Annotated in this window: 57 protein-coding genes and 1 pseudogene (2 of these 58 only partly in view); 21 read left to right on the top strand and 37 right to left on the bottom strand. The window is 75.1% G+C overall.

Annotated features, from left to right (window positions below):
- Positions 1–395 carry the final stretch of a TetR/AcrR family transcriptional regulator gene (locus KDL28_RS15375; RefSeq protein ID WP_252439094.1) on the top strand. 790 nt of this gene lie to the left of the window's left edge, so only the last 395 of its 1185 coding nucleotides appear in the window; its start codon lies off the left edge, out of view; the stop codon is at positions 393–395.
- A 19-nt stretch (positions 396–414) separates the two neighbouring features.
- Here KDL28_RS15375 and KDL28_RS15370 read toward each other — a convergent pair whose 3' ends face one another.
- From KDL28_RS15370 to KDL28_RS15350, 5 genes are all read right to left on the bottom strand, one after another.
- Positions 415–2010, bottom strand: coding sequence for an AMP-binding protein (locus KDL28_RS15370; protein ID WP_252439092.1), 1596 nt, complete (start codon positions 2008–2010; stop codon positions 415–417).
- A gap of 27 nt (positions 2011–2037) precedes the next feature.
- Complete coding sequence (locus KDL28_RS15365; protein ID WP_252439090.1) at positions 2038–2892, bottom strand: TIGR03619 family F420-dependent LLM class oxidoreductase; 855 nt, start codon at positions 2890–2892, stop codon at positions 2038–2040.
- A gap of 80 nt (positions 2893–2972) precedes the next feature.
- Positions 2973–3905 carry a hypothetical protein gene (locus tag KDL28_RS15360; protein ID WP_252439088.1) on the bottom strand — a complete coding sequence of 311 codons (933 nt, stop codon included), beginning with the start codon at positions 3903–3905 and terminating at the stop codon, positions 2973–2975.
- 114 nt (positions 3906–4019) lie between these two features.
- Positions 4020–4601 (bottom strand): dihydrofolate reductase family protein, encoded by a 582-nt coding sequence (locus KDL28_RS15355; RefSeq protein ID WP_252439086.1) that lies wholly within the window; start codon positions 4599–4601, stop codon positions 4020–4022.
- Between the two features lie 3 nt (positions 4602–4604).
- Positions 4605–5201 carry a dihydrofolate reductase family protein gene (locus KDL28_RS15350; RefSeq protein ID WP_252439084.1) on the bottom strand — a complete coding sequence of 199 codons (597 nt, stop codon included), beginning with the start codon at positions 5199–5201 and terminating at the stop codon, positions 4605–4607.
- Between the two features lie 81 nt (positions 5202–5282).
- Here KDL28_RS15350 and KDL28_RS41505 point away from each other — a divergent pair, with 81 nt between their 5' ends.
- Positions 5283–6350, top strand: a complete 1068-nt coding sequence (locus KDL28_RS41505) for a helix-turn-helix transcriptional regulator (protein ID WP_252439082.1) — start codon at positions 5283–5285, stop codon at positions 6348–6350.
- Positions 6351–6361: 11 nt separating this feature from the next.
- Here KDL28_RS41505 and KDL28_RS15340 read toward each other — a convergent pair whose 3' ends face one another.
- The 11 genes from KDL28_RS15340 to kduI form a co-directional block, all read right to left on the bottom strand.
- Complete coding sequence (locus KDL28_RS15340; RefSeq protein ID WP_252439080.1) at positions 6362–6982, bottom strand: dihydrofolate reductase family protein; 621 nt, start codon at positions 6980–6982, stop codon at positions 6362–6364.
- Positions 6982–7461, bottom strand: a complete 480-nt coding sequence (locus KDL28_RS15335; protein ID WP_252439078.1) for an SRPBCC family protein — start codon at positions 7459–7461, stop codon at positions 6982–6984. Before KDL28_RS15335 ends, KDL28_RS15340 begins: the two co-directional genes overlap by 1 nt.
- Positions 7462–7491: 30 nt before the next feature.
- Positions 7492–7833, bottom strand: a complete 342-nt coding sequence (locus KDL28_RS15330) for an ArsR/SmtB family transcription factor (protein WP_252439076.1) — start codon at positions 7831–7833, stop codon at positions 7492–7494.
- 99 nt (positions 7834–7932) lie between these two features.
- Entirely contained in the window at positions 7933–8160 is a 228-nt protein-coding gene (locus KDL28_RS15325) for a tautomerase family protein (protein WP_252439074.1), read from the bottom strand.
- 74 nt (positions 8161–8234) lie between these two features.
- Entirely contained in the window at positions 8235–9740 is a 1506-nt protein-coding gene (locus KDL28_RS15320) for an aldehyde dehydrogenase family protein (RefSeq protein ID WP_252439072.1), read from the bottom strand.
- 28 nt (positions 9741–9768) lie between these two features.
- Complete coding sequence (locus KDL28_RS15315; protein WP_252439070.1) at positions 9769–10764, bottom strand: ABC transporter permease; 996 nt, start codon at positions 10762–10764, stop codon at positions 9769–9771.
- Positions 10761–12320 (bottom strand): sugar ABC transporter ATP-binding protein, encoded by a 1560-nt coding sequence (locus KDL28_RS15310; protein WP_252439068.1) that lies wholly within the window; start codon positions 12318–12320, stop codon positions 10761–10763. The genes KDL28_RS15315 and KDL28_RS15310 overlap by 4 nt, the downstream gene beginning before the upstream one ends.
- A complete protein-coding gene (locus tag KDL28_RS15305; RefSeq protein WP_252439066.1) occupies positions 12317–13264 on the bottom strand; it encodes an ABC transporter permease in 948 nt (315 codons plus the stop codon). The genes KDL28_RS15310 and KDL28_RS15305 overlap by 4 nt, the downstream gene beginning before the upstream one ends.
- Before the next feature lie 53 nt (positions 13265–13317).
- Positions 13318–14409 carry a sugar ABC transporter substrate-binding protein gene (locus KDL28_RS15300; protein ID WP_252439064.1) on the bottom strand — a complete coding sequence of 364 codons (1092 nt, stop codon included), beginning with the start codon at positions 14407–14409 and terminating at the stop codon, positions 13318–13320.
- 102 nt (positions 14410–14511) lie between these two features.
- Complete coding sequence (gene kduD / locus KDL28_RS15295) at positions 14512–15303, bottom strand: 2-dehydro-3-deoxy-D-gluconate 5-dehydrogenase KduD (protein WP_252439062.1); 792 nt, start codon at positions 15301–15303, stop codon at positions 14512–14514.
- Positions 15300–16118 carry a 5-dehydro-4-deoxy-D-glucuronate isomerase gene (gene kduI, locus KDL28_RS15290; RefSeq protein ID WP_252439060.1) on the bottom strand — a complete coding sequence of 273 codons (819 nt, stop codon included), beginning with the start codon at positions 16116–16118 and terminating at the stop codon, positions 15300–15302. The genes kduD and kduI overlap by 4 nt, the downstream gene beginning before the upstream one ends.
- Before the next feature lie 171 nt (positions 16119–16289).
- Between kduI and KDL28_RS15285 the strand changes: the two genes are divergently transcribed.
- Positions 16290–17078, top strand: a complete 789-nt coding sequence (locus KDL28_RS15285) for an IclR family transcriptional regulator (protein ID WP_252439058.1) — start codon at positions 16290–16292, stop codon at positions 17076–17078.
- A 111-nt stretch (positions 17079–17189) separates the two neighbouring features.
- On the top strand, positions 17190–18722 hold the full coding sequence (locus KDL28_RS15280; protein ID WP_252439056.1) for a carboxylesterase/lipase family protein: 1533 nt from the start codon (positions 17190–17192) through the stop codon (positions 18720–18722).
- A 39-nt stretch (positions 18723–18761) separates the two neighbouring features.
- Here the strand turns inward: KDL28_RS15280 and KDL28_RS15275 are convergent, their stop codons facing one another.
- From KDL28_RS15275 to KDL28_RS15265, 3 genes are all read right to left on the bottom strand, one after another.
- Positions 18762–19550 (bottom strand): hypothetical protein, encoded by a 789-nt coding sequence (locus KDL28_RS15275; protein WP_252439054.1) that lies wholly within the window; start codon positions 19548–19550, stop codon positions 18762–18764.
- An 81-nt stretch (positions 19551–19631) separates the two neighbouring features.
- Entirely contained in the window at positions 19632–20420 is a 789-nt protein-coding gene (locus KDL28_RS15270) for an SDR family oxidoreductase (protein WP_252439052.1), read from the bottom strand.
- Between the two features lie 70 nt (positions 20421–20490).
- Positions 20491–21096 carry a TetR-like C-terminal domain-containing protein gene (locus tag KDL28_RS15265; protein WP_252439050.1) on the bottom strand — a complete coding sequence of 202 codons (606 nt, stop codon included), beginning with the start codon at positions 21094–21096 and terminating at the stop codon, positions 20491–20493.
- Between the two features lie 88 nt (positions 21097–21184).
- Between KDL28_RS15265 and KDL28_RS15260 the strand changes: the two genes are divergently transcribed.
- Entirely contained in the window at positions 21185–22429 is a 1245-nt protein-coding gene (locus tag KDL28_RS15260) for an MFS transporter (protein ID WP_252439048.1), read from the top strand.
- Here KDL28_RS15260 and KDL28_RS15255 read toward each other — a convergent pair.
- Positions 22407–23087, bottom strand: coding sequence for a cyclodeaminase/cyclohydrolase family protein (locus tag KDL28_RS15255; RefSeq protein ID WP_252439046.1), 681 nt, complete (start codon positions 23085–23087; stop codon positions 22407–22409). The two genes, KDL28_RS15260 and KDL28_RS15255, sit on opposite strands and share 23 nt — an antisense overlap.
- Positions 23088–23171: 84 nt before the next feature.
- Between KDL28_RS15255 and KDL28_RS15250 the strand changes: the two genes are divergently transcribed.
- Positions 23172–23765: a 5-formyltetrahydrofolate cyclo-ligase gene (locus tag KDL28_RS15250; RefSeq protein WP_252439044.1), complete on the top strand. Its 594-nt coding sequence runs from the start codon at positions 23172–23174 to the stop codon at positions 23763–23765.
- A 489-nt stretch (positions 23766–24254) separates the two neighbouring features.
- On the opposite strand, the gene KDL28_RS15245 is transcribed toward KDL28_RS15250, so the two are convergent.
- From KDL28_RS15245 to KDL28_RS15230, 4 genes are all read right to left on the bottom strand, one after another.
- Positions 24255–24854, bottom strand: coding sequence for a class I SAM-dependent methyltransferase (locus KDL28_RS15245; RefSeq protein WP_252439042.1), 600 nt, complete (start codon positions 24852–24854; stop codon positions 24255–24257).
- A gap of 39 nt (positions 24855–24893) precedes the next feature.
- Positions 24894–25778, bottom strand: coding sequence for a lysophospholipid acyltransferase family protein (locus KDL28_RS15240; protein ID WP_252439040.1), 885 nt, complete (start codon positions 25776–25778; stop codon positions 24894–24896).
- 2 nt (positions 25779–25780) lie between these two features.
- Entirely contained in the window at positions 25781–26530 is a 750-nt protein-coding gene (locus KDL28_RS15235; RefSeq protein WP_252439038.1) for a GNAT family N-acetyltransferase, read from the bottom strand.
- Positions 26531–26641: 111 nt separating this feature from the next.
- Positions 26642–26821 carry a hypothetical protein gene (locus KDL28_RS15230; RefSeq protein WP_252439036.1) on the bottom strand — a complete coding sequence of 60 codons (180 nt, stop codon included), beginning with the start codon at positions 26819–26821 and terminating at the stop codon, positions 26642–26644.
- A gap of 171 nt (positions 26822–26992) precedes the next feature.
- Between KDL28_RS15230 and yczE the strand changes: the two genes are divergently transcribed.
- From yczE to KDL28_RS15215, 3 genes are all read left to right on the top strand, one after another.
- The gene (gene yczE / locus KDL28_RS15225; RefSeq protein ID WP_252439034.1) at positions 26993–27616 is read left to right on the top strand and encodes a membrane protein YczE; all 624 of its coding nucleotides are present in this window, start codon (positions 26993–26995) and stop codon (positions 27614–27616) included.
- A 58-nt stretch (positions 27617–27674) separates the two neighbouring features.
- Positions 27675–28883 (top strand): DUF480 domain-containing protein, encoded by a 1209-nt coding sequence (locus KDL28_RS15220; RefSeq protein WP_252439032.1) that lies wholly within the window; start codon positions 27675–27677, stop codon positions 28881–28883.
- A gap of 186 nt (positions 28884–29069) precedes the next feature.
- Positions 29070–29921, top strand: coding sequence for a helix-turn-helix transcriptional regulator (locus tag KDL28_RS15215; RefSeq protein WP_252439030.1), 852 nt, complete (start codon positions 29070–29072; stop codon positions 29919–29921).
- A 61-nt stretch (positions 29922–29982) separates the two neighbouring features.
- Here the strand turns inward: KDL28_RS15215 and KDL28_RS15210 are convergent, their stop codons facing one another.
- From KDL28_RS15210 to KDL28_RS15200, 3 genes are all read right to left on the bottom strand, one after another.
- Positions 29983–31071, bottom strand: a complete 1089-nt coding sequence (locus tag KDL28_RS15210) for a DUF1015 family protein (protein WP_252439028.1) — start codon at positions 31069–31071, stop codon at positions 29983–29985.
- A gap of 62 nt (positions 31072–31133) precedes the next feature.
- A complete protein-coding gene (locus KDL28_RS15205; protein WP_252439026.1) occupies positions 31134–32024 on the bottom strand; it encodes a serine hydrolase in 891 nt (296 codons plus the stop codon).
- Entirely contained in the window at positions 32021–32917 is an 897-nt protein-coding gene (locus tag KDL28_RS15200) for a LysR family transcriptional regulator (RefSeq protein WP_252439024.1), read from the bottom strand. Before KDL28_RS15200 ends, KDL28_RS15205 begins: the two co-directional genes overlap by 4 nt.
- A 113-nt stretch (positions 32918–33030) precedes the next feature.
- Between KDL28_RS15200 and KDL28_RS15195 the strand changes: the two genes are divergently transcribed.
- A complete protein-coding gene (locus KDL28_RS15195; RefSeq protein ID WP_252439022.1) occupies positions 33031–34836 on the top strand; it encodes a penicillin-binding transpeptidase domain-containing protein in 1806 nt (601 codons plus the stop codon).
- Positions 34837–34872: 36 nt separating this feature from the next.
- Here KDL28_RS15195 and KDL28_RS15190 read toward each other — a convergent pair whose 3' ends face one another.
- From KDL28_RS15190 to KDL28_RS15180, 3 genes are read right to left on the bottom strand one after another with little or no spacing between them, the layout of a single operon-like run.
- Positions 34873–36000 carry an adenylate kinase family protein gene (locus KDL28_RS15190; RefSeq protein WP_252439020.1) on the bottom strand — a complete coding sequence of 376 codons (1128 nt, stop codon included), beginning with the start codon at positions 35998–36000 and terminating at the stop codon, positions 34873–34875.
- 11 nt (positions 36001–36011) lie between these two features.
- Positions 36012–37058, bottom strand: a complete 1047-nt coding sequence (locus KDL28_RS15185) for a helix-turn-helix domain-containing protein (protein ID WP_252439018.1) — start codon at positions 37056–37058, stop codon at positions 36012–36014.
- On the bottom strand, positions 37058–37852 hold the full coding sequence (locus KDL28_RS15180) for an MBL fold metallo-hydrolase (protein WP_252439016.1): 795 nt from the start codon (positions 37850–37852) through the stop codon (positions 37058–37060). The genes KDL28_RS15185 and KDL28_RS15180 overlap by 1 nt, the downstream gene beginning before the upstream one ends.
- Positions 37853–38239: 387 nt before the next feature.
- Here KDL28_RS15180 and KDL28_RS15175 point away from each other — a divergent pair, with 387 nt between their 5' ends.
- The 3 genes from KDL28_RS15175 to KDL28_RS15165 all read left to right on the top strand — a co-directional run bounded on the left by KDL28_RS15175 (position 38240) and on the right by KDL28_RS15165 (position 41215).
- Complete coding sequence (locus KDL28_RS15175) at positions 38240–39202, top strand: anti-sigma factor RsbA family regulatory protein (protein ID WP_252439014.1); 963 nt, start codon at positions 38240–38242, stop codon at positions 39200–39202.
- Positions 39203–39204: 2 nt separating this feature from the next.
- Positions 39205–39942 (top strand): STAS domain-containing protein, encoded by a 738-nt coding sequence (locus tag KDL28_RS15170; protein ID WP_252439012.1) that lies wholly within the window; start codon positions 39205–39207, stop codon positions 39940–39942.
- A gap of 442 nt (positions 39943–40384) precedes the next feature.
- A complete protein-coding gene (locus tag KDL28_RS15165; RefSeq protein WP_252439010.1) occupies positions 40385–41215 on the top strand; it encodes a class II glutamine amidotransferase in 831 nt (276 codons plus the stop codon).
- Between the two features lie 8 nt (positions 41216–41223).
- On the opposite strand, the gene KDL28_RS15160 is transcribed toward KDL28_RS15165, so the two are convergent.
- Complete coding sequence (locus tag KDL28_RS15160; RefSeq protein WP_252439008.1) at positions 41224–42729, bottom strand: GGDEF domain-containing protein; 1506 nt, start codon at positions 42727–42729, stop codon at positions 41224–41226.
- Positions 42730–43067: 338 nt separating this feature from the next.
- On the opposite strand from KDL28_RS15160, the gene KDL28_RS15155 reads away from it, so the two are divergent.
- The 5 genes and pseudogenes from KDL28_RS15155 to KDL28_RS15135 all read left to right on the top strand — a co-directional run bounded on the left by KDL28_RS15155 (position 43068) and on the right by KDL28_RS15135 (position 48076).
- Positions 43068–43745, top strand: coding sequence for a hypothetical protein (locus tag KDL28_RS15155; protein WP_252439006.1), 678 nt, complete (start codon positions 43068–43070; stop codon positions 43743–43745).
- Positions 43746–43766: 21 nt separating this feature from the next.
- Positions 43767–44054 (top strand): annotated as a pseudogene (locus KDL28_RS15150) (pyridoxamine 5'-phosphate oxidase family protein); the annotation flags it as partial.
- 65 nt (positions 44055–44119) lie between these two features.
- Positions 44120–46411 (top strand): WD40 repeat domain-containing protein, encoded by a 2292-nt coding sequence (locus KDL28_RS15145; RefSeq protein WP_252439004.1) that lies wholly within the window; start codon positions 44120–44122, stop codon positions 46409–46411.
- Between the two features lie 136 nt (positions 46412–46547).
- Complete coding sequence (locus KDL28_RS15140) at positions 46548–47120, top strand: dihydrofolate reductase family protein (RefSeq protein WP_252439002.1); 573 nt, start codon at positions 46548–46550, stop codon at positions 47118–47120.
- Positions 47117–48076, top strand: a complete 960-nt coding sequence (locus KDL28_RS15135) for a helix-turn-helix transcriptional regulator (RefSeq protein ID WP_252439000.1) — start codon at positions 47117–47119, stop codon at positions 48074–48076. Before KDL28_RS15140 ends, KDL28_RS15135 begins: the two co-directional genes overlap by 4 nt.
- Positions 48077–48107: 31 nt before the next feature.
- Here KDL28_RS15135 and KDL28_RS15130 read toward each other — a convergent pair whose 3' ends face one another.
- Positions 48108–48794, bottom strand: coding sequence for an SDR family NAD(P)-dependent oxidoreductase (locus KDL28_RS15130; protein ID WP_252438998.1), 687 nt, complete (start codon positions 48792–48794; stop codon positions 48108–48110).
- 133 nt (positions 48795–48927) lie between these two features.
- On the opposite strand from KDL28_RS15130, the gene KDL28_RS15125 reads away from it, so the two are divergent.
- Together KDL28_RS15125 and KDL28_RS15120 are read left to right on the top strand one after the other, a co-directional pair.
- A complete protein-coding gene (locus tag KDL28_RS15125) occupies positions 48928–49536 on the top strand; it encodes a TetR/AcrR family transcriptional regulator (RefSeq protein WP_252438996.1) in 609 nt (202 codons plus the stop codon).
- A 122-nt stretch (positions 49537–49658) separates the two neighbouring features.
- Entirely contained in the window at positions 49659–50450 is a 792-nt protein-coding gene (locus KDL28_RS15120; RefSeq protein WP_252438994.1) for an alpha/beta fold hydrolase, read from the top strand.
- A 63-nt stretch (positions 50451–50513) separates the two neighbouring features.
- On the opposite strand, the gene KDL28_RS15115 is transcribed toward KDL28_RS15120, so the two are convergent.
- Positions 50514–51290, bottom strand: coding sequence for an SAM-dependent methyltransferase (locus KDL28_RS15115; RefSeq protein WP_252438992.1), 777 nt, complete (start codon positions 51288–51290; stop codon positions 50514–50516).
- 140 nt (positions 51291–51430) lie between these two features.
- On the opposite strand from KDL28_RS15115, the gene KDL28_RS15110 reads away from it, so the two are divergent.
- The gene (locus tag KDL28_RS15110; RefSeq protein ID WP_252438990.1) at positions 51431–51850 is read left to right on the top strand and encodes an MmcQ/YjbR family DNA-binding protein; all 420 of its coding nucleotides are present in this window, start codon (positions 51431–51433) and stop codon (positions 51848–51850) included.
- Positions 51851–51873: 23 nt separating this feature from the next.
- On the opposite strand, the gene KDL28_RS15105 is transcribed toward KDL28_RS15110, so the two are convergent.
- From KDL28_RS15105 to KDL28_RS15090, 4 genes are all read right to left on the bottom strand, one after another.
- The gene (locus KDL28_RS15105; protein ID WP_252438988.1) at positions 51874–52155 is read right to left on the bottom strand and encodes a hypothetical protein; all 282 of its coding nucleotides are present in this window, start codon (positions 52153–52155) and stop codon (positions 51874–51876) included.
- Between the two features lie 49 nt (positions 52156–52204).
- The gene (locus KDL28_RS15100) at positions 52205–53425 is read right to left on the bottom strand and encodes a Dyp-type peroxidase (protein WP_252438986.1); all 1221 of its coding nucleotides are present in this window, start codon (positions 53423–53425) and stop codon (positions 52205–52207) included.
- Positions 53422–54642 (bottom strand): DUF8225 domain-containing protein, encoded by a 1221-nt coding sequence (locus KDL28_RS15095; RefSeq protein WP_252438984.1) that lies wholly within the window; start codon positions 54640–54642, stop codon positions 53422–53424. Before KDL28_RS15095 ends, KDL28_RS15100 begins: the two co-directional genes overlap by 4 nt.
- Before the next feature lie 156 nt (positions 54643–54798).
- On the bottom strand, positions 54799–54982 hold the 3' end of the coding sequence (locus KDL28_RS15090) for an SAM-dependent methyltransferase (RefSeq protein WP_252438982.1). It continues 614 nt past the right edge of the window; 184 of the gene's 798 nt are visible here — the last part of the coding sequence; its start codon lies beyond the right edge, outside the window; the stop codon is at positions 54799–54801.

Here is a 54982-nt window from a genome sequence, read left to right as displayed (position 1 = left end):
GCAACGAGAGCCTCTGGATGGGACTGCACCACGCGCTGGCCCGGGCCGCGGACGCCACCGGGGCGCTGGACCTGCTGGTGGCGGACTACACCGCGTTCACCCTGGCCAACCCGCACATCATCGGCATCCTGCTGTCGGAGGTCACCAACCTGCCCGACAGCCGGCGCGACGCGTTCCGCCGCACCCAGCTCGACTACGTCGCGGAGTGGGTGGCCCTGCTGGTGCGCTCCCGGCCCGAGCTCGACGCCGTCGCCGCCCGGGCGCTCGTGCACGCCGCGTTGTCCGTGGTCAACGACGTGACCCGGGTCCACCACCTGCAGCACCGCCCGGAGTTGGCGCAGGAGACGGCGCTGCTGGCCCGGGCCGTGCTGCGGGCGGTGCCCGCCGCGCCCTGAGCCGCTCGGCGCCTGCGGCCTACCGCTCCCGCTGCCGCAGCAGGAACCGCTGCACCTTGCCGCTGGGCGTCTTGGGCAGGGCGTCGACGAGGTGCACCCGGCGCGGGTAGGCGTGCGCGGCGTATCGGGTCCGCACCAGCTGCGCCAGCTCGTCGGGGAGGTCCGGGCCCGCCTCGGCGCCCTCGCGCAGCACCACGAACGCCTCGACCACCTCGCCGCGCAGCTCGTCGGGCATCCCGACGACGGCGACCTCCGCGACCGCCGGGTGCGTCGACAGCACGGACTCGATGTCGAACGGGCCGATCCGGTAGCCCGCCATGATGATCACGTCGTCGTCGCGGGCGGAGAAGTACAGGTAGCCGTCGGCGTCGGCGCGTCCCGCGTCGCCGGTGAGGTACCAGCGGCCGTCCGCGCTGAACCGGTCGCCGCGGACGCCACCCGCGTAGCCCTCGAACCAGAGCAGCGGGCTCGCCGGCACGTCGAGGGCGACGCGGCCGGGGGTGTCCGGCCCGACCTCCTCGTCGGCGTCGTCGGCGAGCACGGCGACCCGGAAGCCCGGCAGCGCGCGGCCCATCGAGCCCGGCCGCACAGCGGTCCGGAGGTCGGGGTGCCAGGCGTTGGCGGCGACCATGCCGAGCTCGGTCTGCCCGTAGTGGTCGCGCACTTCCACGCCGAGGACCTCGCGGCCCCACGTCACGAGGTCCGGGTTGAGCGGCTCGCCCGCGCTGGAGCAGGTGCGCAGCCGCAGCGTCCGCGGCGGGGCGATCCCCGAGGCCCGCAGCCCGCGGTAGACGGTGGGCGCGGCGGCGAAGGCGGTGACGCCGAACCGGTCGAGCACGTCCCACATCGACCGCGCGGAGAAGCCGGCGTCGAGCAGCAGCGTGCGGCGCCCGGACGCCAGCGGCGCGAGCAGGGCGTAGTAGAGCCCGTAGGCCCAGCCGGGGTCCGCGGCGTTCCAGAGCACGTCGTCGGCGGTGACGTCGAGGGCCAGCTCCTGGTAGGCCACCATCGAGGCCAACGCCTTCGCCGGGACGATCACGCCCTTCGGCTTGCCCGTGGTGCCCGACGTGTAGAGCTGCACCATCGGCGCGTCGGGCCCGCCGACGGCGGCGGGGGCGCCGGTGGGGGAGGACCCGGCGAGCCGCGCCCACTCGTCCGAGCCGACCGCGACGACGGTCCACGGCGCGTCGGCCGGGATGTCCTCGCCCGGGTCGAGCTTCGGCCGCTGGGTGCCGTCCGTGATCACCACGGTCGTGCCGGAGGCGGTGAGCCGCAACGCGATCGCCTGCGGGGCGAACGCGGTGAACAGCGGCACGTAGACCGCGCCGAGCCGCAGCACTGCCAGCACGGTGACGAGCAGGTCGGCCGTCTTGGGCAGCAGCGTCGCCACCCGCGAGCCCGGCCCGACGCCCAGCCCGGCCAACCCGGCGGCCAGCCGCTCGGAGCGTTCGCGCAGCTCGCCGTAGGTGAGCTCGACGGCCGACAGGTCCCCGGCCACCAGCGTGGCGGCCACGTCCCCGGCCGGGTGCCGGTCGCACAGCTCCGCGGCCAGCCCGAGGTCTGGCCGACCGTAATGCTCCCGCAGTTCCACGGCCCGCGCCGTCGCGTCGGTCATGGTCGTGATCGTGGCACAGGGCCGGGCTCATCCCCGGCCGGCGGCGTCGAGCAGGTGGGTGGCGGCGTGGTCGATGACCGCGTCGGTGCCCCGGACCGTCATCGAGCCCGGGACCAGGACCAGCCGGTCCACGCCCGCCTCGGCGTAGCGCCGCACGTCGTCGGGGGTGACGATCGGGTCGGGCGGGGTGATCGTGATCTGCAACCGGGTGGCGTCGGCCCCCCGCAACCGCCGGCGCGCCCGGTCCAGCCGGGCGATGGTCTCGCCGGCCTGGTCCGGGGTGAGCTCCCAGCCGAACCAGCCGTCCCCGACCGCGGCCGCCCGCTCGATCGCCGCCGCGGCGTGCCCACCGACCACGAGCGGCGGGCGGGGCCGCTGGACCGGGCCGGGGTGCTGCACCACCCCGTGCAGCGTGACGAACCGGCCGTCGTGGTCGCGGTCGTGGCGCCAGAGCTTCAGCAGGACGTCGATGTGCTCGTCGGTCATCGCGGCCCGGTCGGCCATGCCGACCCCGAACGCCGCGAGCTCGGCCTCGACGTGCCCCACGCCGATCCCGACGTCCAGCCGCCCGCCCGACAGCACGTCCAGCGAGGTGAGCTGCTTGGCCAGCAGCACCGGCTGGCGCTGGGGCAGCACCAGCACCCCCACCCCGAGCCGGATCCGGTCGGTGACGGCGGCGAGGTAGGTGAGGGTGGTGAGCGCTTCCAGCCGCGGTTCGGTGGCGCTGTCCGGCGCGTCGTCGGGCAGCGCGATGTGGTCGCCCACCCACAGCGACTCGAACCCGAGTCCCTCGACCCGGCGAGCGGTGTCGGCCAGCCTGCGGGGCTGCGCGTTCTCGCCCCGGTGCAGGGCGTACAGGGCGTACTTCATCGGCCGCGTCACGTCGGGAGTATCGCAACGGGAGCCTGCCACCCACACCGCTCCGTGCCGCGCCCCTGATGCGGGCGTGGTGGGAGCGGCGGTCATCGATCGCGCCGCGGCTGGTCGAGCAGGGCGAGCAGGCCCGCGACGGCGAGGGCGAAGCCGGCGAGCAGTCCGGTGAGGTGGGCGGCGCCCGGGAGACCGGACCCGCCGCGGTAGGCGTCGACGCCGACGACCAGGGCCATGTGGTAGAGCCCCCAGGAGAAGGTGACCGCGCTGCCGGTCCACGCCGCGACGGCCGCGGCCGCCCGGGCGGCCGGTGGGCCGCTGAGCAGGGCGAGGACTCCGGCCGCGCCGAGCACCGCGAACGCCGCGGCGGGCGCGTGCACCAGGGTGGTGGCCACGTCGTCGGCCGTCGAGGCGGTGGCGAGGTGCAGGCCCGCCGCCAGGACCGCCGTGCCGGCGCCGCCGGCCGCGAGGAGGGGCAGCAGTGGATGGGCCCTCACCCCCGCCCGCGGCGCGCTCAGCACCCCGGACCAGCGGGTCCGTGCGTGCAGCCCGAACGCGGCGACCAGGAAGGCTCCCTGCCAGGCGAATCCGCCGTAGACCAGCGGTCCCACCCACGGCGCCAGCGAGCCATCGCCCAGTCCGACCCCGACACCGGCCGACACCAGCGTGGCCGGCAGGTTCACCAGCGCGATCGGGACGAGCAGCCCCGTACCGACCCAGGCCGGCAGCAGCAGGAGCCAGGCGGGCAGCCGGTATCCCCAGCCGTGGGTCAACGCCAGCGCCAGGACGACCACCAGGACGTCCAGCACGGCCGTGGTCGCGTTGCCCGCGATCATGGTGGGATCGGTGAGCATCGCCGGATCGGCCACGCCGACGTCGGTCCGAGCGAGCCAGAGCGCCTTGAGGGTCAGGTAGGGCAGCACCCCGGCGGCGGCCGCCCACCCGATGGCCCGGTGCAGGACCGGCGTGCGCGGCTGCGAGGTCGGCTGCGGGGAGGGCGGAGTGGTCATCGCGGTCGCACTCATGGCCTCGAGCGTGCCGCCGCGCCGCACCGCAGGACTCCCGCCCTGAGGCGATCCACCTCCCTCACGCGGGGGAGCGCGCGAGGACCGGGCTGCGGGTCTCCTGCCGGCCCGGACCTATGACCGCCGGATGCGGTACCGCAGGTGCATGACGCGCTGCGCGGGCTCCACATCGTCGGTGATCAGGCGGCGGGCCAGGTCGAGCTCGACGGGTTCGGCGGCGGGGTCGTCGAACAGGCGCCGTCCCTGCCCGAGCAGCACCGGAACGACGTGCAGCTCGAGCTCGTCGAGCTCCCGCACCCGCAGCAGCGCCTGCGCGGCTCCGGCCCCGTGCACCATGACGTCGGCGTCCCCGGCCGCGGCGCGGGCCCGCGCGGCGGCGTCCCGGGCGTCGGTGACGAACCGGACGCTGCCCGGCGGCGGGTCGGCCGGGACGTCGTGGGTGAGGACGAGGACGGGTACGCCGTCGTGGTGATCGCCCTGCCACCGGTCCGCGTGCTCGTAGGTGCGGCGGCCCGAGATGAGTGCGCGGGTGGCCATGGCCTCGGCGTAGACCTGGCCGCTCGGTCCCGGGGCGTCGCGCCGGTCGAGCCAGTCGAACAGGCGGAACCCGTCGACGCCCATGGGTGCGTCCACGCCGTCGCGGGGACCCGCGACGTAGCCGTCCAGGGACATGGTCATGTAGAGCCGGATCGCCACCGTTCAGCCCTCCGATCGCACGCGGTAGCGCAGGTGCTGCACGTGCGGCCCGTCCAGGGCCCGGACGAGGTCGAGCTCGACGTGCCCGGGCGGCAGGTGGTCGAACAGCCGACGGCCCCGCCCCATCAGCACCGGCACCAGCTGGAGCTCCATGTCGTCGAGCAGACCGGCGCGCAGGCACTCCTGGGCCGTCGCCGCACCGTGCAGCAGGATGTCGCGCCCGCCCGCGGCGGCCTTGGCCCGGGCCACGCACGAGGCGATGCCGTCGATGGCGTAGCGGGCCGATCCCGGCGGCGGTTCGGCGGGCGCGGCGCGGGTCAGCACGAAGATCGGGACGCCGTGGTGGTGGTCGCCCGCCCAGCCGCCCGCGAACTCGAAGGTCCGCCGCCCGGTGATGACCGCCCCGGTGGCCATCGCCTCGTCGAAGACCGTTGCGCCGGCGTCGTCGCCCGGCCGGTACGAGGCCGGGTCCGCGCCGCCGTGCCCCAACCAGGCGTGCAGGCGCTCGCCGCCGATGCCCAGCCCGCGTCCTGCGCCGTCGTCCGGGCCGGTGATGAACCCGTCCAGCGACATCGACATGTACAGCACGACTCTGCTCATGGTCCCCACCCTGGAAGGCCGCGGCGCGCGGCGGCATCCCAGGATCGTGGGATGGCGCCGGTTGCGGCGTATGGTCGTCGGGTGGTCACCGCGGCGCACGCCCGCACCCGCGACGAGATCGTGCGGTTGGTCCACCGGGGCCTGTCGGTGCCGGAGTTCGCGCGGGCCGTCGGCACCGCGCTGCTGCGCGCGGTGCCCGCGGAGGGCTCCTGCCTGATGACGCTCGACCCGGCGACCATGCTGCCCACCGCGGAGTTCGTCGAGAACGGCCTGCCCGCCGCGGAGATGCTGCGACTCGTGGAGATCGAGGTGCGCGAGCAGGACTTCACCAAGTGGACCCAGCTCGCCCGCGCGGAGCATCCGGCGGCCAGCCTCAGCGACGCCACGGCCGGCGATCTCGAGCGCAGCCTGCGGCAGCGGGAGATCCGGCGCCCCGCGGGTTTCGCCGACGAGCTGCGGGCCGTACTCGCGGGCAGCACCGGGGTGTGGGGCGCGCTCACCGTCTTCCGCGAGGCGAAGCGGCCGCACTTCACCCCGGCCGAGGTGCAGTTCGTGTCCTCGACGGCCGGGCTGATCGCCGACGGTCTGCGGCGTGGGCTGCTGCTCGACGCCGCGCGCTGCGGTCTCGACGACGTCGGCCTGCTGGTCCTCGACGCCGACAACGGCGTGAGCTTGTCCAACCCGGCCGCGGACCGGTGGCTCGACGAGTTGGGCGCGGGCGACCGGCCGGGTGCCCGCATGCCGCTGGTGGTCCCCGCCGTCGCCCACCAGGCACGGGCGGTCCACGGCCCGACCCCGGTCCCCGCCAGGGCGCGGGCGCGCACCCGGACGGGGCGGTGGTTGACGGTGCGGGGCTCGTTGATGGGCGACGGGCCGCACGCTCCGGTCGCGATCATGTTCGACGCAGCGCGCCCGGCGGAGATGGCGCCCCTGGTCGCCGGCGCCTACGGCCTCACCGACAGCGAATGCCGCGTCACGGAACTGGTGGCGCAGGGCCTGTCCACGAAGCAGATCGCGGGTCGGCTCCACGTGTCGGCGTACACCGTGCAGGACCACCTGAAGTCGATCTTCGCCAAGTCGGGCGCCCGCTCACGCGGCGACCTGGTCGCCACGCTGTTCTTCGATCATTACGCCGCCTCGCTCACCTGAGGTCGGGACGGTCACCGCCCCCGGACCGCGTAGGTCAGGTGCGTCACCCTCGGGGAGGGCTCCGCGCGGACCGGCTCCAGGGCCACGCGGCCCGCGTCCACGCCCTCGAACAGGCGGATCCCGGTGCCGAACAGCAGGGGTGAGAGCGCGATCGAGAACTCGTCGACCAGGCCGGCGTTCACGTGCTCCAGGATCGTCGCGCCGCCCCCGGCGATGCGGACGTCCCGGTCGCCTGCGGCCTCGCGGGCCCGGTGGAGCGCGGCCTCGATGCCGTCGTTGACGAAGTGGAAGGTGGTCCCGCCCGGCCGCTCCCAGGGGTCGCGCTCCTCGTGCGTCACGACGAACACCGGCGTGTGGAACGGCGCCTCCTCCGGCCACGCCCGCTCGCCGGCGTCGAACATGCGCTTGCCCATCACGCTCGCGCCGGTGCGCTCGAACGTCTCCCGCAGGATGTGGTTGTCGCGCCCCTCCTCACCGCCCTCGCCGAACTTCAGGTTCTCCCGGAAGAACCGCTGCGGGAACACCCACTGCTGCAGTTCCCTCCACTGCGGCCCCATCAGGTCCTCGGCGGACTCGGGCGCGATGAACCCGTCCAGCGACATCGACACGCTGAAGAACACCTTCCCGGCCATCAGCCCCCCGCTCCGTTCCGAGCGGTCCCGGTGACGTAGGCGGCCAGGTTGCCCAGGGTCTGCCGGCCGCCCTCGATCGCGTGGTACTTCTCGACCGCCTCGTCGCGCTGCTCCTCGGTGGGGAACACCGTGCGCATCTCGATCCGGGTCGCCGCCCCGTCGGGCGTGAACGTGAGGACCGACTCGAAGGCGTTCGGGTCGTCGCGGGACCCACCGTGGCGCAGCGCGATCCCCTCCGGCGGGTCGATCTCGGTCCAGGAGATCCACTCCTGGTAGTCCGTCCCGTCCGGCCCGTGCATCACGAAGTCCCACTCCCCGCCCACGCGGAACTCGAAGGACCGCGTGGTGGTGGTGAACCCGTCCGGTCCCCACCACTGCGACAGGTGCCGGACCTCGGTGAACGCCTCGAACACCAGCTCCCGCGGGGCGTCGATGACCCGGGAGATCACGATCTCGCGGTCGGCCGTCGCGGACCGCACCGGCGCTCCTCGTCGCGTCGCGCTCATCAGCTACTCCTCCTGCCTCTCCTGCTTGAGGTCCTGCACGTACGCGTCCAGCCGGTCGAAGCTCCCGCTCCAGAACCGTTCGAACCCGCCGGTCCACTCGTGGACCGGACGCAGCCCGCGGGCGTCGAGGCCGTACAGGCGCTGCTTGCCCGCCTTGCGGTCCCGCACCAGCCCGACCTCCCGGAGCACCCTCAGGTGCTTGGACGCTCCCGGCTGGGTCATCCCCAGCTCCCTGGCCAGCTCGGTCACCGGCCGCTCACCCGACCGCAGCAGCACCAGGATCTGCCGGCGCTGCGGTTCGGCGATCGCGTTGAAGACGTCCGACGTCGTCGCGGCTCGGGCCATGCCGCCATCATATTCCTATATCGGCATGCGTCAAGTCGTGCGGAACCGGGCGGCGCCGCGACCGACGACGCCGTCCCTCGCGGCTCGACCGGCGCGGTATCAGGTCTCGTCGGTCAGGGCCGCCACCACCCCGGCGCGGCTGTCGTCCTCGCTGGCGAGCACGCCGCCGTTGGCGACGATGTCGGGCGTGATCTCGGTGAAGACCATGCGGACGTCCTGGCGGCGCGCGCCGAGCAGTTCGACCGCGCTGTCGGCCACGGCCTTCGCGAAGGCCCGGCGCTGGTCCAGGGTTCGGCCGCGGAGCAGTTCGACGGTGATGTTGGGCATGGTGGTCTCCTTCTCGGGTTGTCGGGCTCGGGATGATGCCGCGCGGGTGCGCGAGCCGGGTACGCCGGTGAGCGTCACCGCAGTTCGGCGACGACGGTCTTGAGCTCGGTGTAGTCGTCGAGGCCCGACGCGCCGAGCTCACGGCCCCACCCGGACTGCTTGAACCCGCCCCGCGGCAGCGTGACGTCGTCGGCGTGCCAGGTGTTCAGCCAGACCGTGCCGGCCCGCAGCCGCGACCCGACCCGGTGGGCCGTGCTGAGGTCGCGTGACCAGACGCCGGCGGCCAGGCCGTAGACCGTGTCGTTGGCCGCGGCGACCACCTCGTCCTCGGTGTCGAAGGGCACCGCGGTCACCACGGGCCCGAAGATCTCGTCGGTCTGCACCGCCATGTCCTCGGTCACCGAGGTGATGAGGGCCGGCGTCACGAAGTAGCCGCGGTCGCGGGCGGCCTCCGTGCTACCCGCGCTGATGACGGCGCCCTCGTCGACGGCGCCGCGGAGGTAGGACAACACCTTCTCGTGCTGCTCCCGCGAGACGAGCGGCCCCATGTCCGAGTCCGGGTCGAAGCCGTCACCGACGGTGATGGCGTTCGCGGCCGCGGCCACACCCGCGACGACCTCGTCGAAGACTGCCCGCTGGACGTAGAGGCGCGACCCGTTGACGCAGCACTGCCCCTCGTTGAAGTAGCCGGCGAGGACGGCGCCCGCCACGGCGGTGTCGAGGTCGGCGTCCGCGAAGACGATGTTGGGCGCCTTGCCGCCGAGCTCGAGCGAGACCTTCTTGAGGTTCCCGGAGGCCGCGGCGGCGATCTTCCTGCCGACCTCGGTGCTGCCGGTGAAGGCGACCTTGTCGACCCCGGGGTGCTCGACCAGCGCGGCGCCGGTGTCGCCGTAGCCGGTCACCACGTTCACGACCCCGGCGGGAACCCCGGCCTCGAGCAGCAGATCGCCCAGCCGGAGGGCGGTCAAGGGCGTCTGCTCCGCGGGCTTGAGGACCACCGCGTTGCCCGCGGCGATCGCCGGGGCGATCTTGAAGCAGGCCATCAGCAGCGGGAAGTTCCACGGCACGATGGCCGCGACGACACCGATCGGCTCCCGGCGGGTGTAGGCGTGGAACGACCGACCGGGCACCGACATCGGGATGGTCGCGCCCTCCATCCCGGTGGCCCAGCCGGCGGAGTAGCGGAACAGCTCCGCGGCCGTGGCGACGTCGCCGTCCCTGGCCGCCTCGACCCGCTTGCCGTTGTCGAGGGCCTCGAGCTGGGCGAGCTCGTCGGCGTGCGCCTCGATCAGGTCGCCGACGCGCCACAGCAGGTGCGACCGGTCGCGCGGCGTCATCCGCGACCACGGCGAGGACGCGTCGAACGCCTTGCGCGCCGCCGTGACCGCGCGGTCGACGTCCGCCGCGGACGCGTGGGCGACCTGGGCGAGCACCTCCTCGGTCGAGGGGTCGACGGTGGCGAAGGTCCGCCCGTCCGCCGCGTCCACCCGGGCGCCGTCGATGAGCAGCCGCCGGGGCGAGGACAGGAACGAGCGGACCGCGGGCAGGAGCGTGGAGCGGCCGGTGGCCACGGTGGTCATGAGGGCCTTCCTCGGTGGGTGCGGCAGGTCACTTGACGACCAGCACCTTCGACCGGTCGAGGGTGAGCGCGACCGCGACGACGATGATCGCGCCGTAGAGGATCGACTCGTACGCGGCGGAGACGCCGACGATGGACAGCCCCACCCGCAGCAGCGTGACGACGAGGGCTCCCACGACCGTCCGCCACACGCCGCCGTGACCGCCGGTGATCGCGGTGCCGCCGATGACGATCGCCGCGACGGCGGGCAGCAGCAGGGAGTCGGCCAGCGTGGGCCCCCCGCTGAACGTGCGCGCCACCAGCAGCACGGCCGCCAGCCCCGCACAGGCACCGGACACGCAGAACGCGCCGATCTTGACCAGGTCGACCGGGATGCCGGCCAGCCTCGCCGCCGCCTCGGAGTAGCCGGTGGCCTTGATCGAGCTGTCCAGCGGGGTCACCTTGACGATCAGGGCCAGCACGGCCACGACCACGACGGCGACGACGGCGGCCGAGGGCACGGTGCCGAGGACCCGGCTGAAGCCCCAGCGGATCGACGTGTCGTCGACGACGGGCACCGTCGCGGCGCCGGAGACCACCAGCGCGATGGAGGAGAAGACGCTCATCCCGCCCAGCGTCACGATGAACGACGGGATGCGGAGGAACACGTGCGCGGCGCCCTGCAGCGCGCCCGCCACTGCCGCCACGGCGACCACGGCCGGCCAGGCCAGCGCGTCGAGGCCGGGCAGCCACAGCGCGAGCAGCACCGAGGACAGCGACGCCAGTGCCGCGATGGACAGGTCGATGCCGCCGCAGAGCACGACGAGGGTCGCGCCGGCGGCCAGGACGGCCAGCGGGGCGGCCGCGTCGACCACGGCCATCAGGCTCGACCGCCGCAGGAAGTCGGGATCGGCCGCGGCCAGGGCGACGACCAGGACCGCCAGGGCGAGCACGGGCATGAGGGAGGTGAGCCGCTCGGCGGCGGTGGGGCCGGCCGCGACCGCGGCGGACCCCGACCGCTTCGCGGTACTGGCTGGGGTGCTCACACCATCTCCTTGACCAGGTCCAGGGGGCTGGGCTTGCCGTCCGCGGGGCAGGGCACCTCGGCCACGACCCGGCCGTCGCTCATCACGACCACCCGGTCGGCCATGCCGATGGCCTCCTCCAGGCTGTCGGCCAGCAGCAGCGTGGCCACGCCGTTGCCGGCCAGCTCGCGCATGAGCCGGTACACCTCCGAACGCGCCCCGACGTCCAGGCCGCGGGTGGGGTGGTCCAGCAGGAGCAGCCGGACGTCGCCGCCCACCAGCCAGCGGGCCAGCACGACCTTCTGCTGGTTGCCGCCGGAGAGGCGCCCGATGGCGGTCCGGCGCCCTGGCGTGCGGATGGAGAGCCGGCGGATCCAGCTGTCGACGACGTCGGCCTGCCGCTTGGGCACGACCACGGGTCCGGCGCAGCGCACCCGCTGCTTGGCCAGGGTCATGTTGTCGGCCACGGACATCGGCCCGACCATGCCCTCGGTCTTCCGCTCGGCCGGCACGTACCCCACACCGGCCGCGCACGCCGCGCGCGGGCTGGTCAGGGACAGTTTGCGGCCGTCGAGCGCCACCTCCCCGGCGGAGGTCGCCACCGCGCCGAAGAGCGCCTTGCAGAGCTCCTCCCGGCCCGAGCCGTGGACGCCGACCACGGCCACGATCTCCCCGGCGCCGACGTCGAGGTCCACGTCGCGGAACGCCGTGCCCGTCAGGCCGCGGACGGTCAGCAGCGGCTGCCGTGACGTGGCGGGGGGAGCGGCGGCGCCGCCGTGGTAGTGGTCCTCGGGGGCGGTGGAGCCGATCATCATCCGGTGCAGCTGACCCGGCTCGGCGTCGGCCGGGCGGATCTCGCCGGCGGCCCGTCCCCCGCGCAGCACGTAGACGCGGTCGCAGACGTCGAGCACCTCGTCGAGGCGGTGGGAGACGAAGATGACCGATGCGAACTCCCGGAGCCTGCGCACCTGCTCGAACAGGGTCTCGATCTCGCCCGGTTCGAGCACGGACGTGGGCTCGTCGAGGATGATGACCGGGGTGTCGTGGGTGCGCTGCTCGATGCGCAGCACCTTGGCGATCTCGACCATCTGCCGCTCGGCGAAGGTCAGCGAGTCGGTGCGGGCCAGGGGGTCGATGGTGGACCCGATCTTGTCGAGCTGCTCCTGGGCCAGCCGGCGCATGGTGGCCCAGCGGTAGAACCCGCGGCGCACCCCGGGGCCCTCGCTGCCCAGGACGATGTTCTCCGCGGCGGTGAGGTTCGGCACCAGCGACTGCTCCTGGAACACCATGCCGATGCCGTGGTCGGCGGCGTCCTCGACGCTGCGCAGCCGGACGCGTTCGCCGCGCACGTGGATCTCACCGGCGTCCGGGCGGACCAGGCCGACGAGCGCCTTGAGCAGCGTCGACTTGCCCGCGCCGTTCTCCCCGGCCAGGCCGAGCACCTCGTTGCGGCGCACCTGCAGGTCGACCCCGTCCAACGCGGTGACCCCGGGGTAGGTCTTGACCAGCCCGCGGACCTCCAGGACCGGGGGCGCCGAGGTCCCGGGCTGGGGTCCGGCTTCGGGGCGCGCACTCATTTGACCACCTGGTTCCGATGGCGCAGCGGCGCGGCCGCGGCCGCCACGGCGACGACGACGATGAGGCCCTGCACCCCGCCCTGCACGTAGGGGCTGACCCCGACCAGCACCAGCCCGTTGGCCAGGACCGTGAGCAGGAGCACCCCCACGGTGGAGTGCAGGACCCCTCCGCGCCCGCCGACCAGCAGGGTGCCGCCGACCACGGCCGCGGTGATCGCGGAGAAGCTGTAGTCGGCTCCGGCCTGCACGACGCCCGAGCCGAGCTGGCTGGTCACCATGACCGCGCCCAGCCCGTAGAAGGCGCCGGCCATGGTGAACACCGCGACCTTGTACGGCGCCACCCGGACGCCCGACAGCGCCAGCACCTCCTCCGCGCCCCCGATCGCCATCGCGTAGCGCCCCAGCCGGGTGTGGCGCTGCACCACCCAGCCGACCAGGACGCAGGCCGCGGCGATCCAGGTGAGGTGGGTGAACCCGAGGAAGCGGCCCGTCGCCCAGCCCCGCAGGCCGGCGTCGACCACCCCGGGCTGGACGCCCGCGAACAGCAGCGTCGCGATCCCGAGCCCGACCGCCGACACCCCGAGCGTGGTCATGAACGAGGGCACCTTCAACAGGACCAGCAGCAGGCCGCTCAGACCGCCGAGGGCCGCGCCCAGGAGCACCGCGACGAGGATCCCGAGGACGCCGTAGTCCGCGTCGTTGCGGGTGTTCTCGACCAGGAGCGCCACGGTCAGCGACGACGCGGCCATCACACCGGCCGCGGACAGGTCGATCGAGCCGAGCAGCAGCACGAACGTGGTCCCGCAGGTGACCACGGCCAGGACGGCCGCGGCGTCGAGGATGTTCGCGACGTTGCCCAGGGTGCGGAACTGCGGGTTCAGCGCGGCGAAGACCACCACGACGACCGCCAGGGCGATCAGCGGGCCGGCGGCTCCGATCGACACGCCGCGGCGCCGCCGTGCGCGTGCCGGTCGGGTGTCGACGGGAGGCGCGGCGGTCACGTCAGCGGTCCCGCCATGCGGTTGAAGACGTTGGCGCACTCGAAGTCCGCGGCGTCGGTCCGCGGGTCCTGGAAGTCGGCGACGTTGTCCTCGGTGATGAGGAACTGCTCGGCGTAGAACGCGCGCTGCTCCGCGGCGACCTGGGCCATGTCGAGCTCGCCGGTGGCGACGCAGTAGCCGATGGCCAGTCCGATGCCGCCCTGCCAGGGGCCGTCGCTCGAGACCGTCGCGGTCATCTTCGACTCGCCGATGGCGGTGAGGGCGTCGGGGACGGCGTCGATGCCGACCACGGCGACCTCGCCGGCGCGCCCCGCCTGCTCCAGCGCCTGCAGGGCGCCGAGCGCCATGTCGTCGTTGGCCGCCCAGATGCCCTTGACCGCGTCCCCGTGCTTGGTCAGCAGCGTCTCGGTGACGGTGAGCGCCTCCGCGCGGGAGAAGTTCGCGGACTGCTGGTCGAGTAGGGTGATCCCCGGATTCGCGGCGAGCGCCGCCTCCAGCCCGGCGAAGCGGTCCTTCGCGGCCGCGGTGTCCAGGACGCCCTGCAGGGCGATGACGCCGCCCGACCCGCCCATGGCCTCGAACAGCGACCCGGCGATCTGCTGGCCGGACTCGACGCCGTCGTAGGTGATGTGGCTGATCCAGCGGTCGTAGTCCGCAGGCTGGAGCTCGGCCGGCTTGTTCCACTGGGTCACCAGGTATGCCCCGGCGGCGTCGGCGGCCCGGACGATGGGTGTGGTGTCGGAGTCGCCGTTGGGCAGGACGTTCAGGACCATGCACTCGGTCCGCCCGCTCGCCAGGAGCTGGCGGATCTGCTCCTGCTGCTTGGTGGACTCCCCGTCGTAGGTCAGCCGCTGCTGCTGCAGGCCGACCGAGGCCGCGAAGGCGTCCCCGCCGTCCAGCCACGACGCCTCGTACGGGTTGGACTCGTTGCGGACCTGCCCGACCAGCGTGACGTCGGCCGGGTCGCAGGTGCCGGTGCCGCCGGAGCCGGCCGGGCCGGCGTCGGGTCCGCCGCTGCAGGCGGTGGCCGTCACGGCCGCCAGGCAGAGGCTGAGCAGCACGGCGGCGGGGCGGAGGGTGAAGGTCATCGTCGATCCTCGGTTTCTGGGCGCCGGGAGTTCAGTCGGGTGGGTCCGAGACGTCGGGGGTGGGCCGCGGGCGTGGGGTGGGACGGGGCGGAGCGGGCGGGGTCAACGGGCCATCCAGCCGCCGTCCACGACGAGGACGTGGCCGTTGACGTAGTCGGCGGCGGGCGAGCTGAGGAACACGGCCGCACCGGCGATGTCGTCGGCGGTGCCCCAGCGACCGGCCGGGATGCGCTCGAGGATGGCTCGCGAGCGGTCGGGGTCCTCCCGCAGGGCCCTGGTGTTGTCGGTGGCCATGTAGCCGGGTGCGATGGCGTTGACCTGCACGCCGTGCGGGCCCCACTCGTTGGCCAGGGCCTTGGTGACGCCGGCGACGCCGTGCTTGCTGGCGGCGTAGGACGCCACCCGCAGCCCGCCCTGGAACGACAGCAGGCTGGCGATGTTGACGATCTTGCCGTGGCCGCGCTCGACCATGGGGCGGCCGATCCGCTGGGTGAGGAAGAACAGCCCCGTGAGGTTGGTGTCCAGCACCCGGCCCCAGGAGTCGGGGCTGACCTCGGCGGAGTCCTCCCGGTCGATGACGCCGGCGTTGTTGACCAGGATGTCGACCCGGCGGCTGGAGCTCAGCCGCGCGCCGACCCGCTCGACGGCCGCGAGGTCGGCGACGTCGAGGTCGATGACCTCGACGTCGCGTCCGAGGTCGCGGACCGCCTCCTGGGTGGACGTGCCGCTGCCGGGCCGGCCGACCAGCACGAGGTCGGCGCCCGCCTGCGCCAGTCCCAGCGCGACGGCCCGGCCGAGACCGCGACCGGCCCCGGTCACGACGGCGCACCTCCCGTGCAGGTCGAACGGTGAGCGGTGCTCGATCGCCGACCGGGTGTCCACGCCGGTGCTCACAGGTCCGCCGGTGCGACCGGGAAGAGGTCGGTGTAGTCGTTGTTCTCACCGGCCATCGCCCACACGAACGCGTAGGAGCCCGTGCCCGCGCCGGAGTGGACGGACCACGGCGGGGAGATGACGGCCTGCCGGTCGGCCACGACCAGGTGCCGGGTGGCGCCGGGGCGGCCGAGGAGGTGGAAGACCCGGTCGTCGGCGGACAGGTCGACGTACAGGTACACCTCGGTCCGCCGGTCGTGCAGGTGCGGCGGCATGGTGTTCCACACCGAGCCGTCGGCCACGACGGTCACCCCGAACTGGAGCTCCGACGTCTTCAGGTCCGAGCCCCAGGCGTAGCGGAACAGGTGCCGCTCGCTGGCGCCCCGCGCGGAACCCACGGGCACCGGCTCGACCTCGCTGTGGCCCACCCTCGTCGTGGGGTGGGTGGTGGCGGCGGCGGCGGAGACGAAGTAGAACGCGGCGCGGGGACCGGCGAACGCGACCTCGCAGCCGCGCCCGACGTACAACCCGTCGAGGTGCCCGAGCTCGAACTTCTCGCCGTCGACCAGGACGTGCCCGGGGTCGCCGACGTTGATGACGCCGAGCTCGCGGCGCTCCAGGTGCGAGGGCACGCCCAGGACCTCGGTCCAGGCCGGCAGGGCGAGCTGCTCGCTCTGCGGAACCGCCCCGCCGACGACCATCCGGTCGTCGTGCGTGTAGACCCCGCGGACCTCGCCGGCCCGGAACAGGTCGTCGACGAGGAAGTTGTCGCGCAGCTCCGCGGCGCGTGCTGTCTCCACGCTCGACGGTGCTGCCGAGTACCGGACCTGGATCACGCGTTCTCCTCATATGTGAACTGGAATCACCCCTGTGAACCGGGGACTGTATGGGCGACCCTCCAGCTGGTCAAGCACTTGAACCCGGTTCATGTATGTGAACGATCGGCGGGTTACGATTCGACCGGTGATGCGCGTACGAGGCGCATGCACGACCAGGAGGTGTCTGCGATGCAGCTGCAGGTGACGACGAACGGCACCCCCGGGGGTGCGGTCAAGTCGGCCGCCCGCGCCCTGGACCTGCTCGACGAGATCGCGGCGAACGGTCCGGGCACCCAGCTGCAGCTCTCGACCCGGCTGGGCATCCCGAAGAGCAGCCTGCACGCCCTCCTGCGGACGATGACCGACCGCGGCTGGCTGCAGACCGACCCGACCGGCAGCGTGTACCAGCTGGGCATCCGGTCGCTGGTGGCCAGCTCGGCCTACCTGGCCGGGGACCCCTTCCTGTCCCGCGCCGCATCGGTGATGGACGAGCTCGCCGCCCTCACCGAGGAGACCGTGAACCTGGGCCGGCTCAACGGCGCGCACGTCGTCTACACCGCCAAGCGCGAGTCCGTGCACCCCCTGCGCATGCACTCCCCGGTCGGTCGGCAGCTGCCGGCCTACTCGACCGCTCTCGGCCGCGCGATCCTCGCCGAGCACCCGGAGACCGTCCGCGCCGGCCTCGTCCCCGACGCCATCGAGCCGATCACCGCCCACACGGTGACCGACCGGGACGCGGTGCTGGCGATCATCGACGAGGCGGCCCGGCTCGGCTACGCGGCGGAGAGCGACGAGTCCTGCGTGGGCGTCCGCTGCTTCGGCGTGGCGCTGCCCTTCGCCCGTCCCGCGATCGACGGGCTGAGCATCTCGGTGCCCAAGAGCCGCCTCGACGGTGGCCGGGAGGACTTCATCGTCGAAACGCTGCTGGGCGTGAAGGCCCGACTGTCCCTCGAGTACGGCAACCGCACCGTCCGCTGACGACTGCTGGGACGGGCCCGCTCTGCGTCGTGGCGGGGGCCGAGCCTCGGCGGCATGCTGGCAGCTGTCGGCGTGGACGTGCGTCGATCCGTGGCGAGCCCGAGGAGACCCGTGACCGCAGCGACCACGCACCCGGTGATCAGCACCAGCGCCGGGGAGGTGCGCGGCCGGGTGGAAGGCGGGGTGGCGGTGTTCCGCGGCATCCCCTTCGCCGCGCCGCCGGTGGGCCGCCACCGCTTCCAGGCGCCTGCGCCCGCCGCGCCGTGGGACGGGGTGCGGGAGGCGGACGTGTTCGGTCCGCCACCGCCGCAGTCGCTGATGGGTCCGCCCCCTCCGGTGACCGGCCCGGCCGGCCCGGTGCGGCACGACCCGACCGAGTGGTTGACGCTCAACGTCTGGTCGCCCGATCCGGGCGCGACCGGCCTGCCGGTGATGGTGTGGATCTACGGCGGCGCCTACCGCTTGGGGTCCTCGGCCGAACCCGCCTACGACGGCGCGACCCTCGCACGCAGCGGTGCGGTCGTGGTGACCGCCAACCACCGGGTCGGGGTGGAGGGCTTCGCGCAGCTCGACGGCGCACCGGCGAACCGGGGGCTGCTCGACCAGGTGGCCGCGCTGGCCTGGGTGCGGGACAACATCGCCGCCTTCGGCGGCGACCCGGCGCGGGTCACCGTCTTCGGTGAGTCCGCAGGGGCCGGTTCGATCGCGTCGCTGCTGGTCATGCCCGCGGCCGCGGGCCTGTTCGGGCGGGCGATCGCGCAGAGCGTGCCGGGCACGTTCTTCACCCCGGTGCTGGCCCGCGACGCCGCGGTGCAGCTGTGCCGTCCGCTCGGGCTCGACCCCACCGCGGCCGCGCTCGCCGACGTGGCGCCCGAGCGGCTGCTGGACGCGCTGGCCGAGCTGGACCGGCGGATGCCCACCATGACGAGCTGGGGCCTGGTGGCCAGCACGCCCACGCCGTTCTCCCCGGTGGTCGACGGGGAGGTCCTGCCGACCGACCCGTGGACCGGCCTGGCCGCCGGCACCGCGCGGGACGTGGCACTGGTGGTCGGCCACAACCGCGACGAGTGGCGGCTGTTCCTGGCCCTGGGCGGGCTGGTCGGGGCGGTCACCGAGGGGATGGCGGCACAGGCGCTGGCCACGTTCGGCCCCGGTCCCGACGCCGCGCAGCGCTACCGGGAGGCGTTCCCGGAGGCCGGCGCGGAGGAGCTCTACGCCACCGTGCACTCCGACCGGATGTTCCGGATGCCCAGCGTGGAACTGGCCGTCGCGCACACCGCCGGGGGAGGACGCAGCCACCTCTACGAGCTCACCTGGCCCTCGCCCGCCATCGGCGGCGTGCTCGGGGCCTGCCACGCGCTCGACGTCCCCCTCGTCTTCGGGGTGCTCGACCGGGGGCTCGCCCTCATGGTGCTCGGCAGCCCGCCCACGGCCGAGGCGGTGGAGGTCTCCGAGCAGATGCGGGCCGCCTGGACGGCGTTCGCGCGCGACGGCGATCCCGGTTGGGCGCCCTACGACGCCCAGCGGGAGCTGACGCGGGTGTTCGACACCGGCGACCGCGGCGGGGTCCGCGCCTACCCGGAGGCCGCGTCCCGCCGGCTGTGGGCCGACGCCCCCGTCGAGGTGCTCGACCTGCGTCCGTGACCGCCGTCGCGGTCCTCCTGGTCTGCGGATCCCGCCTGCTCAGGACGGTCGGGCGAGGCCCTTCGCGGTCAACGCGTCCCGCAGCTTCGCCAGGGCGATCGGGCCGACGCCGTGCAGGGCCGCCAGCTCCCGCTCGGGGACCGCGGCGACCGCTTCGAGCGTGCTGAGGCCGGCGGCGGCGAGGGCGCGCGCGGCCGGCGCGCCGATCGCAGGCAGCCGGGTGCCGGTCGGGGGCGCGGGCCGGTCGCGGGGTGGGCCGCCGTCGTCGACCACCGCCTCGCCGCGGGGGGAGAGCCGGTAGCCGATGTCGAGCGACTCGGTCAGCCCGAGCTCCTTGAGCTTGCGCACGTCGCGCTTGAAGGACGCGGTGTCGCGACCGAGCGCGGCGGCCAGGTCCGGCGCGCGGACCTCGGGGCAGCGGTCGATGGCCGCCAGGGTCTGCCGGGTCCACGGCCCGACGGCCGACGCGGCGTCGAGGCGGTCCAGACGGGCCTTGATGGCGGCGAGCTCGTCCGGCGTCGGTGGGCGCCGCCGCAGCGCGATCCGCGGGTCCTCGCCGGCCCAGCGCAGGCCGACCCGGAACACCGGGCGGTCCGCGCGGCCGGCCAGTCCGCGGCGCAGCGCGTCCAGGGACGCCGCGCCGGCCCGGCGGGCGTCGTCCTCGGTGATCGCGGACTCCTCGACTGGTTCGACGGAGGTGACCTCGACCAGCCCGACCGCCGTGCGCATCCTGGTGCCGACCACGACGCGCGGCCGGTCCCAGCGGCGGAAGCCGACGTCGACGGCGCCGGCCTTGATGGCCGCCAACTCGTCCGGACGGATCCTCACGCCGCCCAGGCTAGTGGCGTCGGCCTGGGGCGCAGCGCATGTCGGCCGGCTCACCGGCGGCCGGGCGGCCGCCGCCCCTCGTCACACGACCGCCGTCATGCCGCCGTCGATGAAGATGGTCTGCCCGTTGACGTAGTCCGAGGCCGAGGAGGCGAGCCAGACGGTGGGTCCGACGAGGTCCGCGCCGGTGCCCCACCGCCCGGCCGGGGTGCGGCCGACCACCCAGGCGTTGAACGCCGGGTCGTCGACCAGGTTCTGGGTCATCTCGGTGTGGAGGTAGCCCGGGGCGATGGAGTTGGCCTGCACGTCGGCCCTACCCCATTCGGCGGCCATGGCGCGGGTGAGGTTGCGCAGGCCGCCCTTCGCCGCCGTGTATGCGGCGATGGTCGGGCGAGCCAGCTCGGACTGGACGGACCCGATGTTGATGATCTTTCCGCGGCGGCGTCCGACCATCCCGCGGGCCACGGCGCGGCCGACGACGAAGGCGCCCGTGAGGTCGTGCTCGACGACGCGCCGCCAGTCGGCCAGCTCGAGGTCGAGCAGGGGGACCCGGTGCTGGATGCCCGCGTTGTTGACCAGGATGCCGATCGGGCCGATGTCGTCCTCGATGCCGGCGACGGCGGCGGACACCTGGTCCTCGTCGGTGATGTCGAAGGGCGACGCGTGGACGCGGTCGCGACCGTGGTCGGCGGCGAGCTCGGCGCGGGCCCGGTCGAGGCGGGCCTCGTCGAGCCCGTTGAGCACCACGGTCGCGCCCGCCGCGGCGAGCCCGTCGGCCAGGGTCCGGCCGATGCCCCGGCTGGAGCCGGTGACCAGCGCGATCAGGCCGCTCAGGTCGAACGACGGGGTGGGGGGGTCGGGAGCGGACATCGGTGGAACCTCCTCGGTGTCGAGCGGGTTTCGGGCACCGGCAGGGGTTCACCGCAGTGCGGGGGTGCGATCAGGCGCGGGATCGAGCCCCGTCGTCGGTGGGGTCGACCGGGCCGGGGAGCAGGATGTCGACGAGATCGCGGGCCCACTCCGGGCTGCCGGGCGCGTTGGCGAAGATCGCGCGGTAGTAGAGGGGGCCGAGCAGCACGTCGGCGGCACGCTCGACGCTGGGGACCGGACCACTGCGGCGGGCGCGCTCCCGCTCGATCATCGCGGCGAGCTGGCGCTCGCGGTCGCCGCGGCACGCGCAGGCGCCCTGCTGACCGCCGGCGCCGAGGGCGGCCCGCATGAGCGCCAGCACGTCGGGGTCGGCCAGGTCGGTGGCCACGTCGGCGGCCCAGCGGCGCAGGTCCCCGCGCAGGGAGCCGGTGTCGGGCACGACGATCTCGCCGGAGAACCGGCTGGTGGCGACGTCGGACAGCAGCTCGCCGACCGTGCGCCACCGACGGTAGACGGTGGTCGCGTGCACCCCGGCGCGGGCGGCCACGATCGGGACGGTCAGGCCGTCGGCGGGGTCCTCGGCGACGAGCTGGACGACGGCGCGGTGCACCGCTGCGCGGATCCGGGCCGAGCGTCCACCGGGCCGGGCGGCCAGGACCGGTTCGGGCGCGGTCATGCGGTGATTATCGCATCGATCGCTGCAGTGGTTAACGCAGTGATGTTTGCGATCGTGTTACCGTCGTCCGGCTGACGCAGGGGGTGGCATGACCGAGGCGATCGGGGTCGGAGCGGATCCACGGGCGGCGGACGGCGCAGCGGGCGCGGGCTCGTTGCGGCACTTCGTCGCGGTGGCCGCGATCATCGTGCTGTTCCTCGCCACGGCGAGCGCACCGTCCCCGCTCTACGTCGTCTACCAGCGGCTGTGGGGCTTCTCCTCGGGTGTGCTCACCGTCGTCTTCGCGGTGTACGTGGTCGGCCTGCTCGGCTCCCTGCTGGTGGTCGGCGGCCTGTCCGACCACGTGGGCCGCCGACCGGTGCTCGGCGCGGCGATCGGGCTGCAGATCGTGGCGCTGGCGTTGTTCGTGGTCGCCGGGGACGTCGTGGTGCTCTCGGTCGCGCGGTTCCTGCAGGGCATCGCCACCGGCGCGGCGATCACCACGCTGTCGGCCGCGCTGGTCGACCTGGAGCGGGCGCCGGGCCGCGCCGGGGTCGTCAACTCGGTGGCGCCGGTCGGTGGCCTGGCGGTGGGCGCGCTGGGCAGCGGCGCGCTGGTGGAGTTCGCGCCGTGGCCGACCCGACTGGTCTACCTCGTCCTGCTGGTCGCGTCGGTGCTCGCGGCAGTGGCGGTGGCGGTGATGCCCGAACCCACCGAGCGCCGACCGGGGGCGCTGGCGTCGCTGCGGCCGCGGGTCGGTGTCCCCGCCCGCCTGCGCGCCGACGTCCTGACCGTCGCTCCGATCCTGATCGCCCTGTGGGCGCTCAGCGGGCTCTACCTCTCCCTCGGACCGTCGGTGGTGGCGGAGGTCTTCGGCCTGCGCAACCACCTGGTCGGCGGGCTGGTCGTCTCCGTGCTGTGCGCCACCGGTGCGGTGACGTCGTTCCTGCTGCGCCACCGGTCGGCGCCGGGGATGCTCGTGCCCGCGGCCGTGTCCCTCGGCCTCGGAACCCTCATCACGCTCGTCGGCACCACCACCGGCAGCGCCGTCGTCGCCGTGGTCGGGACCGCCGTGGCGGGCCTCGGGTTCGGCGCGGGATCACTGGCCACCTTCGGCACGTTCGCCCGCATCGCGGCCCCGCACGAGCGGGGCGCGCTCTTCGCCGTGGTCTACGTGATCGCGTACCTGGCCTTCAGCGTCCCGGCGGTGGCCGCGGGCTTCGCCACCGGCGCGGTCGGGCTGCTGGCCACCACCGAGGTCTACGCCATCGCCGTCATCGCGCTGACGGTCATCGCGCTGCTGCTGCGGCTGGTGCTGCACCGGCGCACGATCAGCCCGCGTCCCGACCGCTGATCCGCCCGCGAACCGCCTCCTCGACCACGTCCGCCCGTTGCGCCACGTCGTCGACGCGGGCCAGGGCCGAGGTCAGGTCGGCCCGGTCGTGCTCGTCGGTGATCCCGCGCAGGTTCGTCTCGACCGCCAGGCGCGCCGTCGAGGCCGCCGCCCGGGCCGCGGCCGTGGCCGCGGCGACGTCGCTGACCAGGTTGGCGTTGGCGATCGGGAGCAGCCGCTCGGCCAACGACACGAGCTCGGTCGCGGCGTGGATCACCGCGCGCGGTGGTTGCGCCGCATCCCGTTGCGCGCCGGCGAGGGCGGCGCGCCGAGCGTCCTTCTCCCGCTCGCTGGTGCTGGGCATCCCCATCGCCTCGGCCACGGCGGCGAACGCCGATTCGTCCGCCGCTGCCGCCGCCATGCACGCCTCGCGCTGGGCGTCGGCCGCCTCGACGATCTCGCGGATCGCGTCGGCGTGCTCGTCGTCGGTCGTGAACCGCCCGACCATCGCGATCAGCGAGGCCGACAGCGCAGCCTCGACAGCGGCGGTGGCGCCGGCGCCGGGCGCCGGTAGCCGCGCCGCCAGCTGGACGAGGAACTCACCGAGGGTCTGGCTCTGCAGCTCCTGCCCGGTGGGCGTCGCGGACGGGGGGCTGGGGTTCGTCGGAGGGTGAGGCACCGCTGGAGTATCGCTTCGGCGGCCCGATGCCGCCGGAGGTGTTCGCGCGGGGCAGTCGGGCGAGCGATCGTGCAGCATCGTCGGATGGCATCGAGCGCGGGCGAGAGCAAGGCGGCGTTGCGGGCGCGGCTGCGGGCGGCCCGGCGGGCGATACCGGCGCCGGTCCGCGCCGCACGGGCCGAGGCGCTGACCGCGATCCTCGCGCGCCTGGTCGCGACCGGCAGCGGGCCGGTCTGCGCCTACGTCCCGAGCCGCAGCGAACCGTGGTCCGCGGGGGCGCTCGAGGTCCTGCGGGAGACCGGACGGGAGATCCTGCTGCCGGTCGTGCCGGTTCCGCCGGGACCGCTGCAGTGGGCCGCGTACGAGGGGCCGGGGGCGCTGGCGCCGGGCCCCTTCGGCATCGCCGAGCCGACCGGGCCGCGCCTGGGCGCCGATGCGGTCAGCCGGGCCACCACGATCCTGCTGCCCGCGCTGGCCGCGGACCGACGTGGCGTGAGGCTCGGGCAAGGCGGCGGGTACTACGACCGGACCCTGTCCCTCGTCGCCCCCGGGGTTCCGCTGGTGGTCGTGCTCAACGACGAGGAGTTGGTCGACGAGCTCCCGGCCGAACCGCACGACCGCCGGATCACCGTCGCCGCGCTCCCCAGCGGGCTGGTGCCGGTGGGCGGCAGCGTCTGAACGACTCGTCACGGGATGTCCGAGGGCCGGTCACGGGGGTGGGTGTCGGGACGCTCGCCCCGCACCGTGTTGGCCTCCCGGCTGTTCTCGACGAACATCGTGCTCGTGCCACCGCGATCCGAGCCGGAGCCACCAGCCGGCGACGACCGACCGACGCATCCGCATGGCGCAATCGCCGAGCTCCGCGCTCGAGCGGCGATGGACGCCCTGCTGCGCGATACCCCGATCCCCGCTCCGCATCTGCCCAAGAACCTGCCGCTCTACCTGCGGCGGGAGACCCTCGGCGACGTCGTGGCCACCGACCGCCTCTACCGGCGCATCCTCGACCTGCCCGGCGCGGTGGTGGAATCGGTGCTCGCGTTCGACGAGATCGGGCACCCGACGTTCCCGGGCGAGACACCGGCGGTGCTGGAGAGCCTCGACCTGTCGGGTGTGCGGCTGCGACGGTTCGAGTTCCAACCGCACCTGTGCTTCGCAATCCGTCCTGTGTCAGCCGCACGGTCGAGGACGGCGAGCGGTGTGGACGACGGCGGGCGGCAGGTTGCGCCAGACCGTCCGGCTGGTCGTGACCTCCTCGAACAGCGCGTGGAGGTGGGCGAGGTGGGCGCGGGCCGGGCCGGCCCGGCGGGTCGCGGCGTAGCCGAGCTGGGTGAAGGCGCCGTGCGCGGTCATCGCCCCGGCCAGCCGCTGGTGCAGGGAGGGGGCGTCACCGGTGGGGAACGCGGCCCACGGCAGGCCGCTGATCACCACGTCGGCCTGGAGACCGCGGTCGCGGAGGAGATCGGGCACCTGCCGCGCGTCGGCGTGCAGCACGTCGACGTCGGGGAAGCGCTCGGCGAGGGTGGCGGCGAAGCGCGGGTTGAGCTCGACGGCCAGGTGCCGTCCGCGTCCGCCCAGCCGCCGCCGCACCTCCTGGGTGACGACTCCGGAGCCGGCGCCCAGCTCGACCACCAGGGGGTCCCCGGTCTCCGGGACGGGCAGGGCGAGTGCCCGGCAGACGGGGGGCGCGCTGGGTGCCAGGGACGCGACGTCCCAGGGGGACCGGGCGAACTCCAGGGCGAAGGTGAGGGCGTCGGTCGTACGGGGCACGAGTCTCCTCGGCGGTCGGGCGCGGTGGTGTCCGATGGGTCAGGACGCTCGACGGGTCGGGACGAGGACGCGGCGGCGCCGGTCCCCGTGCGGGATGCCGGTGGCGACCGCGATGGCCGCCGCGGCGCGGGCGGCGAGTTCGGCGCGGGTGCCCTCCGGGGCGAGCGCGGGCAGCACGGTCAGCTCGCAGGCCGGCGCGGACAGGCGCAGGACCCGGCCGATCGAGTGCAGCAGGCTCTGCTCGCCGACGAAGGCGGCCTCCGGCGCGGTCCGGCCGCGGCTGGTCAGGGTGACCGCCACCGGCCGGACCGGTACCCCGGCCTCCAGCGCTGCCTGGAACGCCGCCCGGCGGAACGGCCCGGCCGCCGCGCCGCACCACGTCGTGCCCTCCGGGAACGCCACCACGGTGTGCCCCGACCGCAGCGCGGCGGCCATCTCGGCGACCGTGCGAGGCAGCCGCCGCACGCTGCGGCGGTCGATGAACAGCACGCCCGTCGCCGCGGCGACCGGGCCGATCACCGGCCAGCCGCTCAGCTCCCGCTTGGCCAGCATGCGCACCGGGGCCACCGAGCACAGCGCCAGCACCTCGATCCAGGACACGTGGTTGGCCACGACGAGGGACCCGGAGCCGCCGAACGGGCGGCCCGGCGGACCGGCGTGGTGGAGCCGGACCGCGACGCCGATCGCGGCCAGCACGGCACCGCACACCGCCCGCAACCACCGCTCCCGCAGCGGACGCGGGGACAGCACCAGCAGCGGAGTGGTCACCGCGGCCATCGCCAGCACCACGGCCGTCACCGCGGCCCGCACCGCCGCGCGACCCCAGGTAGCGGGTCCGGTCGCGGGGCCGCCGGAGGCGCAGCGCGCGTCGCACGGGGAGGTGGGCACCCAGCCCGTGCCCGCGGTCGGGTGCACGTGGGCCATCCTCAGCCACCCAGGAAGTGGCGGCCGTAGCGCGGGTCCAGGTGGTCGACGCCCAGCAGCACCGGGAAATCGGCGCACCTGAACTCGGGGTCGTGGGCCGGTGGACCGCACACCCACGCGCCCAGCCTCAGGTAGCCGCGCAGCAGTGGCGGCACCGGGCCGCGCCCGGTCGAGCGCGGCACCGGCCACGGCCGGCGGGGGTCGACCCGGTAGCGCGACGGTGCGAGGTTCCGCTCGCGCACCCGGTGCCAGACGCCTGCCGCCGTCGCGCCCCCATCGGCCAGCGACACGCTGGCGCACCCGACCAGCCACCGGTTGCCGGTGAGCAGCAGGTACCGGCCGAGCCCGGACCAGACCAGCCCGACCACCGCCCCGGTGCGGTGCCCGGGGTCGACGCAGGACCGGCCGGTCTCCACCAGGCCGGGCCGCAGCTCGTCGAGCGGGCCGAGGTCGAACTCGGTGTCGGCGTACAGGCCGCCGGCCGCCGCGGCGCCCGCGGGGGACAGCAGCCGGTAGGTCCCGACGATCGCGCCGGTGCTGTCGTCCCGGACGACGAGGTGGTCGCAGAAGGCGTCGAACCGGTCGATGTCCAGGCCCGGCTCGGGGCCGCTGAGGAGGGCACCGAACTCGGTGGTGAAGACGCGGTGGCGGAGTCGTTGGGCGGCCCGGACGTGGTCCGGCTCGGTGGTCAGCAGCAACGAGTACGACGTCGACGACTTCGGTGTCTGCACGAGGACCTGGCAGGAAGCCATGACCGGTAGTGGTACGGGGCGCCGATGACGGAGCCGATCCCGTGGCGCCGCCGGCCGGTGGCGCGGGCGTGAACAGTCGTCGGCCGCGGCCGGCCGGGGCTCGGACGGCCGTCAGCCCGGCGGCTCCGGCTGGGGGTTCAGCGCGACCGCCGAGAAGTCGACCGCGGCCACGAGCAGGCCGACGCACAGCACCAGGCCGAGCAGGAGCAGCGCGAGCACCGCCAGGCGCACCGGGGCGAGGTCCCGGGCGGCGGTCGCGGGAGCACCGAGGAGTCGTTCGAGTCCGTCCATGCCCGCGAGCCTGGCCGCGGCACCCGGTGCGGACCAGCGGGGTCCGCCCGGAAGCGCGGGCGGTGGACACGGGATTCTCCCGTCGGGCACCCGCACCGCAGGCCCGCTGCCGGGGTCCACCGGCTCCGGATTGGCCATGGTCGTCCGCGCCGACCGACGCAGGATGGACCCATGGCCGTCGTCGACCTCCGTCCGCTCCCCGTCACCCGCGACCCAGCCCGGCGGCTCCCGCAGCTCCTCGGCGGGCTGGCGCTCTACGGCCTGAGCATGGCGATGCAGATCCGCGCCGGGCTCGGGCTCAACCCGTGGGACGTGCTGCACGAGGGCCTCGCGGAGCGCACGCCGCTCAGCTTCGGCGCGGTCACCGCCGTCACCGGGGTGCTCGTGCTGCTGCTGTGGATCCCGCTGCGGCAGCGCCCGGGCGTCGGCACGGTCGCCAACGTCGTCGTGATCGCCGTGGCGGTGGACGCCGCGCTGCTCGTCATCCCCGCCCCCGACGCGCTCGCGCCGCGGATCGCGCTGCTGGTCGGTGGTGTGCTGCTCAATGGGGTAGCGACGGCGGCCTACGTCGGGGCGCGGCTGGGGCCCGGCCCGCGCGACGGGCTGATGACCGGGTTGTGCGCGCGCACCGGCTGGTCGGTGCGGGTGGTCCGGACCGGCATCGAGGTGCTGGTGCTGGCCAGCGGGTGGTTGCTCGGCGGGACGGTGGGCGTCGGCACCGTGCTCTACGCGTTGGCCATCGGCCCGCTCACACAGCTGTTCCTGCCGTTCCTCGCGGTGCGCGAGCGGCCATGAGCACGTGGCCGGGAATCGGTGGTGATCATCGTGGTGCGGGGGGTACTACGCTCCCGGCGTGGCCGAGTCGCGACCGCAGTTGTCCGCCGTCGAGCAGCGGGTGCTCGGTGCGCTGTTGGAGAAGCAGCGCACGGTCCCGGCGAGCTACCCGCTCACCCTCAACGCCTTGCGCACCGCGTGCAACCAGGCGAGCAACCGCGACCCGGTCACCGAGTACGACGACTCGTCGCTGCAGACGACGCTCAAGGAGCTCAGGGACCGCGAGCTGGTCCGGCCGGTGTGGACCGGGGCGGGGTCCCGGGTCGTCAAGTTCCACCAGCGGCTCGAGGAGCACCTCGGGATCGGCGAGCCGGAGCTGGCGGTGCTGACCGTGTTGCTGCTGCGTGGGCCGCAGACCCCCGGCGAGCTGCGGACCCGGACCGCGCGGCTGCACCCGTTCGGGGACCGCTCCGAGGTGGAGGCCGCGCTGCGCGGGCTCGCCGGGCGGCCGGAGCCGCTGGTCGTGGAGTTGGAACGCCGGGCGGGTCAGCAGGATCGGCGGTGGGCGCACCTGCTCGGCCCGCTGCCGGAGGCGGCACCTCCACCCGCGGCTGTCGACCGGGACGTCGTCATCGCCGCGGGCGCCGATGCCCGCAATGCCCGGGTGCTCGCCGGGTACGACGCGGCCGCGGCGGGCTACGCGCGGGGACTGTCGGCCGAGCTGGCGCACAAGCCGTTCGACTGCTGGTTGCTCGACCGCATCGCCGCCGAGGCGGACGGCGGACCGGTCGCGGACGTCGGCACCGGACCGGGGCACGTCGCCGCTCGGCTCGCGGCGTCCGGGGCCTCGGTGATCGGTGTCGACCTGTCGCCCGCGATGGTCGACGAGGCCGGGACCCTGTTCCCGGACGTCGAGTTCGAGGTGGGTGACCTGGCGAACCTGCTCCGCCCGCGGGCCGCGGCGGGGTGGGCGGCCATCACCGCGTGGTACGCGTTCGTGCACATGGCCGGCTCCGAGCTCCCGGCCGTGATCGCCGGGCTGGCCCGGGTGCTGGTCCCCGGCGGACGCCTGGCGTTCGCCCTGCACGTCGGGGAGGAGGTGCGCCACGTCGACGAGCTCTTCGGTGCCCCCGTCGACCTGGACTTCGTGCTGCACGACGCCTCGGAGGTGGTCGACGCCGTCACCGCCGCCGGGCTGGTGGACATCGAGTGGTACCTGCGGTCCCCGCTCCCCGACGTCGAGACGCCCACCGACCGCCTCTACGTCCTGGCGCGCCGGCCTCGCTGATCGGCAGTGGGTGTCTTCGCACGGGACCACGCAGACCCTGCGACGTGGCTCCGGAAGGCGGTGGTCGTGGGGTCCACCGTGCGGCCGCCGGAGGGGATCAGCCGGTGCCCTGCACGACGGGGGACGGCGCGACGGTAGGACGGCCGGTACCAGGTTCGTGCCTCGGCGCCGGGGCACGATGTCCTGGTGGACGAGACCCTGGGAACGACCCTGCGACGCTGGCGCGACCGCCTCTCCCCACGCGACGTCGGTCTGCCCGAGCGCGCGGGACGACGGACGGCGGGGTTGCGCCGGGAGGAGCTGGCCGTCCTGGCCGGGTTGTCGGTGGACTACCTGGTGCGCCTGGAGCAGGGGCGCGCGACGAGCCCCTCGGCGCAGGTCGTGGCGACGCTGGCCAGGGCGCTGCAGCTGCAGCCCGACGAGCGCGATCACGCCTACCGGCTGGCGGGCCTGCTGCCGCCCGCCGCGGGGACGATCTCGACGCACGTCCCCGCCGGGGTGCAGCGCATGCTCGCCCGCCTCGACGAGTTCCCGGTGGGGGTCTTCAGCGCCGACTGGACGCTGCTGATGTGGACCCCGTCGTGGGCGGCGCTCATCGGGGACCCCGCTGACCGGACACCGGAGCAGCTCAACCTGGTCCGCGCGGTGTTCACCGACGGCCCGGGCGGTCTGGCGTCGTGGCCGGTGCGCCAGGACGAGGACGGTGCGCTGGGGGACGCGCTGGTCGCCGACCTGCGCGCCGCCCTCGTCGACCACCCCCACGACGCGGGCCTCGCCGCGCTCGTGGCGGAACTGCGCGCGACGAGCGCGGACTTCGCCCGGTCGTGGGACCACGGCGCGGTGGGTCGGCACGTCTCGGCCCGCAAGACCGTCGACCACCCGCAGGTCGGTGCCATCACCTGCGACTGCGACGTCCTCACCGTCCCCGGCAGCAGCCTGCGGATCGTCGTCTACACGGTCGCGACGGGTTCGCCGGACGCCGAGAAGCTGGAGTTCCTGCGGGTCACCCGCGGGGTCCGCGCTGGTCCGAGCGCCTGAACGGCTGCGCGGGCACCGCCGTGACGGGTGGTCGTCATGCGTCGGTGGACGTGCCGGTGGTTCACCCGGTGCGACCACGCAGGAAGATGCCCGAGGCGGGCTTGGGCGAGAAGTACGTGCTCTTGGCCGGCACCACCTCGCCGGCATCGGCGATCGCGGTGATGGTCTCGAGCTCCGGCGCGGGCAGCACGAACAACGCCCCGCCGTCCGCATCGCACGCGGCGAGGAGGACCTCGGTCGGGGCCCGGGTCAGCTCCACGACGGTGCCCGCGGGGAGGTGGTCGAGCGCGCGGGCGTGCAGCAGCGAGACGTCCAGCCCCGGTGCTCCGGGCGGCCGCTCGCCCGGGTAGCTCGCGGTGTACCAGCGGTGCTCGAGGTAGACCGCGATGCCCGACTCCGACGCCTCCCGGATGTCGGCGGCCGGGCGGACGTCGAAGCTCGCCCCGAGCAGGTCGCGGAGCCGCACCGGGTGGACCGGGCCGGTCACCCGCCGGTCGAACGAGCTCAGCTGCAGCCCGCCGAGCGGGTAGGCCACGCACAGGACGCCGCGGCCGCAGACGCGCCCGGAGCGCTCCCACACCTCGAGGCCGGCCGCGACCCGGTGGTGCCCGTCGGCGATGTAGTGCGTCGCGGCGTCCAGTTCGCGGCGCAACCGATCGGTCTGCGGGCCCTGCGGGATCTGCCACACCGTGTGGCGCGTGGCGCCGGGCCCGTCGATGTCGCGGACCGGCCGCAGCGCGGGCACGCTCGCCAGCGTCGCGCGCACCACGGGTCCGGCCCGGTGCAGGGTGCTCACCAGCTCCACCCGCTGCGGCGTCGTCGTGAGGTAGCGCGCCAGCGCGTCGACCCGGTCGGCCTGCACCGACTCGTGACCCCGCACGCGCCCGTCGAGGAACGCCTCCGGCGCGATGTCGCAGACGATGCCGACGTGCTCTCCGTGCGGCGTGCGCTGCCGGTAGACGTAGAGCGCCGGGGCCATCGGCTCGTAGGCGTCCGGGTGCACCGGGCGGGGTGCCGCCCGGGCGGCGACCGCGACTTCGGACATGGGGGCGACCTCGACGGCAGCGGCCTCGGCGCGGACCAGCCACGCGTCGAACGGACGTACGACGTGGGTGCCGCGGGTGGTCGCCGGTCCGGCTCGCGCGGCCATGGGCGCGACGATGCCCCCACGCCCCGAGTTCTGCAACGGGTCCGGCGCCCCGCGGTCCTGGGTCATACCCGCAGCGCGCCGACGGCGACGCGGGCCGTGCTGCCGATCACCGCGTCCACGGCCGGCAGGTGGACCTCGGCGCGGGCGGCCCGGGTGAACACGGCCACGGCCACCGGCGGCTCGCCGCGGTACTGCACCACGCCGACCTCGTGGCGCAGCGGGCCCAGCGTCCCGGTCTTGCCGGCCACCCGCACGGCCGGGTGCGGGAAGCCGGCCGCCAGCCGGTGCGGCCAGACCTGCTGGCCGAGCACGGTCCGCATGTACGCGCACTGGGCGGGGCTCGCGGCGGTGTCACTCCAGATCGCGGTGAGCAGCCGGGTCATGTCCCGGCCGGTCGTCGCGCTGGACAGCAGCGGGTCGAGGGCGGACGGGTCGGCCGGGCGGTCGTTGTCGGCGAGCCGGGACATCGCGTCCTGCAGCGTGTCGGCGTCGGTGTCGCGCACGAGGGTGTCGTAGGTGTCGCGGGTGCCGCCGCGCACCGTCGTGGCGTGCAGGCCCAGCACGCGCAGGACGTCGTGGACGCGGGCCAGGCCGACGGCGTCGAGCAGGGCGTCGGCCGCGGCGTTGTCCGACACGATGATCATGGAGCGGGCGACGTCGCGCAGCGACATGGTCACCGGGTCGCTCATCGCCGAGACCCCGGTGGGGCCCGCGGTGCGCGCCTCGGGCAGCAGCCGCACCGGCTCGACCGGGTCGAGCGCGCCCTCGTCGACGGCCCGGCAGAACGCCACCAGCAGCGGCAGCTTGTAGACCGAGGCCATGACCACCCGGCCGTCGGGGTCGACGGCGACCTCCGGGCCCGGCCCGTCGGGGTCGATCCGCACCGCGTGCAGCCACCCGCGCACCCCGGCCCCGGCGAACAACTCCCGGATCCGCGCCTGCGGGCCGGTCACGGGGTGCCCGCCGGCTCGACGAGGGCCGCGGTGAGCGCGGCGACCAGCTCCGGGGGCCGCTCGCCGGGGGACCCGCCGGGAGCGACCACCCGCAGCCGCAGCGGCAGGACGTCGCCGGGCACCGGCACCCGCAGCACCCCGGCGGCCCCGACCGCGGGATCGGCGGTGAGCACGCAGGCCCGACCGGTGGCGGCCAGGGCGACCGCGGCCCGCTCGTCGGCCGCCCGGGTCGTGCCCGCCGTGACGCCGTGCTCGTCGAGAGTGTCGACCAGCAGGTCGTGCGCCGGCGGGTTGTCCTCGCGCGGCGGGACGGCCAGCGGGACGCGGATCAGCTCGCGCAGCCGCGCCGGCGCCCCGCGCGCCACCGGATGCGGGACCAGCAGCGCCGTCGGCAGCCGGACCACCGCACCGGCGGCCAGCGACCCCAGCACCGCGGGATGGACCACGACGGCCACGTCCAGCCGGCCCTCGGCCACGGCCTCGACGAGGGCGGTGGTGGACGCGGTGTGCAGGGTGACCCCGCCGCGCGCCCGGCCGGGGGCCCGCGCGGCCGCGGTGGACGCCAGGCGGGCCGACGCGGCCAGCGGCAGCTGCGGGACGACGCCGAGCCGGACGCCGCTGCGCCCGGCCGCCTCGCCCCGCGCGGCCTGCCGCAGGGTCTGCTCGGCCTGCAGCAACCGGTGCGCGTGCGGCAGCAGGGCGGCGCCGGCCTCGGTGAGGTCGACCCCCTGCGGGCCGCGGTCGAACAGCCGCACGCCCAGCTCGGCCTCCAGGCGCTGCAGCCCGCGCGACAGCGGGGGCTGGGAGATCCCGATCCGGCGCGCGGCGAACCCGAACTGGCGCTCCTCGGCGATGGCGACGAAGAACCGGACGTGCCGGAGCAGGTCCACCACGCCTCCCACCTGGTTCGATACCCGGATTGTTCGAAACGGCTGTCGATAGCGTATTCGACATCGTCGCGCCGTCCCGGGTTGACTGCCGCTCCGAGACGACGGGGGAGACCGGGATGGTGTGGACGGGTGGGGGCCGCGGGCGGGTCCGGCGGCCGGTGGCGGCGCTGCTGGCGGCGGTGGCGATCGCGCCGCTCACGGGCTGCGGGCTGTTCGGCGGGGGAGCCGAGCAGGCGGCGGGGACGTTCCTCGACGCGCTGACGGCGGGTGACGTGCCGGCGGCGGCCGCGGCGACCGACGACCCGGCTGCCGCCGCGGAGCTGCTGGGCTACCGGACCGCGCTCGAGCCGGTGGCCGTGCGCGCCGACGGGCTGCGCGTCGAGGAGCAGGGCACGGTGGGCACCGCGTCGTTCACGCTGTCCTGGGACTTCGGCGCCGGCCGCAGCTGGACCTACGACACCCGCGCCGGGCTGCGCGAGACCGCGGAGGGCTGGCGGGTCGACTGGACGCCGTCGGTGCTGCACCCCGAGCTGGATCCGGGGGAGCGGCTGCGGCTCGACACGCTCGACGTCGAGGTCCCGGCCGTGCTGGCCGCCGACGGCGCCGAGCTGCTGGCCCCGCAGCGGGTGGTGACCCTGCTGCTCGACCCCGCCGCGGCGGACCGCGAGGTCGCCGGGGCGCTGGCCGGGCAGCTGCGCGAGGTCGACCCGACGATCACCGAGCGGTCGATCCTGGACGGCGTCGCGGCCACCCCCGAGGGGCAGCGGTACCGGGTCGTCACCCTGCGCGGGCCCGACCACGACCGGATCGGGGCCGCGCTGGCCGACCTGCCCGGGGTCGGGACGGTCGAGGACACCCGGCTGCTGTCGGCCGACCCCGGGCTGTCCTCCCCGCTGCTGGCCGGTCTCGCCGAGGCGGCCACCGAGGAGAGCGAGGCGGACGCGGGCTGGCGGATCGCCGCGGTCGCGCCCGACGGCGGCACCCGGGTCCTGCACGACGCCGCACCTCCGGCCGCGCAGCCGCTGGTCACCTCGGTCGACATGGACGTGCAGCGCGCGGCGCAGGCGGCGCTGGCGCCGCTCGAGCAGCAGGCGATGATCGTGGCCGTGCGGCCCTCGACCGGGGACGTGCTGGCGGTCGCCCAGACCCCGGCCGCCGACCGCGAGGGCGCGCCCGCCCTCGTCGGCCGCTACCCGCCCGGCTCCACCTTCAAGATCGTGACGACGGCGGCCGCGCTGCGGGCGGGCGCGGCGGCCGCGGACTCGGTGCTGCCCTGCCCGTACACCGAGAACGTGCAGGGCCGCCAGATCACCAACGACGGTTTCGCCCTCGGCGACGTGCCGCTGCACACCGCCTTCGCGAACTCGTGCAACACCACGATGGCCCGCCTCGCCGTCGACCTCCCGCCCGACGGGCTCGCCGAGGTCGCGGCGCAGCTGGGCCTCGGTGTCGACCACGTCGTGCCGGGCACGACCACGATCACCGGGTCGGTGCCGCCTGCGCCACGCCCCGAGCAGCGCGTGGAGTGGTCGATCGGCCAGGGCGAGGTGCTGGCCAGCCCGTTCGGGATGGCGCTGGTCGCCGCGGCGGTGGCGCGCGGGCAGGCGGTGACCCCGGTGCTGCTGCCCGGGCGGGAGACCACGTCCGACCGGGAGCCGGCGCCGCTGCCGCCGGACGTGGTCGCGGACCTGCGGGCGATGATGCGCGAAACCGTCACCGACGGCAGCGCCACCGCCCTGGCCGACCTGCCCGGCGTGGCCGGCAAGACCGGCACCGCCCAGTTCGGCGACGGGTCCCGCTCGCACGGCTGGTTCGTCGCCACCGCCGGTGACCTCGCCGTGGCCGCGCTCGTCGTGGACGGCGGGTCGTCGGCCCCCGCCGTGCAGGCCACCCGCCGCTTCCTCGAGCCGCTCCTGGGCTGAGCCCCACGGCGCGGAACGAACCCCGCCGCGCGGGGATCACCACCGGCCGGCGGCGCGTCCGAGGACCGGGCGCAGCACGTCGAGCAACGCGGCGGACGTCCTTGCGGGGCTCTGCCCGGTGGTGTCGAGGACGGTGCTGCCGGTCAGCGCGGCTCGCAGCTGCTCCGCCTCCGCGACCGCCCGACCGGCCACCTGGTGCTGGAGCGCGCGCGGCGCTCCGCGCAACTCGTCACCCGCCAGCAGCGCCGACTCGCCGGCGGCCCGGCGGCGGACGCGGTCGGTCAGCGTCGCGGCGTCCGCGTCCAGGCGGATCACCGTGACCGGATGCTGCGGCAGCGCGTGCAGGACCGGTCGCGGGTCGCGCGCCACGACGAGCAGCGCCCCGGCCCCCCATCGCTGGTAGCCGCGCCAGAGCGTCGCGAGGAGGGCCGACTCCACGGCGGGGTCCGGGCCCGGGTGCACGAAGCCGAGTTGACCGAGGTCGACGTACGCGGTCGGGACGTCGCGCTCCCACAAGCTGCGCAGGACGTTCCACGCGGCGGTCGACTTGCCCACCGCCGTGGCGCCGGTGACGACGACCACGGGCGCCGGTCGCGGCGCGTCGTCGGCCGGGAGCGGGGGGATCACGCGGACCGGGCCGGGACGCACGACGCACCGATCCATGAGGGCGTCGACGGTCTCGTCGGACCGCTGCCCGGTGGTGTCCAGGACCGTGCCGATGCCGGAGCGGTCGAGCTCGTCGAGCGCGTCGAAGAGCTCCGGGAGCAGATCGGCCGACGAGCCACGACCGAGGAACCGGCGGCGCAGCTCGGCGCGGTCACAGCGCAGCCGGACGAGGGTCACGTCGACGTGGGCCGCACCCGCCCCGTCCGCGAGGTGGGGCTCGATGCCCCGCTGCGGGTCGACGACGCCGGACACGATCACCTGCTGGACGCCGCGGAGGCGGAGCGCGGCGACCACCCGCAGCAGGTTGGCGGCCTTGATCCCGTGACCGGCGGCGCCACCGCCCGGCGGGGGCCCGATCAGCCCGAGCTGATCGAGATCGACGTAGGCGACGTCGCCCCCCAGCTCCGCGATGCGGGTGAACAGGCCCCAGCCGGCGGTCGACTTCCCCGTCCCCGGTGCGCCGCTCACCCAGAGGACGGGCGTGCTGTTCCTCCCCATCGCAGGCGACGCTATGCCATGCGTCCACCGGGTTGCGCCCGTCGATCCGGGGTCAGCTCCGGTGGTGCGGCACTTCGGGACCGCCTGCGGGATGCCGCCCCGGGAGCGGCGGCACCGGTCCCGGTCGCGCGCCACTGCCGGGGACTGACCCCGAAGGCCCGACCGAACCGGCGGGCGAAGTAGCTCGCGTCGCGGAAACCCCAGGAGCGCGCGATGGCGGCGATGGAGTGGTGGCCGCGGACGGGGGCCACCAGGTCGGCCTTCGCGCCGTCGAGCCGCTGCTCGATCACCGACCCCTCCAGGCTGGTGCCCAGCGCCTCGTAGACCTTGTAGAGGGTGCGGACCGAGATGCCGTTCGCCGCCGCGATCCGCGCCGGGGTGAGGTCCGGGTCGCGCAGGTGCGCGCGGACGTAGGCCTGCACGCGAGCCGCGGTCGAGGCGTGCATCGCCTCACCCAGGCGCCGGGAGTCCCCGGCGGCGGACAGCACGAGGGCGCGCATCAGCTTGACGGTGGCCGCCCCGACATCGGCGGCCGCGGTGCTGACCCGCAGCGTGCCCGCCCCGGTCGTCACGCGGGTGACGTGGTCGCGCACGAGTGGGTAGAGCGGGCTGGCCCGCAGCTCGCGGGCGGCGCTGCGGACGGCGTCCACCGGGAGCCCGAGCTCGTCGACGTCGACGTGGAAGGCGTAGGAGGCGCCGCCGGCGGGCCACCGGTAGACGTACGGGGCGGCCAGGTCGACCAGGATCATGTCGCGCGGGCCGAAGACGCGGTCCTCGCGCTCCCACAGCATGTGGTTGCCGGCGCGCAGGGGCAGGGCGAGCGCGATCTCCTGCCGGTCCATCGCGCGGGCCATCCGCGGCGTGCGCCGCAGGGTCGTGCCGGACGCGTCGATGGTGAGGACCTTCGTGCTGCCGAGCTCGAAGGCGTGCACCTCGGCACGGACGTCGGCCGGGTCGGCGAAGGTGGCCGCGCTCGTCGAGCAGTTCGCGCTCACCGTGGTCTGGAAGGCCTCGGCCCGGTCGGCGGGCGGCACCGAGGTCGTGTCGAGGACCAGCACTACGAGACCTCCGGATCGGTGGGGACGCCGGGATCGAGCCAGCGCAGCGCGTCGCGCAGCTCCCGCGGGGCGCGGGCGAACTGCTCCTCGGCGGCCCGCCTGCCCTGCGCGAAATGGCTCCAACCCTCGTAGTGCACCGGGACCACGGCGCGGGGCCGCAGCACCTCGCACAGCCGCACGGCGTCGCGCGCCGTCATCGAGTAGCGGACCGGGCCGGTGACCGGGAACCGGACGCCGCCGAGGTGCGGGACGGCGACGTCGACGCGCAGGCGACCGGCGACGTCGAGCAGCTCCCGGTGCAGCACGGTGTCGCCGGTGATCCAGAGGGCGGCGCCGCCGCCCAGCGCGAAGCCGACGACGTCGCCGACGATCGCGCGCGACAGCGGCGGCCCGTGCCGGCACGGGGTGGCGGTGACCTCGATCGCCGCCCGGCCCGGGGCGTCCAGCACGGTCGTCGACCCGGCGGCCAGCCCGACGACGCGGCCCGGGTCGACCGCGCCGGACCCGGCGAGGCGGCGGGCCCCCGACCGCGTGGTGACGACCGTGCCGGCCGACGCCAGGAGCGCGCGCCCGGCGTCGTCGAGGTTGTCGCCGTGGTGGTCGTGGGTCAGCAGCACCGCGTCGACGCGGCCGATCTCCGCGGCCGGCACCGCCGGGCCCGCGGTCTTGACCGAGGAGGTGCCCCAGCCGAAGGCGTAGCGGCGGCCCGGCGGGTCGAACGTGGGGTCGGTCAGCAGCCGCCACCCCCCGACCTCGATCAGCAGGGTGGGGCCGCCGACGTGGGTCAGCCGCATTCCGTCACCGACCCACCGGCTCGGCCGCCACGACGTCGGCCGGCGGCGGGTGGTCGACGAGCACCGGTCGTTCGGTCGGGTGGCAGGGCATGCGCGGGCCTCCGTGATCTCGGCCGACCCGCCTCACCGGATCGGCGAGGCCCAATCTGGCACTCGGTGGTCGCGCCGACTGTGCCCAGGAAGCACAGTGCTTGGCCGTGCGTGCAACGTCGCCGGTCCGAGGTTCAACGGCGCGGTGGGGCGCGGACTCAGCCGGACCGCTCGCCGACCAGCTCGGCCGGACCCGGTGTGGTTAGAGGTGGGCCGGACCGGCTATGGATGCAGCAGCAGTGGGCGGCGCCCGGTGACCGGGCCGGGCCGCACCGGAGCGGAGGAGGTGGAGGGCGGATGGTGGCGCGAGCACCCGTCCATCGGCGAGGCCACGTCCACCAGGCGCTGTTCTACGACTCCGACGACGAGCTCCTCGACGCCGTCGTGCCCTTCGTCGAGGAGGGGCTGAAGGCGACCGAGCCGACGCTGGTCGCGCTGAACGACCGGGCGTCCGACCTGCTCCGCGAGGCCGTCGGGCACCCCGATCTGATCTTCCTGGGCGGGCGCACCCGGCGCCACGACCCGGCCAGCACGATCCGGCACCACCGCGAGCTCCTCGCCGCGCACGTGGCCGACGGCGCCCGGCACATCAGGGTGGTGGGGGAGACCCCGCACCCCGGCCACGGTTCGCCGTGGGACTGGTGGGCCCGCTACGAGGCGGCGATCAACCACGCCTACGCGGAGTTCCCGCTGTCGAACGTGTGCCCCTACGACCGGCGGATCACCCCGGGCGCGGTGCTCGAGGACGTCATGCGCACCCATCCCTGGCTCGCCGCGGACGACGGGGCGCACGTGGCGAACGCGCACTACGAGGAACCCCGGCGGTTCCTGCTCGGGCGACCCGTCTCCGCCGACCCGCTGGAGACCACGTCCCCTCCGCGGTTCGAGCTGCTCGACCCGACGCCCGCGGCGGCCCGGCGCGCCGCGCGCGCCTGCGCGGACCTGCTGCCCGCGGACGCGGTGGACGCCGACGACGTGGTGATGTGCGTGAACGAGGCGGTCACCAACGCCCTCACCCACGGTCGGAGCCCGGTCAGGGTGCGGCTGTGGTGCTCGGCGGACCGCCTGGTGGCATCGGTCGCCGACCGGGGTGCCGGACCCCCGGACCCGTTCGTCGGGCTCCTGCCCGCGGCCAGCCGCGGATCCGCGGGCCTCGGCCTGTGGATGGCCCACCAGATGTGCAGCCACGTCACCTTCCACCGGACCGAGGACGCCTTCAGCATCGGGCTGGTGTTCGACGCGCGGGACGGGGGCCGCTAGCCGTGGACGCCACGACGACCACCCGCCACAAGGGCCTGCTCCGCTCGCGCACGGCCTCCGGCGACACGCAGACCGCGATCGACACCTGGTACCGGGCCGCGGTGGAGCGCGGGCAGCGGATCTGCACCGTCGGGACGCTCCCGCTCACCGGCACCGCCGCGGCGCGGGAAACCGCCCTCGACCCCGCGGACCTGCACCCGTCGGCCGAGCCGGCGCGGTTGGTGCAGCGGGCCCTCGGCGACGGCTACCAGGGGCTCGGCGTCCTCATCCACGCCGACGAGGTGATCGCCACGACGTCCGAGCGGTTCCACGACGCCGTCGAGACGGCGCTGACCGACCTGTGCACAGATCACCCGGTGGAGGTGCTGTGCGTCTACGACCGCCCCGGGGTCGGGACGGACTGCCTCGACCTGGCCGTCGAGCACCACGAGGGGGACCTGCGCGAAGAACAGCTCACCGTGCGCAGGACGACCGACGTGGTCCACGTGGCCGGCGAGGTGGACATGACGAACCTCGACGTGCTCGACACCGCGCTGCGCGCCACCGCACTCGCGCGCGGCAGGCGGTTGCGGATCGACCTGAGCGAGGCCACGTTCCTCAGCGCCGGCGCCGCGCACGTCCTGCACCGGCACGCAGCGGTGCTCCGGCAGGCCGGCGCGCACGTCGAGCTGCACGGCGCCGCGCCCCCCGTGGCCCGCGCCCTGCAGCTGGTCGAACTCAGCCTGCGCTCGCCCGGCTGACCGTTCTCCGGCCGCCTGAGGGGTGCGGTCGGCCACTTCGCCGCCACGCCGGCGGGCGCGGCTCGGTGACGTTGCGGTGTTCGGGATGAAGGCCCGGGATCGTGGCCGCGGACGCCGTCCCGGGGGACCGGGACGACGTCCGGACCGCGCGAGCAGTCGGGTTACCAGGCGTGCAATTCGTGCCGTGCTGGATCGGTCTCGGCGTCATGGCGACGACGGCCGTCGGATGACGCAGACCCACGGCGCTGTGCCTCGTCGCGGCGTGCTCCGCGTGGGTGCCCGGTGCTCGTGCCGGGATGCCCGACCGGGAGCGCGAACCTTCTCCTCCGGTCCGAGCCTGGCCTGTCGGGGTCCCGGTGCAGCCAGGTCTACTCCGCATCGGCGTTCCGCACAAGGGTGAACACCCAGCGCTACCGGCCCGCCCCTGTGGGAGAGTCGGGCCATGTGCCGCTGGCTGGGCTACTCCGGCGATCCCATCCGTCCAGAGGAACTGCTCTACCAGCCGGCGCGGTCGCTGATCGAGCAGAGCAAGAGCCACGCCCCCGACGTCGCGATCGCCAACGGGGACGGGTACGGCCTGGGGTGGTACGGCACCGGCGAGCGACCGGGGCTCTTCCGCAGCGCCTCGCCGGCCTGGGGCGACCGCAACCTGCGTGAGATCAGCGCCCAGCTGCGCTCGCCGCTGTTCCTCGCCCACGTGCGCGCCGCGACCGGCACGCCGGTGCAGCAGACCAACTGCCACCCCTTCCGGCACGACGACTGGATGTTCGTGCACAACGGCTTCATCGACGGCTTCGACCGGGTGCGCCGCGAGCTGGTGCTGGCCGTCGATCCGGCGCTGTTCCTCGGGATCGAGGGCTCCACCGACTCCGAGTTGATGTTCCACCTGGCGCTGACCTTCGGGTTGGCCCAGGACCCGCTGGGCGGGCTGGAGCGGATGGCGGGGTTCGTCGAGGCGGTCGGCCGCCGGGCCGGGGTGGCGCACCCGCTGCAGATGACGGTCGGGGTGAGCGACGGCGTCCGGCTCTACGCGGCGCGGTACGCCAGCGGGCCGGAGGCGAACACGCTGTTCGTCAGCTCCTCGGTGCGCGACGTCCGGCTGCTCTACCCGGAGAACGAGCGCTTCCAGCACTTCTCAGACGAGGCCCGGGTGGTCGTCTCCGAGCCGCTGGTCGACCTGCCGGGGCTGTGGCGGGAGATCCCGCCGGGCACGGCGGTGGTCGTGCAGCCGGGTGACGATCTCGAGGTCCCGTTCCGCCCGCAGGCGCCCTGAGCTCCTCGTCAGGCCCCGCGCATCCGGGGCTTCCGCGCGTACATCGCCTGGTCGGCGGAGGTCAGCACCTGGTCGGCGGACATCGCCGGGTCCTGCGGGCCCAGCTGCACCGTGCCCGCGCTGACCCGCGCCCGCACCGGGCGCCCGGCCACGTCGATGGGGGTGCGCAGCGCCTCGGCGATGCGCTCGGCGCAGTGCTCACCGGCCGGGCCCGCCCCGTCGGCGGTCCCCAGCAGCACCGCGAACTCGTCACCGCCCAGCCGGGCGACGGTGTCGCCGGTGCGCACCGCGGCGTTGATCCGCTCGGACACCCGCACCAGCAGCTCGTCGCCCGCCGCGTGCCCGAGCGTGTCGTTGACCAGCTTGAAGTCGTCCAGGTCCAGGTAGACCACGGCCAGCGGGCGGCGGTCCCGGGCGTGCAGCTCCAGGGCGTGCTCCAGCCGCTCGCGGAACAGCGCCTGGTTGGCCAGGCCCGTGAGCGCGTCGTGGAACGCCTGGTGGTGCAGCTCCTCCTCGCGGGCGGCGAGCCGCGCGGCCAGGAGGGCGTTCTCGCGCAACGTCAGGTACTGGCGCAGGAGCAGCAGCAGGACCAGCGCGAGCACCCCCACCTCCTCGGCGGGCGAGGGCTGCCCCCCGATGAACTCGGTGACGATGACGACCGCCAGCGCGATGCCGATGGGCACGTAGGGCAGCAGCCCACCGGACGGCACGATCGCCTCGCGCACGCCGACCGCCGCCGGGCGGACGTCGCCGCGGTGGCGGTCGAGCAGCGCGGCCAGCGCGAGGCAGCCCAGCCCGAGGCTCCAGACGACGTCCAGCGCGGTCCCCGGCTCGTAGCCCTCGGTCGCGGTGAGGTAGACGAACCCGCTGTCGGCGACGCTGTTGAGCACCAGCCCGGCGACGAGCAGGGTGAGCGGCAGGCGGGGCCGCCCGGCCGGCGCTCGGGCCAGGGCGAGCACGGCGAGCACGGCGATCAGCACGTCCAGCACGGGGTAGGCCACCGAGACCGCGGAGGCCAGCGGCTGGCTCGCCTCCGCGGCCCGCACGGCCGCGCCCAACGCGGTCGCCCAGCTCACCAGCACCAGCGCGCCGCTGGTGGCCATCCCGTCGAGCAGGTCCTGCAACCGGTGCACCCGCCCACCGCGGTCGAACAGCAGCAGCACCCCGGCGCAGGCCAGTGGCCCGAACGCGAGGTAGGCCACGTCGGCGACCGACGGGAACGGGTCCCGCCCGGTGGCGTCCAGCCAGGCCCAGATCGCGTCACCGACGGCCCAGCAGGTCAGCGCGGCCCCCAGGGCGCTCCACGCGCGCCTGCGACGACCGGCCGAGTGCACCGCCCGCCAGATCCCGCAGCCGGCGGCCGTCGCCGAGGACACCAGCGCGCTCAGGTTCGCGACGAGCGCCTGGTCCAGCCCGGGCCGCTCGGGCAGGAACAGCACGGCCACCGCGAGGCCGGTGACGGCGAGCACCACCACCAGCGCTGCCGCGGGCGCCCTGCCCACCGAGGCGCCCATCGGCTGTCCCCCCTGTCCAGCCGGCGATCATCGCACGGCCCCGGGACGGCGTGCATCGCCCGATGGTCGCGCGTCGAGCAGGAGATCCGTCGATCTACCCCCCGGGGTCAACGGTGGCCGGTGGCGACGAGCGCCGCCATCGCGAACGCGACGTGGCCGGCGGCGTCGGTCAGGAAACCAGGTCGGCGCCGGGTGCGGCCGGGAGCACGTACTCCCCGGAGCGCAGGGCGGAGCCGGGGACCTACCGCCACCGCGGTAGCCGGGGTCGCACCCCGAGCGGGACGCCTCCGCGCGACCGGTTCCCGATCGTGGGGTCCGGTCGAACGAAGGAGAATCCCATGGCTACCCCCGGTCCGGCTCGGACCCGAACCGCTCCCGGCCTCGGCGCCGGCGTTCTCGCCCCCATCGGCTTCCTCGGCGCGTACCTGGCGGTCAGCCCGGTGTCCGGTGCGTTCGTGGACCGTCCGCTGCCGATGCCGGGCTCGCCTGCCGCGGAGGTGGCCGCCTTCTACGCGGCCAACCCGGTCGGGGTCGGGGTCACCGCCGGTCTGCAGACGCTCTCGGTGGCCTGCTTCGCGGTGTTCGTCGCCGCACTGGCCCCGGCCCTGCGCGCCGTCGGGGCGGGCTGGCTGCCGAAGGTCGGCTACCTGTCGGTGGCCGCGATGGTGGTGTCGTCCGGGTTGTCGGTGGCGCTGGCGGTGATCGCGGCCTCGGCGGGCGGGGCGACCGTGGAGGTGCTGCGCCGACTGAGCTTCTACGCAGGCGGCGTGGTGACCGTCGTGACGCTCGGCGCGTTCGTCGTCGGCTCGGCGCTGGTGCTCGGCCGCGCGGGGCTGGTGGGCAAGGCGACCCGCTGGTTCGGCTACGTCGGCGGGGGGATCGCCGTGCTGTCCGTGCTCTCGCTGGCGATCTACTACGCCAGCGCCGCGCTGCCGGTCGGGCGGGTCCTCTCGATGGCCTGGACGATCGTCGCCGGCGTCGCTCTCCACCGGCGGCGGGAGGCCGCGGACCGGTGATGCAGGTCCTCGACGGCCAGCGCCGGGCTCAAGCTGGCGGCCGCCGACCACGCCAACGTCACCTTCGAGGTCGACGAGATCGACCAGCGCAGCCGCAGCGGCTGGAGCGTGCTGGTGCGCGGCCTCGCCGAGGAGATCACCGGCGCCCACCGCGCCGAGCTGGTCGAACGCACCACAGCCACCGGCGTGACGCCGTGGGCGCCGGGGGAGCACGGGCACTGGATCCGGCTCATCCCGCAGGACATCGGCGGTCGACGCATCGTCCCGGGTCAGCTGCTGCCCGCCTCCGGGGACGCCGCCTACCCCTGAGCGGTGGCGGTGGCGGTGACCGAGGGCGGATCGGGCCCCGCGGTGGCGGGCGCTACCGTCGCCGGGTGGCCCTCGACCCGGTGCGACTGATCGACACGATGGAGCGGTCGGGCCCCCGGGCCGTGGAGGCCGAGCTGGCCCTCGACCCGACACCGGCGGCGCAGGCCCTGGCCGGGGTGGTGCGGCAGGCCGGGCAGCTGCTGGCCCCGCTGTCGCCGCCCGGTGCGCTCGCGGCCACCCTGGCCGCCCGGATCCCACCCGACGACGGGGCGACCGCCGCCCTGCGCGCGGCGTTGCTCGCCTGCTCCCCACGGCCCTGCCCGACGCCGATCGGTACGCCGCCGGACCTGCCGGATCCGGCACTGCACCGGGTGCTCAGCGGCCACGCCGGTGCGATCGAGGCGCTCGCCGTCGCCCCGGACGGCAGCTGGCTGGCGACCGGCGGTGCGGACGGCAGCACGCGGGTGTGGGACCTGGCCACGAGCACCTGCCGGCACGCGTTGCGCGCCGGCGGGTCGGTGCACGCGCTCACCGTCGCCCCGGACGGGTCGTGGTTGGCGGTGGCCGGCGGGGACGGCGCGACGTCGCTGTGGGACCCCGGCTCGGGGGCCCTCCTCCGCATCCTCGATGGGCACGACGGTCCGGTGAACGCGGTCGCGGTCGTCCCGGACGGCTCCTGGCTCGCCACCGCGGGTGAGGACGGCACGGTCCGGATCCGGGAGGCGGCCACCGGCGAATGCCGGCACGTCCTGGCCGGGCACACCGGCTCGGTGACCGCCCTCGCCGTCCCGGCGGGCGGCGGCTGGCTCGCCACCGCGGGCAGCGACGGCACCGCCCGGGTCTGGGACCCGACCACCGGCGAGGGTCGGCGCAGCCTGCGCGGCCACCACCGACCGCTCACCGCGATCGCCGCGGCTCCCGACGGCACGTGGCTGGCGACGACCGCGCTGGACGGGGTGACCCGGACCTGGGACCCGGCCACCGGCGAGGGGCGCCACGTCCTGCGGGCGTCGGTCGAGCCGGTGGGGCGGCTCGCCGTCGCCGTCGACGGTTCCTGGCTCGCCGGCACGTCCGACGACGGCCGCATCCGGATCTGGGACCCGGCCACCGGCGACTGCCTGCTCACCGTCGACGGCCACTCCGATGCGGTCACCGCGCTCGCCGCGGCCCCGGACGGCTCCTGGATCGCCACCGCCGGCACCGACGGCAGCACCCGGACCTGGGACCCGGCCACCGGCGAGTGCCGCCTCGCCGTCCGCGGGCACACCGAGCCGGTCACCGCGCTCGCGGTCACCTCGGACGGCTCCCGGCTGGTCGCCGCGGGCGACGACGGCACCATCCGGATCTGGGAGCCCGGCACCGCCCGGCCCGACCCGCGGGAGCCGAACCCGGCGGTGACGGCGCTGGCCCTCGCCCCGGACCGGACCTGGCTGGCCACCGCGGGCGTCGACGGCACCACCAGCATCTGGGACCCGCGGACCGGCACCTGCCTGCGCACGCTCGTCGGCCACGACGACCGGGTCGCCGCGCTCGCGGTCACCGCCGACGGCTCCCGGCTGGCCACCGTCGGCTGGGACGGGACGCTCCGGCTGTGGGACCCGGCGACCGGCGCGCTGCTGTGGACGCGGACCGCGGGCGACATGGTGTTCGCCGTCGCGATCGCGCCCGACGGTGCGTGGATCGTCACCGGGGGCGGCGACGAGGGCGACGCCGTCCACGTGTGGGACGCCGCGGGCGACCACCGCCACGTCCTCGTCGGGCACACCTACCCGGTGATGGAGTTCGGCGTCGCCGGCGACGGGAGCCGGCTCGCCACCGTCGCCGACGACGGCACCGCCCGGATCTGGGACCCGAGCACCGGCGACTGCCGCCACACCCTCACCGGGCACACCGCGCCGCTCGGGACGCTGGTCCTCGCCCCGGACGACAGCTGGCTGGCCACCGCGGGAGACGACGGCACCGTACAGCTGTGGGACCCCGGCACCGGGACGCCCCTGCGCACCCTGCCCGCCCACAGCGGACCGGTGAGCGCGCTCGCCGTCGCCCCCGACGGGGCGTGGCTGGCCACCGCAGGCACGGACGGCACGGTCGGCATCTGGGACCCCGCCACCGGGCGGCGCCGTCACACCCTGCGCGAGCACACCGGCCCGGTCGCCGCGCTCGCCGTGGCCCCGGACGGGTCGTGGCTGGTCAGCGCGGGCTCGGACGCCACGGTGCGGGTCTGGGACCCCGCGACCGGCCGCAACCGCTCAGCCCTGCGGTTGGGCGACGAGCCGCGACGCGCCGTCGCCGTGGCCGCGGACCTCGTCGTGATCGCCGGCGGCCACGGCCCGCACTTCCTCCGGCTGATCGGATAGGAGGTCCGGCTCTCCCCGGGGCCCGCCCAGGAGATCGAGCGTGTCCTGCTCCGCCACGACGGCTGGCGCCGCATCCGCGGACGAGAGCGCAAGAACGGTCGGGCGCGCGCACCCCGCGGTCCGCCACGCTGGTCCCATGACCGGGACCACCTCCAAGACCGTGTTCTACACCGCGACCACACTCGACGGCTACATCGCCGACCCGGCGGACTCGTTGGACTGGCTGTTCGTCCAGGACATCGACGCGGACGGCCCGATGAACTACGACTCGTTCATCACCGGCGTCGGCGCCCTGGTCATGGGCGCGACGACCTACGAGTGGATCCGCGCGCGGATCGCCGACGGCCGCGAGAAGTGGAGTTACACCGTGCCGACGACCGTCGTCACCCACCGGGACCTGCCCCCGATCGAGGGTGCCGACGTGCGCTTCGCCTCCGGTGACGTCGCCGCCGTGCACGCCGGACTGCTGGCCGCCGCCGGTGGCCGCGACGTGTGGGTGGTCGGTGGCGGCGACCTGGCCGGGCAGTTCGCCGACGCCGGGCTGCTGGACGAGATCGTCGTGGCGATCGCCCCGGTCACCCTGGGGGAGGGGCGCCCGCTCTTCCCGCGGCGCTACGCACTGCGCCTGGTCGAGGTGGAGCGCAACCGGGCGTTCGCGTGCGCCCGCTACGCGGTGCTCGGCCCGCGCACCACGGACTGGGCGCCGTGACCGGCCGCGACCGCCTCCGCGAGCTCCTCGACGCCGTCCTCGACGAGGAGCACCGGTCGCTGGCCGCCATGGCCGACGGGGCGTACTCCTCGCCGTTCCACTTCAGCCGCCGGTTGGCCCGCGACACCGGCGAGCCGCCCGTGCAGATGCGGCGCCGCGTGGCGCTCGAGCGCGCGGCGTGGCAGCTCGCGCACGGCGCCTCGGTCACCGACGCGGCGTTCGCGGCGGGCTACGGCTCGGTCGAGGGGTTCGCGCGCGCGTTCGGCCGGGCCTACGGCTACCCGCCCAGCGCGGCCCCCGCCGGCCCGACCCCCGGCTCGGCGCACTGGCTGCCCGCCCCGAACGGCATCCACTTCCACGCCCCCGACGGGCTGTGGATCGAGGGATCTGCCCAGGCCTCCGCGGGGGAGGTCACCGCGTTGCTGGTTCACCACGACGTCCACGACGTGGGGACGCTGGTGGAGCTGGCCAAGGGCCTGGAACCGGCCGAGTACGTCCGCGAGCGGATCCCCGGGCTGACCCTGCTGGAGTGGGCGGGCCCGGAGGGCTCCATCGCGGCGCTGCTCAACCGGTCGGTGGGGACCTACGAGATCTGGCTGGCCTCGGTCGAGGGCGCCGACCACCCCGGCCGGCTCTCCGACGACGACGACCCGGTCGCGTTGGCCGCCAGGCTCGACTCCGTCGTGCCGCGCTGGTTGGCGTTCGTCAGCGATGTCGAGCGGCGCCGCGCCTGGGGCGACCGCGTGGTCGACGCGCTGTGCGACCCACCGGAGAGCTTCGTCCTGGGCAGCGTGCTCGCGCACGTGCTCACCTACTCCGCCCAGCGCCGCGGCCTGGCGCGCACCCTGCTGCGCCAGGCCGGTGTCGCGGTGGGCGAGCCCGTACGGCCGGGTGGCCCGCCCGACCCGGTCCGCGACGGCGACCCCATCGAGTGGCTGCGGCGGCACGCGCCCTGACCGCGCGCCGTGCGAGAGCCCGGGCCGGCGTCTACCAGGGCAGAACCCCGCGTTCATCGGTGAAGGTCCCGGTCGGGCCGTCCGGGCCGAGCGTGGCCAGGCGCACGACGCTCCTGGCGCTCTCCGCGACCGGCCTGCCGATCCCGAAGGCGGCGGTCATGTCGGTGGCCGTGGTGCCGGGCTCGAGCGCGTTGAACCTGATGGCCGGCTCGGACTTGGCGTACTGGACGGTGAGCATGGTGGCCGCGGACTTGGACGCCGCGTAGAGCGCCAGCGGCATGGCGTACTCCGGGCGGTCGGGGTTGGTCACCGCCCAGAACGACCCCATGCTGCTCGACAGGGTGACCACCACCGGGTTCGGCGACTTCCGCAGCAGGGGCAGCGCCGCTTCGGTGACCCGGACGATCCCCACCGCGTTGGTGTCGAACACGCGCAGGGCCGTCGGTCCGTCGACGGGTCCGGCCCCGAGGACGCCCGCGTTGTTCACCAGGACGTCGAGCCGGCCCTCGGCCGCCTCGACGGTCGCCAGCGCATCGCCGACCGAGGCGTCGTCGGTCACGTCGAGCTGCACGAACCGCGCGCCCAGCTCCGCCGCGGCCTTCTCGCCCCGCTCGACGTCGCGGGCGCCGATGTAGACGGTGTGGCCCAGCTCGATGAACTGCCTGGCGGTCTCGAAACCGATGCCCTTGTTCGCGCCGGTGATCAGTGTGACGGTCATGCGTCTCCTCCGGGATGCCGCCGGAGCGGGCGGCCGTAGTTTTGTACCGATCGGTTGTAGCCACGCTAGCAAGTTCTGTACCGCTCGGTTGGTGAAGCGGCTCACGTTCTGTACCGAGCGGTAGACTGAGCCCATGAGCACTGGGGCGCCCGCCACGGGACGACCGCGCGCCTTCGACGAGGAGGCGGTCCTCGACCGGGCCGCGGAGGTCTTCTGGCGGCACGGCTACGAGGGCGCGTCGCTGAGCGCCCTCACCAGCGCGATGGGCATCAACCGGCCGAGCCTGTACGCCACGTTCGGCAGCAAGGAGCAGCTGTTCCAGCGCGCCTTCGCCCGCTACCACGAGACCCAGGTCGCCCTCGCCCGCGCCGCGCTCGATCGCCCCACCGCCTACGCGGCCGTGGAAGCCTTCCTGCGCTCCAGCGCCGACGGCCTCACCGCCGGTGATCACCCCGCGGGCTGCCTGTCGATCCAGGGGGGCCTGGCCTGCTCGCCGGAGAACAGCCGCGTCTCCGAGATCCTGGCCACCGGCCGGGCCGCCACCGAGTCCGCCCTCGTGCAGCGGCTGACCCGCGCCGCCGAGGAAGGGGACCTCCCCGACGGAGTGGACGCCCGCGCGCTGGCCCGGTTCGTGATGGCGCTCAGCGAGGGCCACGCCGTCCACGCCGCGGCCGGCGCGAGCCGTGAGGACCTCCAGGCCTCCGTCGACATCGCCCTGCGCGCCGTCGCGCTCCACCCCTGACTGCCTGCGCCGTGAGTCGGTGGTGCGCGGGAGCGCCATCCGGCCGGAGATAGCGGACCGGACCTGTCCGCGACCCGTGTCAGGGTCGGTTCATGGGCACCACTCCAGAGAGGACCCCTCCCATGACCGACCAGCTGACCCTGCATGCGAAATCCGCCGACGGCACCCGCATCGCCTACCACCGCTTCGGAGAGGGACGGCCGGTGGTCTTCGTCGGGGGCGCGCTCGCGACGGCGGCGGCCGCCGCCCCGCTGGCCACCGCGTTCGCCGAGGCCGGCCTGCAGGGCGTGACCTACGACCGTCGCGGCCGGGGCGGCAGCGGCGACACCGCGCCGTACGCGCCCGAGCGGGAGGCCGAGGACCTGCGCGCCGTCATCGACGCGGTCGGCGGGGCCGCGGTCGTCCTCGGACACTCCTCGGGTGCGATCCTCTCGCTGCTCGCGGCGGCCCGGGGCGTGCCCGTGACGCACCTGTTCCTGTCCGAGCCGCCGCTGCGGTTCGGACGGGACGAGCCGCCCGCCGATCTCGCGGCCCGGCTGCAGGCCCTGGTCGACGACGGCCGCGACGAGCAGGCCGTCCTGCTCTTCCTGCGGGAGGAGGTCGGTCTGCCCGAGCCGGCGGTGGAGCAGTTCCGCGCGTCGCCGGCCTTCGCCGGTCTCCTCCCGCTCGCCCGGACCACCGTGTACGACAACCGGCTCGTCGCGTCGGTGTCGACGCCGACCGCCGCGATGCTCGAGGTCGACGTGCCGACGACCGTCCTGCGCGGCGACCCGACGATGCCGTTGCTCGTCGCCGCCGCCGAGCGGCTCGCCGCCGCGATGCCGGGGGCGGAACTCGTGGTCGTGCCGGAGTCGCACGACCACGGCGTCGACCCCGCCGGGACCGTCCGCGAGGTGCGCGCCCGGATCGGCTGACGGACCCGGCCGGCGCCCGGCAGGCCCCGGTCGGCCGCGTCCGGAGCACTGCGGGAACAGCTCTCAGCGCTTGCGGCCCACCCCGCACAGGAAGGTCGCCGAGCGCGGGGCCCGGACGTCCGCGGGGTCGTCGCCGCGCCAGCACCGCACCGCGGCCACGCCGGGCGGGACGAGGTCGAGGTCGCCGAAGAAGGTGCTCAGCTCGTCGCGCGAGTGGATGTGGATCCGCGCGGCGGTGTAGGCCGAGGCGAACCTGTTCCCCTCGCGCGGTGCGCCCGACCCCACCGAGATGATCAGGTAGCTGCCGGGGCTCATCGCCTCGATGAAGACCGAGGCGATGTCCCGTGCGGTCGCGGCCTCCGAGAAGTGCAGGATGGCCGAGAGGATCACGCAGGTCGGCTCGGCCAGGTCGACGTGCTCGGTCAGGGCGGCGTCGGAGAGGATGCTGCGCGGGTCGCGCACGTCGCCGGGCACCACCACGACGCCGGGGCTGCGGGCGAGCAGGCTGCGGCCGTGGGCGATCACCACCGGGTCGTTGTCCACGTAGGCGACTCGCGCGTCCGGGTTGACGTCCTGGGCGACGTCGTGCGTGTTCAGCGCCGTCGGCAGGCCGGCGCCGACGTCGATGAACTGCCCGACCCCGCGCGCGGCCACGTAGCGCACGGCGCGCTGCAGGAAGGCCCGGTTCTCCCGCGCCATCTGCGCGCTGGCCGGGTGGATCGCCAGCAGCTTCTCGGCCAGCTCGCGGTCGACCGCGTAGTTGTCCTTCCCGCCGAGCCAGTAGTCCCAGACCCTGGCGATGTTCGGCCTGGTCGGGTCGAACGGCCCCGCACCCCGCACTCGCGCCCGCCTTCGTTCTCGATGTTCGACCTCGACCCGGGGAACATTAGCCAGCGGCGATCCGGGTCGACCCCGGGAACGCGCCGATGCGTGCCCGGGGAGCGCCCGCCGGTCGTCGGGTCGGTGCCTACACTCCTGCCATGACGGCGTCGCAGCGCCGAGCCCGCGTCGAGGACGTGCACGAGATGGCGTCGAGCATGCCCCACGTCACGGTCGAGCGCGGGTCCCGGGGCAACCCGGTCTACCAGGTGGGCCGCAAGTCGTTCGTGTTCTTCCGCACCCCGCGGCCCGACGCCGTCGATCCGGCGACCGGGGAGCGGTACCCGGACGTCATCGTCTTCTGGGTGCCGTCCGAGTCGGACAAGCAGTCCCTGGTCCAGGACGAGGGCTCGCCGTTCTTCACGACCCCGCACTTCGACGGTCACCCCTCGGTCCTGCTGCGGGCGAGCCGGATCGGCGAGCTCACCCGCCGGGAGCTGCTCGAGGTCGTCCAGGACGCCTGGCTCTCGCAGGCGTCGCCGCGCCGCAGGGCGGCCTGGCTGGCCGCTCAGGAGCCGTAGGGGGCGCCGGGCGTCCGCGACGATCAGGGGACGGTGGCCGGGGTCAGGTGGGCCTCGGCGTCGGCGTCCAGCATGCGCCGGACCGGGCCCTGGTAGCGCATGGCGGTGGCCACCACGGTCACCTTCGGGTGGTCCGCGTGCGGCTCGCCGGTGGCGCCGAAGGCCGGCGCGGTGCTGCGGACCGTCGCGATCGGCGCGCCGTCGCGGGTGATGACGAGGTCGGCGCCGGGGGCGAGGGCGTCGAGGAACTCCACGACGTCGTCGGGGAGTCGGGTCACGTCGATCCGCCGCGGTGGTTCGGTCATGGTCCCCCGAGTGTGCCGCCTGGCCGCGGGTGGGGGAGTGGGCGGTGCCTCAGGCGAAGATGCCCGCCCCCGGGAAGGGCTCCACGGGGTCCACGGGTGGCACGACGTACGTCCCGCCGGCCTGGACGGACAGCAGCGCGGCGGCCGCGGCCGGGTCCACGTCGGGGTCGCCGCCGAAGTTCGTCCTGCCGAGCCAGGTCGGCTGGCGCAGGATGCGCACCACGCGGTCCGGGGTGTCCTGGAAGCTCACGAAGTTCAGCCCGGCGCGGAAGCCCGGGGCCGCACCGTGCGGCTCGAGGAACTCGTAGCCCTGCCGGAAGATGCGCAGGCTGCTGGCGTCGGAGGCGGGCCGCGCGTGGTGGTTCGCCCGCTGCACGTGGCTGAGGTCCACCACCGGATCGGTCACGTCGGGCGGCTCGCGGAACGCCTCGTTGCCCGGCTCGATCACCTCGGTGGTCCCGGCCACCGGGCAGCCGGCGACGGTGACCGGGCCGTCCGCCCCGACGGCGGTGATCGGGGCCCCGGTCAGCTTGTCGCGACCGACCAGCAGCTCCTGCGCGGCGCGGTCGATGCCGCGCCACCGGGCGAGGTCGACCGACAGGCGCAGGAAGGCGAGGTAGGTGCCCCCGACCAGCCAGTCCTGCTCGTCGTCGCCGGTCGGCTTGATCGTGATGACCCCGGCGCGTTCCTCGCTGCGCAGGTTCGACACCCCGTCGTGGAAGTCGATCCAGCTCCGCCCGTCGGCGCGCTGGAACCCCTGGTAGAAGGCGGTCAGGGTGAGCGGGGCGACGCCGGTGGCCGGATCGGTGCCGTCGTGGGTGGCCTTCCACGTCTCGACGACCACGCGGTTCACCGCGAGCTGCGTCTCCGCGACGACCTGCACCGCGATCTCCTCGGTCGCCGGGTTCTGCCGCACCTCCGGGGAGTAGGACAGGCCGGAGCCGACGACGACCCGGCCGCCGCCCATCGGCTGCGGCGAGCGGAACGACCCGGTCAGCAGCGCGGCGGGCACCGCGCGCCGCGCCCCGGGCAGGGTGAACGCCTTCTGCCCGTAGCCGAGGAGAACCGTGAGGGCGTCGGCGGGCACCGGGTGCCCCGGGAGGTCGACCACCGCGCCCCGGACCAGCCCGCGCCACACGTTCCACAACCGCTGCAGCGCAGCGCCCACCGTTGCGGCATCGGCACCGGGTGCGGCCTGCAGGAAGAACAACACGAGGGCACGCCCGGGTCGGGCACCGGGTGCGTGGTAGACGCCCTCCTGCAGGGTCATCCGGTCGGTTCCGTGCGGCGGGGGCCCACCCGCCGCAGCGGGCCGGCGTGCGCGGCGTCGAATTCCCGCTGCAGCTGCTCGATGCTCTGGCAGACGGTGGCCTCGCGGCAGACGATCGGGGCGTCGGAGGTGGTGAGCACGGTCCGCTCGCCGTCGGCCAGCGGGGTCTGCGGTCCGACCACCACGAACGGCCCGACCTCGACGTGCCGCACGATCTGGTGCCCGCCGACGACGGGCTCGTCGGTGGCGCCCTCCGCCGTCACGGCCTCGTCGAGGAAGCGCGGGTCGTCGTCGGGCGGCCCGACCTCGAGGCGCTGGTGCAGGCCCTCGTCGCCGCGGCTGAAGCGCACCCACCCGTCGGGCAGCGGAGCGCCGTCGAGGAGGAACACGTCGCGGGCGAACGACTGGATGTACATGCCGAGGGGGTCGGCGAACCCGACGGTCCGCCCCGAGACGGCCGCCCCGTGCGCGGCCATCGCCGCAGCCGGGTCGGCGTGCCGGCACGCCAGGTGCTCGCTGCCGCTCTCGCGGAAGATCTGCTCCTTCGTCGCGGGTTCGAGCGTCCCGGCCCGGTCGGTGAACAGCGGCCGGGCCCCGAACATGATGATGAACAGCAGGTCGTCCAGACCGTTGATCGGGTGGCTCATGAACAGCGCGTTGCGCGTGTTGAGCGGCCCGCTCGGCGGCCCCTGCTGGCCGCCCGCCACCAGCGCCGCGAAGGCGCTCTCCCGCGCGTCCTCGCTGAGGGCGGTGGGATCGGCGACGCCGTACAAGTCGGTCCAGGCGGGCTCGGTCCCGGTGATCCCGGTGACGAGGCCGCGCACCGCGTCGGGGGAGGAGCGGGCGAGCGTCACCCAGTACTCCCGCAGCTCCGTGGTGACCTGGACCCGCTTGAGCCGGCGCCGCCCGTCCGCGTCGACGGCCCGGACCGCGGCGTACTCGCAGTACTCGTTGTGCAGCACGGCCCGGCCCCGCTCGTCCCAGTCCGAGAGCCGCTGCGCCGCCGCGGCGCCGAGGCAGAACGCCGGCTCGGCCGGGTCGCCGAACCAGGTCACCGGGACGCGCGCGGTCGACCCGACGGCCACCGGGTCGATGCTGAAGAACCGGCTCCCGAAGGACGGCTCGAGCCGGGCGAACTCCGCGGCGATCCGGTCGTTCCAGCTCTTCACGAGACCGGGCGCGAGGTCGTCGGCACGGCCGGGGACGTCGTAGGGCACAGCTGCCTCCTCCAGGAGGGGTGCGGGATCCGGGACCCGGCCGGCCGGTGGTGAGGATCATCAAAGCACCGTGGTGGGGCGGGCTCCAGTACGTAGATCTGCGTACAGATCCCCCGACGACGGCCGGCGCGGCGAGCGCACCGCCGTCGGGGCCGATCAGGCGCGCGTCTTGCGCGCCACCACGGCCCAGTGCCCGGCGCGGGTGGTGTCCGGGGCGGACCCGATGTCGCCGTCCTCGATCCGCCAGTCGGTCGTGGCGACCAGGCCCGGCTCGACGACCTCCAGGCCGGTCAGGAACGCGCGCTCGATCTCCTCGCGGGTCCGGGCCCGGAACGTCATC

Origin of the sequence: Pseudonocardia humida (genome assembly GCF_023898865.1) — a bacterium.
In the GTDB taxonomy this organism is placed as follows: domain Bacteria; phylum Actinomycetota; class Actinomycetes; order Mycobacteriales; family Pseudonocardiaceae; genus Pseudonocardia; species Pseudonocardia humida.
The sequence above is the reverse complement of the archived record's forward strand: the minus strand, read 5'-3'. Positions and strand labels throughout refer to the sequence as shown.

Bases quoted from the DNA above. Each gene is read 5' to 3' on its own strand.
- KDL28_RS15125 (WP_252438996.1), top strand. From the start codon at position 48,928: ATGAGCACTGGGGCGCCCGCCACGGGACGACCGCGCGCCTTCGACGAG.
- KDL28_RS15350 (WP_252439084.1), bottom strand. From the start codon at position 5,201: ATGAGCAGAGTCGTGCTGTACATGTCGATGTCGCTGGACGGGTTCATC.
- KDL28_RS15165 (WP_252439010.1), top strand. From the start codon at position 40,385: ATGTGCCGCTGGCTGGGCTACTCCGGCGATCCCATCCGTCCAGAGGAA.
- KDL28_RS15265 (WP_252439050.1), bottom strand. From the start codon at position 21,096: ATGACCGCGCCCGAACCGGTCCTGGCCGCCCGGCCCGGTGGACGCTCG.
- KDL28_RS15325 (WP_252439074.1), bottom strand. From the start codon at position 8,160: ATGCCCAACATCACCGTCGAACTGCTCCGCGGCCGAACCCTGGACCAG.
- KDL28_RS15235 (WP_252439038.1), bottom strand. From the start codon at position 26,530: ATGGCTTCCTGCCAGGTCCTCGTGCAGACACCGAAGTCGTCGACGTCG.
- KDL28_RS15300 (WP_252439064.1), bottom strand. From the start codon at position 14,409: ATGACCTTCACCCTCCGCCCCGCCGCCGTGCTGCTCAGCCTCTGCCTG.
- KDL28_RS15270 (WP_252439052.1), bottom strand. From the start codon at position 20,420: ATGTCCGCTCCCGACCCCCCCACCCCGTCGTTCGACCTGAGCGGCCTG.
- KDL28_RS15120 (WP_252438994.1), top strand. From the start codon at position 49,659: ATGACCGACCAGCTGACCCTGCATGCGAAATCCGCCGACGGCACCCGC.
- KDL28_RS15330 (WP_252439076.1), bottom strand. From the start codon at position 7,833: ATGGCCCGAGCCGCGACGACGTCGGACGTCTTCAACGCGATCGCCGAA.
- KDL28_RS15100 (WP_252438986.1), bottom strand. From the start codon at position 53,425: ATGACCCTGCAGGAGGGCGTCTACCACGCACCCGGTGCCCGACCCGGG.
- KDL28_RS15310 (WP_252439068.1), bottom strand. From the start codon at position 12,320: ATGAGTGCGCGCCCCGAAGCCGGACCCCAGCCCGGGACCTCGGCGCCC.
- KDL28_RS15160 (WP_252439008.1), bottom strand. From the start codon at position 42,729: ATGGGCGCCTCGGTGGGCAGGGCGCCCGCGGCAGCGCTGGTGGTGGTG.
- KDL28_RS15105 (WP_252438988.1), bottom strand. From the start codon at position 52,155: ATGACCGAACCACCGCGGCGGATCGACGTGACCCGACTCCCCGACGAC.
- KDL28_RS15260 (WP_252439048.1), top strand. From the start codon at position 21,185: ATGACCGAGGCGATCGGGGTCGGAGCGGATCCACGGGCGGCGGACGGC.
- KDL28_RS15240 (WP_252439040.1), bottom strand. From the start codon at position 25,778: ATGGCCCACGTGCACCCGACCGCGGGCACGGGCTGGGTGCCCACCTCC.
- KDL28_RS15190 (WP_252439020.1), bottom strand. From the start codon at position 36,000: ATGGGGAGGAACAGCACGCCCGTCCTCTGGGTGAGCGGCGCACCGGGG.
- yczE (WP_252439034.1), top strand. From the start codon at position 26,993: ATGGCCGTCGTCGACCTCCGTCCGCTCCCCGTCACCCGCGACCCAGCC.
- KDL28_RS15230 (WP_252439036.1), bottom strand. From the start codon at position 26,821: ATGGACGGACTCGAACGACTCCTCGGTGCTCCCGCGACCGCCGCCCGG.
- KDL28_RS15360 (WP_252439088.1), bottom strand. From the start codon at position 3,905: ATGAGTGCGACCGCGATGACCACTCCGCCCTCCCCGCAGCCGACCTCG.
- KDL28_RS15110 (WP_252438990.1), top strand. From the start codon at position 51,431: ATGACGGCGTCGCAGCGCCGAGCCCGCGTCGAGGACGTGCACGAGATG.
- KDL28_RS15210 (WP_252439028.1), bottom strand. From the start codon at position 31,071: ATGGCCGCGCGAGCCGGACCGGCGACCACCCGCGGCACCCACGTCGTA.
- KDL28_RS15155 (WP_252439006.1), top strand. From the start codon at position 43,068: ATGGCTACCCCCGGTCCGGCTCGGACCCGAACCGCTCCCGGCCTCGGC.
- KDL28_RS15370 (WP_252439092.1), bottom strand. From the start codon at position 2,010: ATGACCGACGCGACGGCGCGGGCCGTGGAACTGCGGGAGCATTACGGT.
- KDL28_RS15180 (WP_252439016.1), bottom strand. From the start codon at position 37,852: ATGCGGCTGACCCACGTCGGCGGCCCCACCCTGCTGATCGAGGTCGGG.
- KDL28_RS15340 (WP_252439080.1), bottom strand. From the start codon at position 6,982: ATGGCCGGGAAGGTGTTCTTCAGCGTGTCGATGTCGCTGGACGGGTTC.
- KDL28_RS15140 (WP_252439002.1), top strand. From the start codon at position 46,548: ATGACCGGGACCACCTCCAAGACCGTGTTCTACACCGCGACCACACTC.
- KDL28_RS15130 (WP_252438998.1), bottom strand. From the start codon at position 48,794: ATGACCGTCACACTGATCACCGGCGCGAACAAGGGCATCGGTTTCGAG.
- KDL28_RS15320 (WP_252439072.1), bottom strand. From the start codon at position 9,740: ATGACCACCGTGGCCACCGGCCGCTCCACGCTCCTGCCCGCGGTCCGC.
- KDL28_RS15250 (WP_252439044.1), top strand. From the start codon at position 23,172: ATGGCATCGAGCGCGGGCGAGAGCAAGGCGGCGTTGCGGGCGCGGCTG.
- KDL28_RS15195 (WP_252439022.1), top strand. From the start codon at position 33,031: ATGGTGTGGACGGGTGGGGGCCGCGGGCGGGTCCGGCGGCCGGTGGCG.
- KDL28_RS15285 (WP_252439058.1), top strand. From the start codon at position 16,290: ATGCAGCTGCAGGTGACGACGAACGGCACCCCCGGGGGTGCGGTCAAG.
- KDL28_RS15175 (WP_252439014.1), top strand. From the start codon at position 38,240: ATGGTGGCGCGAGCACCCGTCCATCGGCGAGGCCACGTCCACCAGGCG.